Source organism: Streptomyces sp. NBC_00996, assembly GCF_045162675.1.
Lineage (GTDB): Bacteria > Actinomycetota > Actinomycetes > Streptomycetales > Streptomycetaceae > Streptomyces.
This window is the reverse complement of record NZ_CP108723.1, coordinates 3,209,162-3,265,577: the sequence shown is the minus strand read 5'-3', so window position 1 is coordinate 3,265,577 and position 56,416 is coordinate 3,209,162. Positions and strand designations below refer to the sequence as shown.

Sequence of the window (56,416 nt, the reverse complement as noted above, 5' to 3'; positions counted from 1 at the left end):
CCGCCACCGCGCCCGTCGCGATCAGGAAGGAGACGCGGAAACCGTGCATGGTGGGGACGGCGACGCCGCCCACGTGATGGGCCGTGTTGGCGAGCACCATGCCGATGACGGCGCTCGACACCGACGTACCGATGGAGCGCATCAGGGTGTTCAGGCCGTTGGCCGCGCCCGTCTCCGACGCCGGGACGGCGCCGACGATCAGCGCGGGCAGCGAGGAGTACGCGAGGCCGATGCCCGCGCCCAGGACCACCGCGATGACGAGGCTCTGCCAGGCGGCGCTCATCAGACCGAGGCCCGCTCCATAGCCGATCGCGATGATCAGCATGCCGAGGATCAGCGTGACCTTGGGACCGTACTTGGCGGAGAGGCGGGCGTAGACCGGCGCGGTGACCATCATCGTCAGGCCGAGCGGCGCCACCAGCAGACCCGCGGTGACCATCGACTGGCCGAGGCCGTAGCCGGTGGCCTTCGGCAGCTGCAGCAGCTGCGGCAGGACCAGCGAGACGACGTAGAAGGAGACGCCGACCATGATCGAGGCGAGGTTGGTGAAGAGCACCGCGGGGCGGGCGGTGGTGCGCAGGTCGACCAGCGGAGCCTTCAGACGCAGCTCCATCACGCCCCACAGGACGAGCACGACGGCCGACGCGGTGAACAGGCCGAGCGTGGTGGCCGAGGTCCAGCCCCAGTCGCTGCCCTTGGTGATCGGCAGCAGGAAGAGGACGAGGCCCACGGAGAGGCCTATCGCGCCCAGCACGTCGAAGGTGCCCTCGGCGCGCATCGGGGACTCCGGCACGACGAGGAGGGTGAGGAGGATCGAGAGGACGCCGAGGCCGGCGGCGCCGTAGAAGAGGGCGTGCCAGTTCGCGTGCTGCGCGACCAGGGCCGCGGCGGGCAGCGCGAGTCCGCCGCCGACGCCGATCGAGGAGCTCATCAGAGCCATCGCCGAGCCGAGCTTCTCGCGGGGCAGCATGTCGCGCATCAGGCCGATGCCGAGCGGGATCGCGCCCATGGCGAAGCCCTGGAGCGTACGGCCCACGATCATCGGCAGCAGGGTGCTGGTCAGGGCGCTGATCAGCGCGCCGACCACCATCACGGCCAGGCTGGTGAGCAGCATGCGCCGCTTGCCGAAGAGGTCGCCGAGGCGCCCCATGATCGGCGTGGCCACGGCGCCCGAGAGCAGAGTCGAGGTCAGCACCCACGTGGCGTTGCTGGGCTCGGTGTTCAGCAGCGTCGGCAGGTCCTTGATGACCGGGACGAGCAGGGTCTGCATCACCGCGACAACGATGCCCGCGAAGGCGAGCACCGGCACGGTCGCGCCGCTCGGCCTCCGCGTGGGCTGGTCGGTCGTCGTGTGCGTCATGGGGTGGGGCCTCCAGGCCGGAAGAAGAGACGTACTCAGGTAGTGCGGGGGGAGGGTGATCCGTGCGGGATACGGGCGGTCGGGTCGACGATCCGGGTGAGTGATCCGTGCGGGATACGTGCAAGTTGAACCCGGTGCGCCCGGGCAACTATTCCGATGCTTCGGCGCACTAACGAATTCTTGACCTTTCCATGGGGATCTGACCTACCGTCAGAATGGAACGTGTTCTAGTCTGGCGCGCACCTTGGGCCTTGGGGAGGCGGGCATGGGCATCGGGACCACGCCGGAACAGCGGGATCTGGCCGAGGCCGTACGCGGCTGGATCGCGCGAGCCGTACCACCCGAGGAGGTCCGCAAACTGCTCGACGCGCCGGGCGGCGGCAGACCCTCCTACTGGGACGCACTCGCCGCGCAGGGACTGCTCGCCGTGCACCTTCCGGAGCCGTACGGCGGTGGTGGCGGCGACCTCGTCGACCTCGCCGTCGTCGTGGAGGAGGCCGCGCGGGCCGCACTACCGGGGCCGTACCTCGCGAGCGCACTGGCGTCGCTGGTACTGGAACGGGCGGCGGGGGCGGTGGGGCCGGACGATCTCCTGCGGTCGCTGGGGTGCGGGGAGCGGGTCGGCGCCGTGGCGTTCGACGCGGGGACCCTGACCGCGGTCGCGACGGACGAGGGGTACGTGCTCGACGGGACCGCGCCGCCCGTCCTGTCCGGCGCCGACGCGGACGTCCTGATCCTGGCGGCCGCGGGCGCGGGCGCGATCGGGACGGTGTGGCTGGCCGTGGATGCCGCCGAACTCGTCGTACGGCCCCACGAGAGCGCCGATCCGACGCGGGCGACCGCCGAGGTCCGGGCGGAGGGGGTGCGGGTGCCGGCCGGCCGCGTCCTCGCCGCCGACTCGGACCTGGTCCGCGACCTCGGCGCCGCCCTCCTGGCCGCGGACGCGTGCGGCACCGCCGCGTGGGCGCTGGACACCGCCGCCGAATACGCCAAGGTCCGCGAACAGTTCGGCCGCCCCATCGGCCGCTTCCAGGGCGTGAAGCACCTGTGCGCCGACATGCTCGTACGGCTCGAACAGGCGCGGGCGCTCACGTGGGACGCGGCCCGAGCGGCTCAAGAGCCGGTTGGGGCGGGGAGGCGGGCTGCTCAAGGGTCGGTTGGGGCAGGGGGGCGGGCTGCTCAAGGGTCGGTTGGGACAGGAGGGCGGGCTGCTCAAGAGCCCTTTGGCGAAGAGGGGCAGGCGGCTCAAGAGCCTTTTGGGGAAGAGGGGGAGGCGGCTCAAAAGCCAAGCGGTGCACGGGAGTTGGTGTCGGCCCTCGCGGCCGGTGCCGCGCTCGACGCCGCGTACTCCTGCGCCAAGGACTGCATCCAGATCCTCGGCGGGATCGGGTTCACCTGGGAGCACGACGCCCACCTGTATCTGCGCCGGGCGGTGGTGGCACGGCAGTTGCTCGGGACGGGGGACGTACACCTGCGGCGGGCCGCGCGGCTCGCACGGGACGGCGTACGGCGGGAGCTGCGCCTGGAGCTGCCGGCGGAGGCGTCCGCGTACCGGGCGAAGGCCCGCGAGGCGATCGACGGCGCGCGCGGGCTCGATCCGGCGGCCGCACGACGGCTGCTGGCGCCCACGGGGTACGCCGCCCCGCACCTGCCCCCGCCGTACGGACTCGGCGCCGAGCCCGTCCAGCAGCTCGCCGTACAGCAGGAATTGGCGGCGGCGGAGGTACGGATCAGCGATCTGGGGATCGCCACCTGGGTCGTACCGTCCCTCATCGCGTACGGCACCGAGCGGCAGCGGGAGCGCTGTCTGCTGCCCACCCTGCGCGGGGACCTCCTGTGGTGCCAGCTCTTCTCGGAGCCGGGCGCCGGGTCCGACCTCGCGTCGCTGCGGACCCGGGCCGAGCGGACCGCCGACGGGCGGTGGCGGGTCAACGGGCAGAAGGTGTGGACGAGTGCCGCGCAGTGGGCCGACTACGGAATCCTCCTCGCGCGGACGAATCCGGCGGCGTCCAAGCACAAGGGGCTCACCTACTTCGTCGTCGACATGAAGAACACGGACGGCATCGACATCCGCCCCCTGAAGGAGATCACCGGGGACTCCCTCTTCAACGAGGTCTACTTCGACGACGTGCTGCTGCCGGCGGACGCGGTCGTCGGTGAGGTCGACGACGGCTGGCGCGTCGCCCGCAACACGCTCGGCAACGAACGCGTGCACATGGCCGACCAGTTGACGTTCGACACGGGACTGGAGGCCCTGATCGCGCAGGCGGCTTCCGTGGACGAGGCGCGGTTGGGTGCCCTGCTCGCCGAGGCGCACGCGCTCGCCTGTATCGGGCTGCGGACGACCCTGCGGCAGGTGTCCGGGGTGGAACCGGGCGCGGGCGCCTCCGTGCGGAAGCTGGTGCAGACCGCGCACCAGCAGAAGGTCGCCGAGCTCGGGCTCGAACTCCTCGGCCCGGCGGGAGCGTTGTGCGAGGGCGTCGGCGAGCGAGCCGTGCACGGCTTCCTGCTCTCCCGCTGCCTGACCATCGCGGGCGGCACCACCCAGGTCCAGCTCAATGTCGTCGCCGAGCGCATCCTCGGCCTGCCCAGGGACTGAGAGGAAACTCATGAAGACGTACCTCGTCGGGGTCGGTATGACGAAGTTCGAGAAGCCCGAGACCCGGGAGTGGCAGTACTGGGACATGGCCAAGGAGGCGGGCACCAACGCCCTGGCCGACGCCGGGATTTCGTACGCCGATGTGGAGCAGGTGCCCGTCGGATACTGCTTCCAGGCCTCGACCGCCGGACAGCGCGCCGCCTACGAACTGGGCCTGACCGGTGTGCCCGTCTACAACGTCAACAACAACTGCGCGACGGGATCGAGTGCGTTGATGCTGGCACGGCAGTTCGTCGAGGGCGGCCTCGCCGACTGCGTCCTGGCGCTGGGGTTCGAGAAGATGAAGCGGGGAGCGCTGGGGGGCGGAGCGGACGGCGGGGCCCGCGGCGGAGCCGCTGATGATTGGAGCAAGACGTCCCCGGTGGCCCGGCACTACGGAATCATGGCGGCCCGGCACGGCTTCGAGATGTCGCCGCCCACCGCGCAGATCTTCGGCGACGCGGCGCGAGAGCACATGGAGAAGTACGGCACGACGGAGGCGCAGTTGGCCGCCGTCGGCGCCAAGAACCACCGGCACTCGGCGCACAACCCGTACGCCCAGTTCCAGGACGTGTACTCCGTCGACGAGATCCTCGCCGCCCGGACCGTGCACCGTCCCCTCACCAAGCTCCAGTGCTCGCCGACCTCGGACGGCGCGGCGGCGGCCCTCGTGGTGTCCGAACGGTTCGTCGAGCGGAACGAGTTGGCGGACAAGGCCGTCGAGATCGTCGCCCAGGCGATGACCACCGACACCGACGAGTCCTTCGCCTCCGGCTCGTGCATCGACGTCGTCGGACAACCGATGTCGCGAGAGGCCGCCCGCCAGGTCTACGAGCGGTCCGGACTCGGCATCGAGAACGTGGACGTCGTAGAACTCCACGACTGCTTCTCGGTCAACGAGCTGCTGACCTACGAGGCGCTCGGCATGTGCGCGGAAGGCGAGTCCGGCAAGCTCATAGAGTCCGGCGCCACCACCTACGGCGGACGCTGGGTCGTGAACCCGTCGGGCGGCCTCATCTCCAAGGGACATCCACTGGGCGCGACCGGGATCGCACAGGCGGCGGAGCTGACCTGGCAGCTCCGCGGCGAGGCGGGGGCCCGCCAGGTGCCCGGCGCACGCGTGGCCCTCGCGCACAACATCGGGCTCGGCGGGGCAGCGGTGGTGACGCTGCTACGGGCGGGCGCTCTTTAGCCGTGCGGCGATCTCCAACCTGCGGGGGAGAGGAATGTCCGGCTCGGTGCGGCGGTCTTCATCCTGCGGCGGGCACGTCCAGCTCCGTGCGTCGACCTCTTCAGCCCCGGCCGGCAAGGTCCAGCCCGTCCGGCGTTTGAGGACGAGGCCGTTCAGGCCGAAGCGGGGGTCTGGGGGCGGCAGCCCCCAGGTACGGGACGGGTAGGGGCGGAGGGGGCGAAAACCGCTTCTGACCCGGCGGCGATGGGGCCTGCGGACTCCCCCATCGGAGGCAGCCCCGAGGCCCACAATCATGTGGAGGTCCTGGTGCCGCGTCGGCCAGGGTTTGCCCGTTGAGGAGCGGCGTCCGGTGCGTGCTCTGGGGGTCCCCCCGGCCGAAGGCTGGGGGAGTGCCGGCCGGAAGTCCTCGTACTGGACGTACTTGGGCTTTCGGCCGGTGCGGCGAGTGGGGGCACCTCCCACGCCCTTGAGGCAGTGGGGGAGCGTGCCGGGCGTCGCGACGGGGCGAACCTCGGCTGACGCGGCACCAGGTCCCACGACCGACGCCCGAGCGCGGCGAAATCCCGATGCAAGGACCGCAACCCGGTTGAGAGCATGACACCCATGCTCCGAGCCGCCGAAGACGACACCCGCATATCCGAACGCACCGCCCCGCCCACGTGGATGGTGGTCGCACTCGCCTGCGCCGGCCAGTTCCTGGTCGTACTGGACGTGTCCGTGGTCAATGTCGCGCTGCCCTCCATGCGCACCGACCTCGCACTGAGCGCACCGGGACTCCAGTGGGTGGTGAACGCCTACTCGATCGCCTTCGCCGGATTCATGCTGCTCGGCGGCCGAGCCGGTGATCTGTACGGCCGCAAGCGGATGTTCCTGGTGGGGCTCGCGCTGTTCACGCTGGCCTCACTCGGCGGCGGCCTCGCCCAACAGGGCTGGCAACTGCTGGTCGCGCGGGCCGTGCAGGGCCTGGGCGCCGCCGTACTCGCCCCCTCGACGCTGACGATCCTCACGTCGGCCGTCCCGGAGGGCGCCGCACGCGCGCGTGCCATCGCGACGTGGACCGCAGTCGGTGCCGGGGGCGGCGCGGCCGGCGGCCTGGTCGGCGGGCTGCTGGTCGACGGCCTGTCGTGGCGGTGGGTGCTGCTCATCAACGTGCCCGTCGGCGCGGTGGTGCTGGCCGGGGCCGCCCGCCGGCTGGTGGAGAGCCGGGCCGGAGACGGCCGCCGCCTCGACCTGCCGGGCGCGCTGCTGGTGACGGCGGGGCTCGCGACACTGGCGTACGGGATCGTGCAGACGGAGGCCGAGGGGTGGACGGCGGCGGTGACGTTGGTGCCGCTGTGCGCCGGCCTTGCCCTGGTAGGACTCTTCCTCCTTGTCGAGGCACGGACGAAGACCCCCCTGATGCCGCTGAAACTGCTGCGCCTGCGAGCGGTGTCGTCGGCGAACGCGGCCATGTTCGTCTGCGGCTCCGCGATGTTCTGCATGTGGTTCTTCATGACGCTCTACGCGCAGAACGTGCTCGGCTACTCGCCGCTGGGCGCCGGGCTCGCGCTGGTGCCCAGTTCGCTCGCGGTGGTCCTCGGCTCGAAGCTGGCACCGCGCTTCATGCCGGTGGTCGGCGCGCGCAATGTGGCGGCAATCGGCACGGTGGTGGCCGCGGCGGGCTTCGGCTGGCAGTCGACGATGACGGCGGACGGCTCGTATCTGACGGCGATCATGTTCCCGGGAATCCTGATGATGGCGGGCGCGGGCCTGGCCGCGACACCGCTCGCCGCGCTGGCGACCTCGGGCGCGGCACCGAGGGACGCCGGGTTGGTGTCCGGTCTGGTCAACACCTCGCGCACGATGGGCGGTTCGCTCGGGCTGGCGATCATGTCGACCATCGCCGCGGCCCGCACGGGCGACAGCGCCTCGGGGGAGGCCTTGACGGCCGGGTACGCGCTGGCGTTCCGGACGAGCGGGTTCCTGCTGCTGGGCGGGACGGTGCTGATGCTGGTGTGGCTGCCGCGCAAGACTTCCGGCATCGCCCGGGGCTGAGGCGACGAGGAATTCCGGGGCCGAGGCAACGAAATCCGATCCTGGTGGACTCCTTCAGACATCCAGGAGGTGCCCATGGGGGATCGGAAGCAGGCTCGGGACGAGGAGTTCCAGAGCTTTGTCATCGGCCGCTGGCCGCGGTTGATGCGTACGGCATTTCTCCTTACGGGGGAGCAGCACGCCGCGGAGGACCTGGTCCAGTCGACGCTGGAGCAGGTGTACGTGGCCTGGCGCAGGGTCGGGGCGGCCGACGACCCGGAGGCGTATGTACGGCGCGTGATGATCAACGCGCATGCTCGCAAACACCGCAGAAAACTCAAGGAGTTCCTCGCGCCGAAGGACGACTCGGGCCTCACGCACGAGCTGCCGGACAGCGGTGACCGGATCGCCCAGGCCGACGACCGCAGCGCGCTGCTGAAGGCGCTTTCCCAACTGCCCGCGCGACAGCGCGAAGCGGTGGTCCTTCGCTACTGGGAGGACCTGAGCGAGAGCCAGGCGGCGGAGGCGATGGGCTGCTCGGTGGGCGCGGTGAAGAGCAACGCGGCCAAGGGGATCGCGAAGCTGCGGGCCATACCGGGGCTGGCCGACATGGTGACGCACGGAGGGCGGAAGTGATGAGCGCGGACCGGGAGACGAATCACGACATGGCGACACACAGGGACATCGCCCTCCTGCTGGCCGAGGCCGCGGACGAGGTCGAGATCGGTATAGCCCCCTACCAGGCGGTGGTCCGCGGCGGCCGACGCCGCAAGGCCCGCCGCTGGACGATCGCGGCCGCCGCGGCACTGGTGATCGCCGGTTCGACGGGGACGCTGGCGCTGGCCGGGGGTCTGGACGGCGACGGGGGCCGGGTTGCGCCGATGGCCACCCAGCCGCCGACGGCCGAGGACCGGCACGTATACGAGCCGCAGGGGACCACCGTGGCAAGGGGCACCGACCACGGCAAGGTCTGGCAGGTGAGCATCGACGTCTGGGGAGCCCCGAAGAACGAGGCGGAAGCGCAGTACCAGCGCACGCTGATGGGTGAGTACGGGGCTGCGCCGGTGGGAGTGCGAAAGGCCTCGGAGCTGATCGGCAAGGGCTGGGTCTTCGTGCGCCTGGACGTGGGCGACGACCGTCCGACGACGGTGGTGCAGGGACCGGTGGAGAAAGGCGACTCCCTGTCGGGCACGGACATCCTGACCTACTCGATGCCGCTGGAGTCGGGCGACTCCGACAAGGTCGGTGCACCGCACCGCCTGGTGATCGGCAAGGTCGCTCCGACCGCGGAACAGGTCACCTGCACCTGGGACGACGGCACGACGACCAAGGTCATGAGGGCTGCCCCGGGCACGGGCCTCACCTCGGACTTCGAGGATCTGATCCGCCCGGTGGACGGCTCCCAGCCCGACTGGTTCGTGTGCCTGGGGCCGGAGGGCAAGAGCTCCCAGTCGGTGAAGGTGACGAAGTGACCTGAGAGGACCAGGGGCCGGCTCTCGGGTCGGCCACGGGTTCTCTCACGTCACCCGTCGGGGGACGAGTTCCGCCGGACCGCCGGGCCGCGGCTACAGCCACCCCTGCTGGCGGGCCTCCCGCATCGCCTCCATGCGGTTGCGGGTGCCCGTCTTGCCGATGGCGGAGGAGAGGTAGTTGCGGACGGTCGACTCGGAGAGGTGGAGCTTGGCGGCGATGTCGGCGACGGTGGCGCCGTCCACGGAGGCCTTCAGTACGTCGCACTCGCGGGCGGTGAGCGGATTGGGCCCGGCGCTCAGCGCTGCCGCGGCGAGCGCGGGGTCGATGACCGTCTCCCCGGTCAGCACCCGCCGGATCGCCTCGGCCAGATCCTCCACGGGCCCGTCCTTGACGAGGAACCCCGCGGCGCCCGCCTCCATGGCCCGTCGCAGATACCCGGGCCGTCCGAAGGTGGTGAGGATCAGCACCCGGCAGTCGGGCGCCTGTTCGCGCAGTTCGGCGGCGGCGTCCAGCCCGCTCATCCCGGGCAACTCGATGTCCAGCAGGGCCACATCCGGCCGATGCGTCAAGGCCGCGTCCACGATCGCGTCCCCCGCGGACACCTGCGCGACCACCTCGATGTCCGCCTCCATCCCGAGCAGCAGAGCGAGCGCGCCCCGCATCATTCCCTGATCCTCGGCAAGCAGGACACGAATGGACTTGGCGGGCCGGTGGTCCTGCGGCATCTCGTTCACGGGCCAAGGGTAGGGCGCGGGGACCGGCGCCGATGCGGGGGCGGTACGTCGGCGGGCGCAGAGCTCCGCGGCGGCCCCGACCGTCCAGCGGCGGGCCTTGCGGCGCCGGCCGCCGCGGACCTCCCGCCGCCTGCGGACCGGACCGGTGCCCCGGTGCGCTCCGCGGCGGCCCCGACCGTCCAGCGGCGGGCCTTGCGGCGCCGGCCGCCGCGGACCTCCCGCCGCCTGCGGACCGGACCGGTGCCCCGGTGAGCCGATTCCGCGGCCTGGCACCGGAGTTCAGCGCCCCGTGGCAGGATGGGCTCCGTCGGTGGTGTCGGGGAGGGCGCCGGTGATGCCTCGACGAGGTCCCGGGCGCCGAGGTGTTGTTCGGCGACGTGGGACTGCCCGGCCGCCCGGCCCGTCTCGGCGGTGGTCCTGGTGCCGTGTCGGCCAAGGTTCGCCTCGTCGCGACGCGCGGCACGCTCCCTCACTGCCTCAAGGGCGTGGGAGGTGCCCCCACTCGCCGCACCGGCCGAAAGCCCAAGTACGTCCAGTACGAGGACTTCCGGCCGGCACTCCCCCAGCCTTCGGCCGGGGGGACCCCCAGAGCACGCACCGGACGCCGCTCCTCAACGGGCAAACCCTGGCCGACGCGGCACTAGGCCGGCGCCTCCGTCAGGTTCGCCGCATCCGGCGCATCCACCGGAAGTTCGGCCCTCACCCGGAACCCCCCGCGCGAAGCCGGCCCCGCCTCCAGTGAGCCGCCTGCCGTGGCCAGGCGTTCGGTGAGGCCCTTGAGTCCGGTGCCGCCGATGCCTTCCACGGGCTCCGCGGTTGAGGTACCGGTGCCGTTGTCGGAGATGGTCAGGCGGACGCGGTCGGGGGTGCCGTCGAGGGTGATGTCGCAGCGGGTCGCGGCGCTGTGGCGTACGACGTTGGTGACCGCCTCGCGGAGCACCCAGCCCAGCAGGGCCTCGGTCTGGGGGACGAGGGGCGGGCCGGACTGCCGTACGACCGGATCGACGCCCGTGGCGGACAGTGCCGAACGGGCGCGGTCCAGTTCCGTGGCGAGGCTGCCCTCGCGGTAGCCGGTGACCGCCTCGCGGATCTCCGTGAGGGCCTGGCGGCCGACCGACTCGATGTCCGTGACCTGGACGAGGGCCGCGGCCAGGTCGCGGTGGGCCAGCCTGCGGGCCGCCTCCGACTTCACCACGATGACGGAGAGCGTGTGGCCCAGCAGGTCGTGCAGATCGCGGGAGAAGCGCATGCGTTCCTTCTCGACGGCGCGGCGTGCCAACTCCTCGCGGGCGGCGCGCAGTTCGCGTACCGCTTCGGAGAGGGAGAGGATCGCGGCCGTCACCATCGTCGACAGGAAGGTGCCGTACGCGACGTTCACCGCGTCCCAGCCCGACCGCACCGAGGAGACCACCGCCGCGAGCGCGGTCAGGCCGAGGCCGATCTTGCCGAGCCACGGGCCGCGCAGGACGGCGCCGGTGGCGAGCCCCAGCAGCGGGAAGAAGTACAGCCAGCTGCCGCCGTACCCGATGGCCAGCCCGCAGGTGACCAGGGCCATCAGGACGAGCGCCACCAATGTGGAGCGGGACTCGCGCTTGTCCTTCACGAAGGACCGGAAGGTCACGAAGATGTACAGGGAGTTGAAGGCGAGCAGGCCGATGGCGCCGATCCAGGGCTGTGGCGTCTTGCCCTGGAACAGGTTGGAGAAGGCGCCCATGCCCATCAGCAGCCATGGCAGCAGGGCGAAGCCGGTGGGGGGCGGACCCGGATTCTCGGGCATCTTCCCGCCGCTCTTGCGGGCGGCCCGCTGCTCGGCCTTGAAGCGTTCCATGTCGGCCTTCCAGCGCGCCCGCTCCGCCCGCCATGCCTGCACCTGGCAGGTGACCCCTCGCATCCAGGACATCGCCCACTCCCCCCGGTTCAGACGGTCCGTGCGGACCGACGGTACGAGAACACAGCGTACGAACCGAACGCCAGCAGCCAGGCCGTCAGCACCCCCACCGCGCCGAGGCCCGGAGCGTGGCCGTCCGCGACCGAGACGCCGAGCTGCGCGAACCGGTTCGTGGGGGTGTACGCCGACAGGGAGCGCAGCCAGCCCGGGAACAGGGCGAGCGGGAACCAGAGACCGCCGATCACCGAGAGCCCCAGGTTGCACACCATGTTGGCGACACCGGTCGTCTGCGCGGTGAGCCGGTAGCCGTTGCCGAGGCCCAGCAGCGTGAAGGGTATCGAGCCGAGCCACAGCAGCACCGCGATCGCCGCCCACTGCCAGACGTCCAGCCGTACGCCGTTGACCACGCAGCCCGCCGCCAGGACCGCGGTGATCGCGGGCAGTACGGTCACCGAGCCGGTCAGCGCCCGCCCCAGCACCACTTCGCGCGGCGTCATCGGTGTCACCCGCAGCTGCCGCAGCCAGCCGATCACCTTGTCCTCGGCGACCCCGCCGCCGGTGTTCAGGGCGGAGCCCACCGCGCCGTACGCGGCCATGCCGACCATGGAGGCGGTCTTCCAGTCGCCGTCATCGCCGCCGCCGAGGTTGGTGAAGAGGAGGTACATCATCACCGGCATCGCGATGCCGCCGATGACGAATCCGGTGTCGCGCAGCGTCCGGCGCACTTCGAGCCGCAGATAGTCCAGCATCACACCGTCTCCAGGACATCCGACGGCGCACCCGAGGTGAGCGCCATGAACGCGTCGTCCAGGGACGCGGGGACGACCTCCAGGCCGCGTATCGCCCCCCGCTCGGCCAGCGCGATCACCGTCGCGTCCGAGTCGTCGGTGCGCAGATGGGCCCGGTCCCCGCGCACCTCCACGGCGACCACGCCGGGCAGCAGGGTCAGGCCCTCCGTGCCGCGGCCCGCTAGGTCGAAGGAGACCAGATTGCCGCCCACCGACCGCTTCAGCTGCTCTCCGGTGCCGTCGGCGACGATGCGGCCGTGGTCGATGACGACGATCCGATCGGCGTGCGCGTCGGCCTCCTCCAGATAGTGCGTGGAGAAGAGGACCGTGTGGCCGCGCCGGGCATACGCCCGCATCGACTCCCAGAAGGCGTGCCGCGCCTCCACGTCCAGCGCGGCGGTCGGCTCGTCGAGCACGATCAGCGCGGGGTTCCCGGCCAGCGCCACCGCGAACCGCACCCGCTGTGCCTGCCCGCCGGAGAGCCGGTCGACGCGCCGCCCGGCCAGCTCCGCGATGCCGGCGAGCTCCAGCGCGTCGGTCACCGGCAGCGGCGCCGGATAGCGCCCGGCGACGAAGGAGACCAGCTCCTGGACGGTGACGCGCGGCACCGGCCGGGTCTCCTGCAGCATCGCGCCGACCTTCCCGGCGCGCACCGCCTCCTGCGGGGGCCCGCCGAAGAGCGTGACCGAGCCCTCGTCCGGCTCGTCCAGGCCCAGGAGCAACGAGATCGTCGTCGACTTCCCCGCTCCGTTGCGCCCCAGCAGCGCGACCGTCTCGCCGCGTGCCATCTCCAGATCCACCCCCGCCACGGCGCGTACGTCCCCGAAGCTCTTGACCGCCCACGCGAAGGACACGGCGGACGGTGTCCCAGTCGTCTGTGTCATGGGTACGACGCTATGAGCAGGGCGCCGGGCCCGGCAGATGCACATGTCAGCAATCGGCCGGGACAAATGTCACGGCCAACAGATCTGACATGGCGTCAGTAGTCTTCACAAGTGCCGGGCGCTGGGCTATACAAGGGTCGCCGGACTGGAACGCGTTCTAGAACGGGCGGGTTCCGCGGCCCAGTGTCGACCTCGGTGCGGCCGACGGTGCGGACGGCCGCACCGAGGTCTCAGGTCCTAGTGATCAGGAGCCCCATGCCCATTGACGCCGCCAAGGCCGTCGCCGCCGAGCCCCGGACCGGAGAGATCACCTGGAGTCACAAGGACGTCCAGCTCTACCACCTGGGCCTGGGCGCGGGCGTCCCCGCGACCGACCCCGACGAGCTGCGCTACACCCTCGAATCCAGGCTGCACGTCCTGCCCAGCTTCGCCACCGTCGCGGGAGCCGGCTCACCGGGCGTGATCAGCGGCCTGTCCATGCCCGGCGTCGAGGTCGACCTCCCGCGCGTGCTGCACGGCGGCCAGACCGTCCGGCTGCACCGCCCCATCCCGGTCGAGGGCAAGGCGCTCGCCACCGGGCGTATCGCGGCCGTCTACGACAAGGGCAAGGCCGCGATCCTCGTCATGCGCACCGAAGTCGCCGACGCCGACGGCCCGCTGTGGACCAACGACGCCCAGATCTTCGTACGAGGAGAAGGGGGCTGGGGAGGAGACCGGGGGCCGTCCACGCGCCTCGAACCGCCGACGGGCGAGCCCGACAGGACCGTCGAGCGTCCGATCCGCGAGGACCAGGCCCTGCTGTACCGGCTCTCCGGCGACTGGAACCCGCTGCACGCCGACCCCGAGTTCGCCAAGCTCGCCGGTTTCGACCGGCCGATCCTGCACGGGCTGTGCACGTACGGCATGACGCTCAAGGCGGTCGTCGACACACTGCTCGGCGGCGACGTGGCACGGGTCCGCTCGTACACCACACGCTTCGCCGGTGTCGTCTTCCCCGGCGAGACCCTGCGCATCCGCCTGTGGCGGCGGGAGGGCGGGGTCCAGGTGGCGGTGAGCGCCGTGGAGCGGGACGACGCGCCGGTGCTGGCCGACACCATCGTCGAACACTCGTGAGCCCAGCCCATTTCTGAGGGGAGCCGCACCATGCGCGCAGCCGTACAGCACGAGATAGGCCAGGACAAACTCGAAGTACTCGACGACGTCGAGGCGGTGGGCTTCGGGCCCGGCAAGGTGAGGATCCGGGTGCGGGCCACCGGGCTGTGCCACTCGGACCTGTCCGCGATGAACGGCGTACTGCCGCAGCCGGCGCCGTTCGTGCCCGGGCACGAGGGCGCCGGCGAGATCACCGAAGTCGGCGACGGAGTGGGCCACTTGAAGCCCGGCGACCGGGTCGTCGTCTGCTGGCTGCCCGCCTGCGGCGTCTGTCCCGCCTGCAAGCGCGGGCAGACCGAACTGTGCCTGGCCGGCTTCATGAACGCGGGCACGCCCAACTTCAGGCGCCCCGGCGGCGATGTCTTCGGCTTCGCCGGCACCGGCACCTTCACCGAGGAGGTCGTCGTCGACGCGGGCTGCGCGGTCCCGATCCCCGACGACGTGCCCTTCGACATCGCGGCCCTCATCGGCTGCGGCGTCACCACCGGACTCGGCGCCGCCCTCAACACCGCGGACGTGGATGCCGGTTCGTCGGTCGCCGTCATCGGCTGCGGCGGCGTCGGCATCTCCGCGATCCAGGGCGCGCGGCTCAAGGGCGCCGCCGAGATCGTCGCCGTCGACCCGGTCGCCTCGCGCCGCGAGGCCGCGCTCGGGTTCGGTGCGACGAAGGCCGTCTCCCCGGACGAACTCGCCGACGCCAAGCAGTCGGTGACCGGCGGCGAGGGCTTCGACTACGTCTTCGAGGTCGTCGGCAGGTCCGCCACCGCCCGCACCGCCTACGACCACACCCGCCGCGGCGGCACCCTCGTCGTCGTCGGCGCGGGCGCCATGGACGACTTCCTCCAGCTCAACATGTTCGAGCTGTTCTTCGACGAGAAGCGGATCCTGCCGTCGATGTACGGCGGCGGGGACGTCCTGCGGTCCTACGAGCGCACCGTCGCCCTGTGGCGCGCGGGCCGTATCGACCTGGAGGGCCTGATCACCCACCGGGTGCCGCTCGCCGAGGTCAACGAGGCCCTCGACCAGATGCGCAGCGGCACCGCCCTGCGTACGTGCATCGAGATCTGATCCCACAACCGCTAAGGACCTTGATGTCACTGCCACTTGAAGGTCTCACCGCGATCGTCACCGGCGCGGGGCGCGGGCTCGGACGGGCCGAGGCGCTGGAACTCGGCCGACTCGGCGCGGCCGTGGTCGTCAACGACTACGGGCAGCCCGGGCGGGACGGCTCCGGCGAGGCCTCGGCCACGCCCGCCGAGGAGGTCGCCGCGGAGATCCGCGCGGCGGGCGGCCGGGCCGCCGCCCACACCGGGGACGTCGCCGACCACGAACAGGCCCGCGCACTGATCCAGTTGGCGGTCACCGAATTCGGGAAGCTCGACATCCTGGTCAACAACGCGGGCATCCTGCGCGACCGGATGATCTTCTCGATGTCCGAGGACGAATGGGACTCGGTCGTCCGGGTGCACCTCAAAGGCCACTTCAACACGACCCACTTCGCGTCCGTGCACTGGCGGGCGCGCTCCAAGGAGGTTGACGGGCCCGTGTACGGGCGGATCGTGAACACCTCGTCGGAGGCGTTCCTCGCCGGTTCGGCGGGACAGCCCAACTATGCCGCCGCGAAAGGCGGAATCGTCGGGCTGACGACCTCGACGGCGCTGGCGCTCGCGAAGTACGGCGTGACGGCGAACGTCATCTGCCCGCGTGCCCGGACGCGTATGACCGAGGACGTGTTCGCCGGCTTCGCCGAGTCCGGCGAAGGGCTGGATCAGCTCGCACCCGAACATGTCGCCCCGCTCGTCGGCTACTTGGCCTCGCCCGCCGCCGCGCACGTCAATGGCCAGCTGCTCGTCGTGCACGGCGGCATGGTCGCGATCGTCGAACGCCCGCGGGTGGCCGCCAAGTTCGACACCAAGCAGGACGCCTTCACGTACGACGAGCTGGACGCCCTGCTCACTGCGCACTACGCGGACCGCCCGAAGGGCGAGACGTTCGCGGCGGTGGAGGTGCTGGGGCTCAAGCACGGATAGCTCTGCGGAGGCTTCGGGTGTCGGTTTCGGGTGCCGGGGGTCGGCTGCCGGTCTTTCGGGTGTCGGTTTCGGGTGCTGGGTGCTGGGTGCCGGGTGCCGGGTGCCGGGTACCGGGTGTCGGTCCTTCGGCGTCGGCTACGGGGCCCGGGCGTCGGCTGCCGGCCTATCGGGCTTCGGCCATCGGTCTCGGGAGTCGGCCCTTGGTCCTGGGCGTCGGCTAACGGTCTTTTGGACGTCGGCTATTGGTCTCGGGTGTCGGCTCTCGCTCCTCCGGGCTCAGTAGCCGTCCGTCCGTCGACAGGGGCGGGTGCGTCAGCTGTGGCAGATAGTGGCGGAAGAACAGGTCCGCGAACTCCTCGTCACTGAACAACGATCCCAGCTCGTCCCTCACCCGGATCGCCAGGCTCCCCTTCGGGAACGCGGCCCGAGCCACCCGCACCGTCTCCGCCGGGATCTCCCCGGATCCCTTCGGCTGCATCGGCATCCGCACCCACCCCATACGACAACGTCGGCCTTCAAGACCACAACCAGGTCTTGAAGGCCGACGTCACGTGCAGCCCCGAATTAACCAACAGCGTCCGCCATGGCGAGCGGGGCCGTGTGCCGGGTTCGGCGTGCCGTCAGGCCGCGTTGTCCTGGTCGGACGGCTTGCGGTGGCGGCCCTGCGGGATCGCCGCGTCGTCGTGGCCGGAGATCGGGCCGCGGTGCCTGCCATGGCCTTCGGCCTGAGCCGTGGCCTCGTGGGAGTCGGTTCCCGGCGCTTCCATCGTGCTGATGTCGCTCACTGAAGTGTTCACCCCGTATGCAAGATCCTTCTTTTACAGCCGGGGGATTCTAACCGGCGGTCATTGCGGGGGCGTCGGTGGGGGAGAGCTCTGCACCCCTAGCACGCCGACCCTCTCCCAAACACCCGGCTTCGGTCGTGCAGGGGGGACGGGACCCGCATCGCCCCTGGGGGCTGAGCCCCCGGACCCCCCTCCGGCTTGAAGGGCCTCGTGCTCGAACGCCGCACGGGCCGCGGGCACCTGAACGGCCGCGCCGTCAAAGGCCGCACGGGCCGCGGGCACCTGAACGGCCTCGCCCTCAAACGCCGGACGGGCGGAGGGTGTCTGGGCGGGCTCGTTCAGTTGGAGCCCTGGGGTGTTCAGTCGCACGCCCCGGCGGTTCAACTGCACCACCCGGCCCTTCAGCGGTGCCTGTTGGAGCGGGACCGGGCGGGCCGACGTTCGTGTCTCGGGGCCCTGGCCGGCGTCCCGGTCAGGGCCCCCTTCCCCCGTGGGCGCTGCCACCCGTGCCACCCCGCACGGCACCGCTGCCGTCGCGTACGGCAGGTGCAGCACCCCCTCTCTGGTCCACAGGCCGGTGCCCGCCAACCAGCCCTCGGGAGCCGGGAGATGGTGGACCTGGCGTTCGGCCGGGCGCCAGATGCCGAGCCAGGTGCCCGCCGGGCCGTCGATGCGCAGGGCGACCGCGCAGGTCTCGGGGGTGAGCATCTGGCCCGGCTGGATCGCGAAGGGTGTCACCGCGATGGGGGCGCCCCCGGTCGAACGCAGTTGAGACCGGGGGACGGTCAGGCGCAGGCACTCCGGGAAGCGGATGGGCAGGGTGCTGCCGACGACGCCCCAGCCGAGGCGGTCGTGGCCCGGGGACGGGGCGTCGGAGCGGACGAGGAGGAGGCCGCTGTCGGCGTCCGCGAGGAGCAGGCGGTCGTTGCTGTGCTCGGCGATCTGGAGGAACGGTGACATTTCACCGCCGCGTTCGAGGTCGACGACCACCGTCTTGGTGCGGCCGTTCTGGAAGCGGTCGAGCGCGAGCAGACGGCCGGTGCCGTCCAGCCACACCCCGCCCGAACAGTGGCCCGGCACCTGGGCCCGATGCTCCGGACCGAACGCGCCGCCCGCCACCAGCCACACCGCGGTGGAGCCACAGCCCACGGCGAGGGCGTACGCGCGCTGCCCGCCCGGCGCGGGCGGCAGCAGCCGCAGCCGGGTGTCCTTGTCGGGGCACTCCACGGCGCCCAGCGGCAGCTCGCCGGTGCCGGGCCCGGTCGGGTACAGCAGCGAGAAGACGTGCCGTCCGTCCGTCACGCGGTGGATCAGCACCCTTCCGTCGGTCAGCGGCAGCACCTCGGTGCCGGGCTCCTCCGGCTGGTGGGCCGGCAGCGGTACGGCGTACGGCTCAGGGCCGTCCAGCGTCCAGCGCTCCGGGTACCAGCAGTCGCCGGCCAGGGTGAGACGCGCCGCGTACGTGCCGTCAGCGGTGATCACACAGGTGGGACGGGCGGTCCAGTCGTTCGCGTCGTGGTTCGCCTCTTGGCGCGCGTCTTGGGTCTCGTCCTCGTTCTCCGCCACGGGCTCCGTCGCACAGGCTGTCATCGTTCGGTCACCTCCGGCGACGAAGCTAGTTTTCGTACGCACAGACGTGGGACCGACGGGCGGCGGCTTCACACATAAGGGTGGCCATGTCGGGATTCGCCTGAGGGAACGGGGGCGGATGTGCTGGCCGGTGGTGGGGAGGCAGGGGTGGGAGACCGGGTGCCCGGACCCGCCCGCCGCCGGGGTTGCCGGTCGAGTGGCCCGCGACCGGACGGACAGGGACGTAAGGCAGGTAGCCTTTCCCCGTGCCCCGTCTGTCTGAAGTCATCGCCGCGCTCGACACCCTCTGGCCCTCCGAGAGGGCCGAGGACTGGGACGCGGTCGGCACCGTCTGCGGTGACCCCGACCAGGAGGTCACGCGCGTACTGTTCGCGGTCGACCCCGTCCAGGACATCGTCGACGAGGCGCTGAAACTGGGTGCCGATCTGCTGGTCACCCACCATCCGCTCTATCTGCGCGGTACGACGACGGTGGCGGCCACCGGCTTCAAGGGCCGCGTCGTGCACACCCTGATCAAGAACGACATCGCGCTGCACGTCGCGCACACGAACGCCGACCGCGCGGATCCGGGAGTCTCCGACGCCCTCGCGGGCGCGCTGGACCTTCGAGTCGTACGCCCCCTCGTGCCGGACCCCACCGACCCGGACGGCCGCCGGGGCCTCGGCCGAGTCTGCGAGCTGGACCATCCGCTGACCGTCCGCGAACTCGCCGCGCGCGCCGCCGAGCGGCTGCCCGCCACCGCGCAGGGCATCCGCGTCGCGGGCGACCCCGAGGCGCTGGTACGGACCGTCGCGGTCAGCGGCGGCTCCGGCGACAGCCTCTTCGACGACGTACGCGCCGCCGGCGTGGACGCCTTCCTCACCGCGGACCTGCGCCACCACCCGGCGTCCGAGGCCCGCGCCCAGAGTCCTCTCGCGCTGCTCGACGCGGCGCACTGGGCCACCGAGTGGCCCTGGTGCGAGCTGGCCGCCGCCCAGCTCGACGAGATCTCCGACCGTTATGGATGGGGCCTGAGGGTCCACGTCTCGAAGACGGTCACCGACCCCTGGACCGCCCACGCGGCCTCTACCACCGACACATCAGGAGCCCCCAACTGAACGCCGCGCCCGCCGACCAGATCCGACTTCTCGACGTCCAGGCCCTCGACGTGCGCCTCCAGCAGCTGGCGCACAAGCGGAGGTCGCTGCCCGAGCACGCCGAGATCGAGTCGCTGAACAAGGACCTCACGCAGCTGCGTGACCTGCTCGTCGCCGCGCAGACCGAGGAGAGCGACTGCGCCCGCGAGCAGACCAAGGCCGAGCAGGACGTCGACCAGGTGCGCCAGCGCGCCGCCCGCGACCAGAAGCGTCTCGACTCGGGTGCCGTGTCGTCCCCCAAGGACCTGGAGAACCTCCAGCGCGAGATCACCTCCCTCGCCAAGCGCCAGGGCGACCTCGAGGACGTCGTCCTGGAGGTCATGGAGCGCCGCGAGTCCGCCCAGGAGCGTGTCGCCGAGCTGACCGAGCGGGTCTCCTCCGTCCAGTCGAAGATCGACGACGCGACCGCGCGCCGGGACGCCGCCTTCGAGTCCCTCGACGGCGAGACCGCGACGGCGAACAAGGAGCGCGAAGTCATCGCCGGCGCGATCCCCGCCGACCTCCTCAAGCTCTACGACAAGTTGCGCGAGCAGCAGGGCGGCGTCGGCGCGGCCCGGCTCTACCAGCGCCGCTGCGAGGGCTGCCGCCTGGAGCTCAACATCACCGAGGTCAACGAGGTGAAGGCGGCCTCTCCGGACACCGTGCTGCGCTGCGAGAACTGCCGCCGCATCCTGGTGCGCACGTCCGAGTCCGGTCTCTAGGCCTGATCTGTAAATCGGTGTAAATCGGTGTGAATCTGTAAGGGGCTTGACGCGTGCGGGAGTTCATCGTCGAGGCCGACGGCGGTTCCCGGGGCAACCCGGGGCCCGCGGGCTACGGCTCCGTGGTCATCGACGCGGCCACCGGGGAGACGCTGGTGGAGCGCGCCGAGTACATCGGCATCGCCACCAACAACGTCGCGGAGTACCGGGGGCTGGTCGCGGGTCTGACGGCGGCCCGTGAACTGGACCCGGCCGCACGCGTCCGGGTCCGAATGGACTCCAAGCTCGTCGTCGAGCAGATGTCCGGCCGTTGGAAGATCAAGCACCCGGACATGAAGCCGCTGGCCGCCGAGGCCGCGCGGGTCCTCCCGCCCGAGCAGGTCACGTACGAGTGGATCCCGCGCGAGCAGAACAAGCACGCGGACCGGCTCGCCAACGAGGCGATGGACGCGGGCAGGCGGGGCGAGCAGTGGTCGCCGTCGGCCTCGACGGCGGAACTGGACGCGCGCGCGGCGCGGTCCGCGGCGCCCGAGCCGACGGGCCCGCCCGGGGACGCGGCGGCGGGCGCGGCGAAGGCACGGGCGGCACTGGCGGGGACGCGCGGCGGCGTGGCTCCCACGGAGGCGCCGGCTTCCGGAGCGCCCCGTCAGGGGCGCGGGGAACTGCGCGACCAGCCACAGACGGCCTGCAGTACGACGACTTCCGGCAGTCACCCGTCACCCGGCGGCGGAGCCGCACAGGCCGGCGCCGATGTCCGCGCCGCGCGGAACGTGGCGACGGCGGCGAGCGAGACGACCGGGGCGAGTGAGACGACCACGGCGCCGACCGTCGGCTGGGGCGCGCCCCCCGACCTGGGCGCCCCCGCCACCTTCGTACTCCTGCGCCACGGCGAGACCCTCCTGACCCCGCAGAAGCGGTTCTCGGGCAGCGGCGGCACCGACCCGTCGCTGTCGGACGTGGGCCGGGAACAGGCCGAGCGGGTCGCTGCGGCGCTGGCCGCGCGCGGCACGATCCAGGCGATCGTGGCGTCACCGCTCACCCGGACCCGGGAAACCGCGGGGGCCGTCGCCGCCCGCCTCGGGCTCGACGTGGTCATCGAGGACGGGCTGCGCGAGACGGACTTCGGAGCCTGGGAGGGGCTGACGTTCGGCGAGGTGCGGGAGCGCTACCCCGACGACCTGAACGCCTGGCTGGCCTCGCCGAAGGCCGAACCGACCGGCGGCGGCGAGAGCTTCGCGGCGACCGCTCGCCGCATGGCCACCACCCGCGACAAGCTGATCGCCTCCTACGCGGGCCGCACCGTCCTGCTCGTCTCGCACGTCACCCCGATCAAGACCCTCGTACGCCTGGCCCTCGGCGCCCCGCCGGAGTCCCTGTTCCGTATGGAACTGTCCGCGGCCTCGCTCTCCGCGGTGGCGTACTACGCGGACGGCAACGCGAGCGTCCGGCTGTTCAACGACACGTCTCACCTGCGCTGATCACGTGCGCTGCGCGGCACGCCCGGCACGCCCGGCACGCCCGGCACGCCCGGCCGCGCGCTCGCGCAGGATCTCGGCCGTCTCCCGGTCCGCCGGGAGAAACGCCTCCAGGTGGAGTTCGGCGAGCGTGACGTCCAGCGCCGTCGCGAACGACGTCAGCGTGGTGAGCAGTCTCAACTCGCCCTCCGGGCACCGCAGTCGCAGGGGTACGGCGAAGCCGAGGTAGTCCGCACCGGGCTCGCTCGCCGGTACGTACCCCGCCAACTCCTCGGCGAGCGCGCCGAGGTGGGGATCCGGGCTGCGTCTGGCCCGGGCCCGTAGGTTCTCCACGATGTGCTGCCCCCACGCGTCCAGGTTCACCACCCGTGACGCCATCCCGCGCGGATGCAGGGCGAGCCGCAGCACGTTGACGGGTGGTGCGAGCAGTTCCGGGGCGGCCCCCTCGGTGAGCACGTCGAACGCCTCGTTGGCCGCGACGAGTTCACCCCGCGGCCCCGCCACCACGGCCGGATAGGGCAGATGCCCTTCGAGAATGCTGTCCAGCGCCTCCCGTACGGGCTTCAGCGCGACCGCGTCGAGCGGTGACTCGGCGAAAGCGGGCGCGTAACCGGCCGCCAGAAGCAGTGAGTTGCGCTCCCGCAGCGTGAGCTCCAGCGACTCGGCGAGCCTGATCACGATCTCTCTGCCGGGCACCGAACGCCCACGCTCGATGAAGCTGACGTACCGCTGCGTCGTCCCCGCCCGCGAGGCGAGCTCCAGCTGGCTGACCCGGCGCGCGGTGCGCCAGCGCAACAGCTCCCGGGCGAAGGGAGGAGGCTCGGTGGAGATGCTGGTGGTCATGGGATCAGTTGTACGTCACGGGTACGACATCGCGGTCTCTGCGACGTGGCCCGCGCCAGGACGACAGCCATCTCTGCGACGGCAGCCGTCTCCGCGACCTTGCAGTCCCGGCGGGCTGTCATACCTCGCTGCCCCGGCGGGCCGTCATACCTTGCCGGGAAGCGGTTCGCGAAGACGCTCAGGTTGTCGCCCGAGTAGCGGCCTCCGCGGTCATCGTCCGAGTGGCGAATGCTCGATCGTCATCCGAGTGGTGATGGCGCGGCCGTCATCCGAGTGGGGGCCTGAGCGCCGCGGCCTCCCGCGCCAGGGCCTCGATCCGGCCCCAGTCCCGTCCCGCGATCGCGTCCTGCGGGAGCATCCAACTCCCGCCCACGCAGCCGACGTTGGGAAGCGCCAGGTACTCCGGCGCGGAGGCCGGACCGATGCCGCCCGTCGGGCAGAACCGCGCCTGCGGCAGCGGGCCCGCCAGCGATTTGAGATACGCCGTACCGCCCGCTGCCTGCGCCGGGAAGAACTTCATCTCGCGCACGCCCCGCTCCAGCAGCGTTACGACCTCCGACGTGGTGGACACCCCCGGCAGGAACGACACCCCGGACGCCTGCATGGCATCGAGCAGCCCGTCCGTCCAGCCCGGGCTGACCAGGAAGCGGGCGCCCGCCGCCACCGAGTCGGCCACCTGCTGTGGTGACAGGGCCGTGCCCGCGCCGACCACCGCGTCCGGCACCTGGGCCGCGATCGCCCGGATCGCGTCCAGCGCGACCGGCGTCCGCAGCGTCACCTCGATCGCGGGCAGCCCGCCCGCGACCAGCGCCCGCGCCAGGGGTACGGCGTCGGCGGCGTCCGCGACCACGACGACGGGGACCACGGGGGCGAGATCCAGTACGGAGGCAGACGAAGGCGAGGGCAGTGGCGAACTCATACGCCTCATCCTGCCCGGGGTGTGCAGCATGCGCAAAGGATGTTGCACATGCTGCAATGAGTCTCGGGTGGCCCCGCGTCAGGCGGGACGCCACACCTTGATCGAGCAGCGCTCGCGGAGCGGACCGCGCCCTTGGTCACCCTTGGTCGAGTCGCACGCGCGGCGCGCCACGACCTCGGTCGAGTCGCACGCGCGGCGCGCCACGACCTCGGTCGAGTCGTTTTCGCGGAGCCGCCGCAACGCCGGCCGGGCCGCGCTCGCGACCCGTAACGCCGCGCTCGCCGCTCGCGGCGTGGGCCACGACCTCGGTCGAGTCGTTTTCGCGGAGCCGCCGCAACGCCGGCCGGGCCGCTCTCGCGACCCGTAACGCCGCGCTCGCCGCTCGCGGCGTGGGCCACGACCTCGGTCGAGTCGTTTTCGCGGAGCCGCCGCAACGCCGGCCGGGCCGCTCTCGCGACCCGTAACGCCGCGCTCGCCGCTCGCGGCGTGGGCCACGATCCAGGTCGAGTCGCCCTCGCGGAGCCGCCGCAACGCCGGCCGGGCCGCGCTCGCGACCCGCAAAGGGGGAGTACTCAGTGGATCTCCGTCACCACCACGTCCAGCGCCCACGGCCTGCCCGCCTTACCGGGAGCCTCCGTCTCCACCGCGTACCCGAGGTCCCGCAGCGCCTCCACCAGCTCCGCCGGGCCCTTCGGCGCCGCGCCCGCGCTGAGCAGGCTGCGTACGATCTTGCCCTTGGTCGCCTTGTTGAAGTGGCTGACGACGGAACGCTTCTCGACCCCGTTCACCAGCTGGGAGTGCAGCACCCGCACGGTCGCCGTCCGCCCCGCGAGCTCGCCGTTCGGCTTCCACGCCGACGCGTACGCCGAGGACCGCAGGTCCAGCACGAGCCCGTCGCCGGCCGCCTCCGGCAGTGCGGTGGCCATCGGTGTACGCCAGTGCGCGCCCAGGGCCCCGAGCCCGGGCAGCTTGACGCCCATCGAGCAGCGGTACGAGGGGATCCGGTCGGTCACCCGGACCGCGCCCCACAGCCCCGAGAAGACGAGCAGCGAACGCGCCGCCCGCCGCTTCGCCGCCGTGTCCAGGGAGGCCAGGTCCAGGGAGTCGTAGAGGACGCCCGTGTAGATCTCCCCGGCCGGGCGGGCGCCCGCCGTCCGCAGGTCCACGTTCTTCGCGACCTCGCCGCGCAGGCCCTCGCTCAGTCCGAGCACCTCACGGGCCTTCTCCTCGTCGGCCGCGCACAGCTCGACCAGCTCGTCGAGGACCGCCTGCCGCGCCTCGGTGAGGCCCGGCAGGGACAGCGACTCCAGCTTCAGCGCGGTTCCCCGGCCGGAGGGCGCCTTGCCTTCGGAGGGCGGCAGCAGCACGAGCACGGTGTGGTTCTCCTAACGGTGGTGTGGCCCGGCGCCAGCCTAAGCGTTCGGGGTGCCGGGTGAATTCGGAGTGCCCCGCGGCCTCCGGGTGCCAGGCGCACTCCGGGTGCCAGGTGAACCCGGGGTGCTGGGTGAACCCGGGGTGCTGGGTGAACCCGGGGTGCTGGGCGCACTCGGGGTGCTGAACCCGGGGTGCTGGGTGAACTCGGGGTGCTGGGCGCACTCGGGGTGCTGGGCGCACTCGGGGTGCCGGGTGAACTCGGGGTGCTGGGCGCACTCGGGTTCCCGGGTGAACTCGGGGTGCTGGGTGAACTCGGGGTGCTGGGCGCACTCGGGGTGCCGGGTGAACCCGGGGTGCTGGGTGAACTCGGGTTCCCGGGCGCACTCGGGGTGCCGGGTCAAGGAGCGCGTCCTACGCTCGCCCTATGCCTCGCCGCCACATCCGTGTCACCGGTGCACCGGAGGCCCCCCTGCGAGCCGCCCTCCGCGCGCTGCGGACCGGGCTGGGGGTGTCGGAGAGCTTCCCGCCCGACGTCCTCGCCGAGGCCGCGCGGCCACCCCGGCTGCCCTCCTACGACGCGACGGACATCCCCCTCTTCACCATCGACCCCCGGACGTCCACCGACCTCGACCAGGCGATGCACCTCGAGCGCCGCGAGAGGGGCGGCTACCGCGTCCGGTACGCCATCGCCGACGTCGGCGCCTTCGTCGCACCGGGCGGCGCCCTGGACGCCGAGGCCCACCGTCGCGCCATGACCCTCTACTTCCCGGACGAGAAGGTCCCGCTGCACCCGACCCAGCTCTCCGAAGGGGCCGCCAGTCTGCTCCCGGACCAGACCTGCCCGGCCGTGCTGTGGACGATCGACCTCGACTCGGACGGCCGTACGGAGGCGACCGACGTACGCCGTGCCCTCGTACGCAGCCGCGCCAAACTCGACTACACGCACGTGCAGAAGCAGATCGGGGAGGGGACGGCGGACGAGCCGTTGGCCCTCCTCAAGGACATCGGTCAGGCCCGTGAGCGACTGGAGGTCGAGCGCGGCGGCATCTCGCTGAACGTCCCCGAGCAGGAAATCGTCGATGAGAACGGGGCGTACGAACTCGTCTACCGCGCCCCGCTCCCCGCCGAGCACTGGAACGCGCAGCTCTCCCTTCTCACCGGGATGGCGGCGGCCGAGCTGATGCTCTCGCACGGGACGGGGATCCTGCGTACGCTGCCCGCCGCCCCGGACGGCGCGGTGGGCCGGCTGCGCCGTACGGCCAAGGCCCTCCGCATCGACTGGCCGCACCATGTCTCGTACGCGGAGCTCATCCGCTCCCTCGACCCGCACTGGCCGCACCACGCGGCCTTCCTCCAGGAGTGCACGACGCTGCTCCGCGGCGCGGGCTACACGGTGTTCCGGGACGGCGCCCTCCCGGAGGTCACCTCCCACTCCGCCGTGGCCGCGCCCTACGCACACTGCACGGCCCCTCTGCGCCGCCTCGCCGACCGCTACGCCTCGGAGCTCTGCCTCGCGGCCGCCGCGCATCAGCCGCCCCCCGAGTGGGTCCTCGCGGCCCTCGACGCCCTCCCCGGACAGATGGCCGACGGCGCCCGGCGCGCGGGTACCGTCGAGCGCGAGTGCGTGGACATCGTGGAGGCCGCGCTGCTCAAGGACCGCGTGGGCGACATCTTCGAGGGCTGCGTGGTCGACGTACAGGAGCACGAACCCACCGTCGGGACCGTGCAGTTGGAGTCCCCGCCCGTCTTCGCCCGCATCGCGGGCGGCACGTCCCGGCTGCCGCTGGGGGAGCGGTTGCGGGTACGGCTCACCCAGGCGGACCCGGGAGTGGCGAAGGTGCTGTTCGCGCCCGCGTGAGAGCGGAAGCGAGCTCGTCGGGTCGTCCGCGTGCAGGCGCTCGAGACGTACGGGCCGCTCCCGTCCCAGGAAGGTGACATGCCGTACTGGGGCGGTGAGTTCGAGGGTGACGTCGGTCTGGGCGCCGAGGGCCAGGCCCAGTTCGCTCTCGGCCGGTTCGTGGGTGGTGCGCAGTAGGCGGCGGACGGCCGCGATGTGGGCAAGGGTCACACCTCCGGCGTTCCGCACCACCGGGCCAGCGCGTGGACGAGTGCTTCCTGCGAGTCCCCCGTGTGCTCGGCGACCGTGCCGTCCGTGTCGTCCGCCGCCCACGCCGTGATTCCGTCCGGGCGTACGAGCAGCCCCGCCAGCGCCGGTCGGCCGGGGCAGGCGGAGGTGACGACGTCCAGCCGGTCGCCGTACCCCTCGGTGCGGGCCCGGAGTTTCGGGTCGTCGCAGAGGTCCAGGAGCAGTGCTCGGCCACCGTGGAGGAGGTCGGCGAGGCGGCGGCCGTCGGAGAGTTCGAGGTCGGGTGCGCTGCGGCCGGTCAGAGGGTGGCCGCCGGGAAGGTCGTACCGCTGCCAGACGCCGGAGATCTTCTTGACGAGATATGTGGTGCCGGTGACCGTCTCCGCCAGGTCCGTGACGACCTCACGCAGGGCGCGGGAGTGCGACTCCGGGCGCATCAGCGCGATCTGGGCCCGCGTCCAGTCGAGCACCCACGCGCCGATCGGATGCCGCTCCGCCGTGTACGAGTCCAGCAATCCCTGCGGCGCCCGCCCGCGCACCACCGCGGCGAGTTTCCAGCCAAGGTTCATCGCGTCCCCGATACCCAGGTTCAGTCCCTGCCCGCCGAACGGTGAGTGCACATGCGCAGCGTCGCCCGCGAGCAACACCCGGCCCGCGCGATAGCTGGTCGCCTGACGGCAGTTGTCGGTGAAGCGGGTCACGGAGTGCACCTTGGTCACCGTGACGTCCACCCCGGAGACATGTCGCAGGCTCGCTTGCAGCTCCTCGGCGGTCACGGGCGTCTCGCGGTCGGCCGGCGGCCCGTCGAACTCGACGGTCAGGACGCGGCCGGGCATCGGGCCGTGGACGTACGTCCCGACGTCCGTCGTGTTCCAGCCGTCCTTCAGCGCTTCGGAGCCGGTCATCTCGACGATCGCCTGATAGCCGGTGATCTCCGGCGCCGTGCCTGGGAACGCGAACCCGGCGAGCTTGCGGACCGTGCTGCGGCCGCCGTCGCAGCCCACGAGCCAGCCCGCGCGAATGTCCTCCGGCGCGGACCCGTCCGTACGCAAGGTGTGCACGGTCACCCCGTCGGGGCCCGCCTCGAACCCGGTCAGCTCCACGTTCCTGCGCAGCTCCACGCCCAGCCCGTCCGCGCGCTCCGCGAGCAGCCGTTCCAGGGCCGCCTGCGGGACGAGGCCGACTTCACCGGCGGGGCCGATGTCCGCGAAGGCCGGGTCCGACTCGTCGAACAGACCGGCTTTCAGCATGATCCCGGCGAAGTGCCCGGCGAACTTGGGCGGCGGGGGCGTCGATTCACCGCCGCCGCGTGCCTTGAGGAACCCCCGGAAACCGCTCAGCGCCCGCTCCTGCACCTCGGCCAGGGCGGGCAGCATCCCCCGCCGGTCGAGCGCCACGGCACTGGGCATGTTGATGGCCGCCGCCTTGATCGTCTCGTCCACCTCGGGCAGCCGCTCGACGACGAGCACCCGGGCCCCGCCGAGCTGAAGCTCGCAGGCCAGCAATAACCCGACGGGCCCGGCGCCGGCCACCACCACGTCGTAGTCGATGTCGATGACGGTGCTCATGGATGTGTCCAGCTCTGTGTCCACACGTCTGTGTTCATGACTTTAGTGTAGTCACTAAAATTTTATGTCCGCTATAGTTTTCCCGTGATGGAGAAGGCGTCGGTGGACGAAAGTGCTGAACTTCCCCTGCGGGAGCGCAAGAAGCGGGCGACGCGGCAGCGGATCTCGGACATCGCCACGCCGCTGTTCGTCGAGCGCGGCTTCGACCATGTGACCGTCGCGGAGATCGCCCGGGCCGCGGGCGTATCGGCCATGACCGTGTTCAACTACTTCCCGCGCAAGGAGGACCTCTTCCTCGACCGCATCCCCGAGACTGTCGAGATGTTCACCGCGGCCGTACGGCGGCGCGGGCCTGGCGAGACCCCGCTCGCCTCGCTGCGTCGCCTGGCACTCGAACTCCTCGACCAGAGGCATCCGTTGTCCGGGGTCGACGACGACTTTCCGGCCTTCTGGCAGGTCGTGATCGACTCGCCGGCGCTGCGGGCGCGGGCCCGTGAAGGCGTCGAGGAGGTCGAGCACGCACTCGCGGACGCCCTGCGGGAGACGGCCGAGTTCCGTGACCCGCACCTCGTTGCCGCCCTGACCGTCGCCGCGTACCGCTCGGTCTACGTCACCTCGGCGCGCCGCCTGCTCGCGGGGGAGCGTGCGGACGATGTCGCCGGGGACCACGCGGCACGACTGGGTGCCGCGTTCGACGCGCTGGAGCGAGCCGTCTCGCCCGCTCTCGACGACTGAGTTCTCACCCGCCCGGTTGTGGGCGACGGCTGAGTCCACCCACCCAGTGCGAGCCGACTGAGTCCTCATCCGTCCAGTCGCGAGCAGCTCTTCACTCTGTCTCGATCCTTGACGGCTAACGCCGTTAGCCATACCGTCGTGGCTAACGGCGTTAGCTGGACGCCTGCGGTCCAAGGAGACAGCCATGAGCACCCACACCGTCACCCCCTCTCGCCCCGTCTTCCCCACGCTCCGCCGCATCGCCTGGCTCACCGGCGCCCTGTTCTGGTCCGCGTTCGCCGTCCTCGAAGCCGTGAACCACGGCTGGGTCGCGGGCACACTCGCCCTCGCGTTCTTCGTCCTCCCGGACCTGACCTTCCTCGTCGCCCTCGACGACGCGCCGCGCATGGCGAAGGGACAACTCCCGCCCCGCGCGGTGCCGTACTACAACGCGCTGCACCGGGCCCTCGTCCCCCTCGCTCTCATAGGGCTCTACACGGTCGGGCCCGTGGCCTGGGCCCCCGCGTTCGCGGCCCTGTGCGGCTGGCTCGCCCACATCTCGTACGATCGCGCCTTCGGATACGGACTGCGGACGAAGGAGGGCTTCCAGCGTGGCTGAACGACCGACCGCACGATCTGCACGCTCCGCACGGTCCCAGGAGATCGTGACGGCCGCCCGGACCCTGCTGGAAGAGTCGGGCCCCGCCGCGCTCACCATGCGGGCCCTCGCCGAGCACCTCGGTATCAAGGCCCCGTCCCTCTACAAGCACTTCCCCGACAAGCAGGCGGTGGAGGTCGAGCTGATCGCGCAGATGCTCACCGAGTCCGCCGAGGCGATGGAGGCCGCCGCCGCGCGCGAGCCCGGCTCGCTCCCCGCGCTGGCCGAGGCGTACCGCGCGTACGCCCTCGCCCACCCGCACCTCTACTGCCTGGCCACCGAGCGCCCCCTGCCGCGCGCGTCCCTCCCGGCGGGCCTGGAGGACCGGGCCGCCGCGCCGCTGATGCGGGCGTGCGGAGGCGATCTGGACCTGGCCCGCGCGACCTGGGCTTTCGCCCACGGCATGGTGATCCTGGAGATCCACGGGCGTTTTCCGGACGACGCGGATCTCGACGCGGCATGGAAACGGGGAACGCGGGCGTTGCACCCGTAGGCGTACTGCCCAAGGCCATTGACCGCCGGGCGAGGCGCGAGCGCACCAAGCAGTAACCGGGGGAGGGGAGGCGACCGTGAGCGGGACCGTACGCGAAGAGGCCCGTTGGACGCGGGCCACCCTCGGCCGTGACGGCCGGCCCCTCGACCTGCTGACCGCCCGCTTCGACACGTTCCGCTACGCACCGCACGCCCACGACGAGTTCACCATCGGCGTCTGCGTCGGCGGCTCCGAGATCATCGACTACCGCGGTGGCCGCATCCACACCGGCCCCGGCTCGATCGTCGTCCTGGCCCCCGGCGAGATGCACACCGGCGGCCCGGCCGCCTCCGACGGCTTCGCCTACCGGGCCCTGTACGCCGAGCCCTCCCTGCTCACCGAGGGCACCCTGGGCGGCCTCCCGCACTTCCGCGAACCCCTCCTCGACGACCCCGAACTGGCCGCCGCCCTGCGCACCGCACACACCGAACTGAGCGTCTGCCCCGACCCGTTGGAGGCCGAGTCCCGCCTCCCGTGGCTGTTCACCGCCCTGGCCCGGCGCCACTCCACGGCCCGCCCGGCCTGCGACACGGTCCCCGGAGCGGCCCACATGGCCCACGCCGTACGCGACCGCCTGGCCGACGAACTCCAGGCACCCCCCTCCCTCACCTCCCTCGCCACCGACCTGGGCCTGTCCCGCTACCAACTCCTGCGCGCCTTCCGTACGACGATGGGGATACCGCCGTACGCCTGGCTGGCCCAGCACCGGGTGAACCGGGCCCGGGGGCTGCTGGAGTCCGGGCTGCGACCGGCGGAGGTGGCCTCGCTCGTGGGCTTCGCGGACCAGGCACACCTCACCCGCTGGTTCCGCCGGGTGCTCGGGGTGACTCCGGCGGCGTATCGCGCGAGCGTGTCGCCGCGGGCGTAACGCACGAGCGTGTCACCGGCGGCGTAGCGCAACAGCGTTCAAGACACCTGACGCCGACGCGGCCGAAACTGCCCGCATGACTGCACGTGGCTGGTTCCTGTTCTCCCTGATGGGAGTGGTCTGGGGCATCCCCTACCTGATGATCAAGGTGGCGGTGGACGGCGTGTCCCCGTCCATGGTGGTGTTCACGCGCTGCGCGGTGGGAGCCGCGCTGCTGCTCCCCTTCGCGATACGCCAAGGCGGCCTGACCCGGACCGTACGAACCCACTGGCGCCCCATGCTGGCCTTCGCGTGCATCGAGATCATGGTCCCCTGGTGGACCCTCACGGACGCCGAGCGCCACCTGTCCAGCTCCACCGCGGGCCTGCTGATCGCGGGCGTGCCGATCGTCGGCGTCGCCGCGGCCCGCCTCTTCGGCGACACGGAACGGCTCGGCGCCCGCCGCATGGCAGGCCTGGCCCTGGGCCTGTCCGGCGTCGCGGTCCTCACCGTCCCGCACCTGACCGGCGGCGACGCCCGCTCCCTGGCCGAGGTACTGCTGACGGTCGTCGGCTACGCGACGGCACCGGTGATAGCCGCCTGCCACCTCAAGGACGTACCGTCGCTCCACCTCACCGCCCCGTGCCTGGCCCTGGCGGCGCTGGTGTACGCGCCCGCAGCGGCGGCCACCTGGCCCGCCGAGGTGCCGTCCGCCGAGGTCCTGTCGGCCCTGGTTGGCCTGGGCATCATCTGCACCGCGGTCGCCTTCGTGGCCTTCCTGGAACTGATCAAGGAGGCGGGCCCGACGAGGGCGACGGTGATCACGTACGTCAACCCGGCGGTCGCGGTGGCGGCGGGCGCGCTGTTCCTGGACGAAAGCCTGACGCCCGGCACCCTCGCAGCCTTCACCCTCATCCTGGCGGGTTCGGTCCTTGCAACGGCGACGGCCGGACCGAGACGGGCCACACGCCCGGTACCATGGTCGACACGGCAGACGAGCCGGGCGGACGGCCGCGTGGAGGTCCTTGTGGACCTTCCCGAGGAACGTCCGGGCTCCACAGGGCAGGGTGGTGGCTAACGGCCACCCGGGGTGACCCGCGGGACAGTGCCACAGAAAGCAAACCGCCGGGGGCTTCGGCCCTCGGTAAGGGTGAAACGGTGGTGTAAGAGACCACCAGCGCCTGAGGTGACTCAGGCGGCTAGGTAAACCCCACCCGGAGCAAGGTCAAGAGGAGCCGCTGTAAAAGGTGGCTCTGCGCGGACGTTCGAGGGCTGCCCGCCCGAGTCCGCGGGTAGACCGCACGAGGCCGGCGGCAACGCCGGTCCTAGATGGATGGCCGTCTCCCCGGCCGCCGTGAGGCGACCGGGCGACAGAACCCGGCGTACAGCCCGACTCGTCTGCCGCCACCTGCGGCTTTGCTTGAGGAAGGGCCTCTGACCTGCGTCGGAGGCTCTTTTCGATCTTTCGGGGGCTTGCCGCGTCAGGCGGCGAAAAGTCCCTCGGAAGTCCCTTGGACAGAGCTGAAAGTCCCCTGAAAAGTCCCTGGGGCCGAGGGGCGGGCGAGGCCTCTGGGCTGGGCGTTCGGGACTGCCGTCGGAGCATGGCGCTGGAGCCGCAAGCATCGGGGCGGCGTTGGCCGGCGAGATTACGCGGCCTCGGCATTGGCCGTCATGTCGGCCCGCGCAGCCCATTTGGCGCGGGCTGCGGTGAGCCGGGGGTACATCGCGATCGAAGGAAGCTGAGCCGACCGGGTGCCGGGAAGCTCGGCCTTTCCGCCATCATCGGGGGCATGCAAAAGCTTGAGGCGCATGAGATGCCCCTGCACAAGGTGTTCAGCAGTGACTACGACTTTCAGATCCCCGACTACCAGCGCCCCTACGCGTGGCAGGAGGAGCAGGCGGTTCAACTGCTGACAGACCTGCAGGAAGCCCTGGACCGAGGGACGGACGAACCGTACTTCCTCGGATCTGTCGTGCTCGTCAAGAACGGAGGGGCTCCGAGGGCGGACGTGATCGACGGCCAGCAGCGCCTCACGACCCTGACCATCCTCCTGTCGGTCCTGCGTGATCTCACCGAGGATCCGGAACTGCGCGGCGACCTCGACAGGCTGGTGATGGAGCCGGGCGCCAAGATCCGTGGGCTCGCGCCGAGACCGCGGCTCACCCTGCGCAGTCGCGACGCGGACTTCTTCGGGAAGTACGTGCAGACGAAAGACGCGGTAGGCACTCTGCTGACGCTCAAGGAGGACGCCCTGCGCACCGATGCGCAGAAGGCCATTCTCCGCAACGCGACAGTCCTGTACCGCAGCCTCTCGGCTTCGCCTGAGGAGGACCGGCTGAGGCTGGCTCAGATGCTCGCCGAGCGGACGTTCCTGGTCGTCGTCAGTACCCCCGACCTCGACAGCGCGCACCGGATCTTCAGCGTGATGAACTCCCGGGGGTTGGACCTGTCCCCGACCGACATCTTCAAGTCGCGCATAATCGGCGATCTCGGACCGGAGGCGTCCGACGAGTGCGCCACCGTCTGGGAGGACGCCGAGGAGATGCTCGGGCGCGACGACTTCGCCGAGCTCTTCCTCCATCTGCGGATGATCTTCGCCAAGAAGCGCGCTGAACAGGAACTGCTCAAGGAATTCCCGGAGCAGGTGCTCAGCCGCTACCTTCCCGGCAAGGCCGAGGTCTTCGTCCACGATGTCGTCCGACCGTACGCCGACGCGTACGGCAGGATCCGGGAGGCGCGTTACGAGTCGGCGTCGGGTGCGGACGCGGTCAACGCCTGGTTCCGGAGGCTCCAGCAGGTCGACAACTACGACTGGCGACCCGCCGCTCTCTGGGCGTTGCGCCACCATGAGCACGACCCGGTCTGGCTCGACGCGTTCATGCGGGCGCTGGAGCGGCTGTCGGCAAGTCTGTTCATCCGCCGCGAGTACACCACCCCTCGGGTCAGACGCTATGCCGAATTGCTCCGGCAACTCGATGATGGACAGGGTCTCGATTCCCCCGCCCTCGAGCTGACGGATGACGAGAAGGCGGACACCCGCGCCAGGCTCGACGGCGATCTCTATCTCGTCGGCAAGATCCGCAAGTACGTGCTCCTCCGCCTCGATGAGTTGCTGGCTCGTGGGCAGGGGGTGACCTACAACCATGGGCTCATCACCGTCGAGCATGTCCTGCCGCAGAACCCGGGGTCCGGGTCGCGGTGGACCGCATTGTTCGACGAGGAGCAGCGCGCCCGGTGGACGCATCGCCTCGGCAACCTGGTTCTGTTGAACCGTGCGAAGAACTCGGCCGCCCAGAACTACGACTTCGCCGAGAAGAAGGCCAAGTACTTCACCGGCCGCGGGGGAGTGGTCCCCTTCGCGCTGACGAGCCAGGTGCTTCAGCATGCCGAGTGGACCCCCGGGCTGCTGGGGGCGAGGCAGGACGAACTGATCGGCGTGCTCGCTGAGGAGTGGCGTCTGTAGGTACGGGGCGGGAGGCTTCGCGTTCCTCCGCTTGCCGCTCCCAGTGATTTCCAAAGAGTTCCAATGACTTCCATTCTTATGGGCGCCTGGGCTATGGTCATTCACAGCTCACGGCCCACACGTCACGCCGACTGCACCGTGGGGCCCGTGCCCCTCACGCTGCGCGGCCTCCGTACGCCTGTCCGACCGCCGCCTCCGCAGCCGTCGCTTCCACGGGAGTTCACTTCATGCCCGAATCCGTCGATTCCGCTCCGGAGCCGTCCCCCGCACAGCAGTCCGCCGGGCAGCCGGCGGCCCCCGGCACCCTCGCTCTCCTCATCGCCGAACGGCTCGCCGCCTCGGATCTCGACGAGGGCGCCAAGGCCGTCCTGCTCACCGCCTTCCAGGACGACGGCCCGGTTCGCGGACGGATGCCGGGCGCCTATCTGCAGTCCGTCACAGTCAGCGGATTCCGCGGCATCGGCCGGACCGCACGCCTCCCGCTCACCCCCGGCCCGGGGCTCACGCTGGTCACCGGCCGCAACGGCTCCGGCAAGTCGAGCTTCGCGGAAGCCACCGAGATCGCGCTGACCGGCGACAACGCCCGCTGGCGCGGCCGCAGTGACATCTGGCGCAGAAGCTGGCGCAACCTTCACCACGGCCAGGAACCGCAGATCGCCGTGGAGTTGCGCATCGACGGAGACCCGGAGTCCGCCACCGTGCTGCGCACGTGGCACGGAGACGACGTCGCCGACTCCGCCGCCGAACTCGACCGGCCCGGCCACGACCCCGTTCCCCTCCCGGACCTCGGCTGGCAGGAGGACCTGGCGACCTACCGTCCCTTCCTGTCGTACTCAGAACTCGGCCAGGTCATCGGCGGCAAGCCCAGCGAAATGTACGACGCCGTCGCCTCCATCCTCGGCCTGGAACAGCTCGCCGCCGCCGACAAGCGGCTGCGCGACCTGTCCCGCGAGTACGACGCGCCCGCGAAGGAGGCCAAGGCCGAACTCCCTGCCCTCCTCGCCCTGCTGGACAACACCGACGACCCCCGCGCCCAGGCCGCCCGTTCCGCACTCGACGGGCGGCGCCCGGACCTCGCGCGGGCGGCCGAACTGGCCGCCGGGACCGGTGCGGCGGACGAGTCGCTCCTGTTCGACCTGCGCCGCCGGAGCACCCTGGCCGGACCCGACACCGAGGCGGTGGCCACGGCTGTGGCCCGGCTGCGCGAGACGATCGCCGCCGCAGAGGACCTGCGGGGCACCTCCGCGGAGGACGCGCTGCAACGCGCCGAACTCCTCGCCCGCGCTCTCGCCCACCACCGCGACCACCCCGACCTCGGTACCTGCCCCGTATGCGGTGGAGCGGCACGGCTGGACGAGGACTGGGCGCTGGACGCGGCCGAGCAGGAACGCCTCCTGCGTGCCGAGGCCGAACAGGCCCTCACCGCACGCCGGGAACTGCACGCGGCCGGCCAGGCCGTCCGTGATCTCGCCGTGCCGCCTCCGGGCTGGCTGCCGCCCGAGATCGCCGCCGCCTGGGACGACTGGCTGCGGTGCCGTACCGTCTCCGAGCCGGCCGCACTGGCGTCCGTCGCGGAGAACACCGCACGGACCGCGGCCGACGCCGCGCGTCTCACCCGTCAGGAGGCCGCGCGGAGCCTCGCCGAGCAGGACGACGCCTGGCGTGACGCCGCACGGGCGCTCGCGGCCTGGCTGGACAAGGCACACGCCGCCGAGCGGGCGATCCCGAGCCTGGCCCGCGTCAAGGCCGCCCAGAAGTGGCTGAAGGCCGCCCATGACGAGATCCGCGCCGAGCGGATGCGGCCCATCGCCGAGGACGCCCAGCACATCTGGTCCAACCTGCGCCAGCAGAGCAACGTCGCCCTCGGCCCGATCCGTCTCGGCGGCTCCGGTACACAGCGCAAAGTCGCTCTCGACGTGACCGTCGACGACATCGACGCCCCCGCACTCGGTGTGATGAGCCAGGGCGAACTGCACGCCCTCGCCCTCTCCCTCTTCCTTCCGCGCACCTTCCTGCCGGAGAACCCTTTCCGGTTCCTGGTCATCGACGACCCGGTGCAGTCCATGGACCCCGCCAAGGTGGACGGCCTCGCCCGCGTCCTCGCACTCCTCGCCGAACACCGCCAGGTCGTCGTCTTCACGCACGACACCCGCCTGCCGCAGGCCCTGAAGTACCTGCGGCTGCCCGCCACCGTCCTCACCGTCGACCGCCGTGAGCACTCCGCCGTACGCGTCCGCTCCGGCGACGACCCCGTCAAGCAGGCCCTGTACGACGCGAAGGCGCTCGCCAAGACCCGCGACCTGCCCGGCGACGTCGTAGCGCGGGTTCTGCCCGGCCTGTGCCGCACCGCACTGGAGGCCGCCTTCCTCGAACCGGCCCGACGCCGGCTCCTCGGTACGGGACTGCCGCACGCCGAGATCGAGCAGCGCGTCGCCAAGGCCCACAAGCTCACCGAGCTGGCTTCCCTCGCCCTCTACGGTGAGACCGACCGGGTGGGCGAGGCCATGACCGACCTCACCCGGGCCTACGGCCAGCAGGCCACCGACCACATCCGGTGGTGCAACAGGGGCTCCCACGAAGCCGTGCCCGTGGACGACGTGGAGGAGATCATCCGCCGCACCGCGGACCTCGCGAAGGCGGTGCGATCCCTGTGACCACGATCCGCCCGGCCACACCCGTCCCGTCCGCCCGCCCGCCCCGGCTCCCCGCGGCCCTCCCGCCTCCGCCGCCGTCCACCTCGACCCCCGAGGAACTGCTCGCGGGCGCGGACCGGTTGCTCGGCACGGCCACCGCCTCCACCACCGGCGTCTGGCCGCGCGCCGTGGCACTCCTGCTGCGCCATGCCCTCGAAGAGGCCCTGCGCCGCTACTGGCAGGCCCGCAAACCGCAGCTGGCCCGCTGCGCGCCGCACGCCCAGGCCCTGTGCCTGGAGTCCTACGCCGACCCCGACACGGCCCGCCGCTGGTCGGTGACCTGGGCCGGCCTCAGCCGGGCCTGCCACTACCACGGATACGAACTGGCTCCCACGCAGGTGGAGTTGTGTGCGTGGCGGGACGACGTCGAGCGGGTGATCGAAGCTTTGGCGCCCCGGACGCAGTGACGGATCCCGGTCGGGCCGCAGGTCCGCCGCGCGGGGCAGGCGGCGGACGCCGGTAGACGGGGGCGGTACGGAACGGGGCGCCGGGGAGAGGAGGCGTGCGCGGTTCCCCACCTCGACCGCACTCGCACTGCCGTCATACGCGTATTACGATGCCTTCATGGCGAAGGCGCGCATCACCATCAGCTTGGAGCAGGACCAGGCCGAACGCATCAGACAGCACGCGGAGCGGGTGGGCATGGACGTATCGGCCTACCTGGTGCATGCCGCAACGCGCCAGATGGCCGAGAGCGATGCCATAGAGGAACAGTTCGCCGAGGTGGACGCGCTCATCGCCCGGGCGGAGCAGGCAGCGGGTGTGCTGCCCGCCGAACCCGCCCCGGAACCGCACGCGGAACTGACGGAGCAGGAACGCCGCGAGGTGGAGGAGGCCCTGGGTCTCGTCCAGGGCAGGGACCGGCAGGGCCGCCGTCCGGGACACGCCGCGTGAGCGCACGGGTGCCGGTCTACGACACCGGCATGCTCATCGCACTCGCGGACCGCAAGGCCAAGGCGGTGGCTCTCCACGAGGGACTGCGCACGGTCCCGCACCGGGCGCTGGTGCTCGGACCGGTCCTCGCCCAGGTGTGGCGCCCCCAACCCGCACTGGTGCACGCCCTGTCCGGCGTCCTGAAGGACTGCACGGTCCCTCAGGCCCGTACGTCCGAGCCGCCCATGCGGGAGACGAAGGCGGGCCGTCCGGAGTGTCTGGCCTGCGCGACGGGCCCGGACCTCGCGGACTGGCGGCGCATCGGCACCGCTCTGGGGCGGGCGGCCCTGCCGGCGAAGAAGCGGCCGGACGCGGTGGACGCCTGGGTGGCCCTGGCAGCGGCCCGACACGGCAGCGCGGTGATCTTCACCACCGACCCGGGGGACATCCACGCCTACCTGACGGTCCTCGCGCCGACCGACGTGCACGTGGTTGCCGTCTGACGACCGGCTGTCACGCGGGTTCGTCCGTCGTGCACGTCCGGGCCGAGACCTTGCAGGCGCATTCGGCCCAGACCGTTTTGCCGCCGGGCGGGTAGGGCTCGACGCCCCAGCGGTCGGCGAGGGCGGTGACCAGGAGGAGGCCGCGGCCGGACTCGGCGTGCAGGGGCGTTCCGCAGTCCGCGGGCGGTGACGGGATGCGCTCGCCCCGGGCGTCGGTGACGGCGATGCGGAGCAGGTCGGCCGTGGTGCCGAGGGTGAGGGTGAGCCGGAAGTCGCGACTGTTGACACGACCGTGCAGGGCGGCGTTGGCGGCGAGTTCGGCCACGATCTGCTCGGCACGCTCGGTGACGCCGGGTGACACCGGCCACGCGCGGAGCTGCTCGGCGGCGAGGAGACGGGCGAGCCGGGCTCCGCGGCGGGTGGACGACAGGAGCTGGGCGAACGTGTGTACGGTGGCGGCGAGTTGGGTTGTAGTTGCGCTCATGGGGCCACCGTGACGGGTGCGCGTGGGCGCGTTCCAGAGGTGCGGTCCGTACGCTGTGTCAGCGTACGGGCACATTCCGTGGACGGTACGACGGTTCATGCGTCACGCTGGGTGTCGTCGGCTGTGGGACGGCGAACAGCGCGGGTACGGAACCGGAGGTGGCCGCGGATGACCGACGGCTGTGTGGTGGACGACGAGGACGTGCCGTGCGGCGAGGCGGATCGGGAGCCCGATCCTTCGGACAGCCTGCGGACGTTCGGGGCGGTCATGCAGGCACTGCGCGAGCACGCGGGGTACAGCAGAACCGAGTTCGCGGGCCTGGTGAGCTTCTCCAAGCACACGGTGGAGTCGGTGGAGTTGGGGCGCCGGATGCCCGACCTGGCGTTGGTGGAGCGCTCCGAGGAGGCGCTGGGCAACACGGGGGCGCTGCGGAAGGCGTCGAAGTACGTGACGCGGGGGCGCGGGGATGTGGGGCTCGCGGCTTGGTTCCGGCAGTGGGCCCGGCTGGAGCGGGTGGCGGTGAGCCTGTGTACGTACGAGTGCCGGTTGGTGCCGGGGTTGTTGCAGTCGGAGGGGTATGCGCGGGCGGTGTTCGAGGGGACCGTTCCAGTGGCGCCGGACAGCCTGTTGGAGGACTTCATGGCCCGGCGGATGGAGCGTCAGCAGATGCTGTTCGAGCGGCCGACGACGCCGTTCAGCTTCATCGTCGAAGAACACGTCCTCCGGCGCCGGTTCGGGGATCCGGACCAGATGCGGAAGATGTTCGACCATGTGTTGGAGCTGAGCGCACCGCGGAACGTGACGCTACAAGTCGTGAGCGATGTGACGAGGAGCTGAACAACCGGCAGGAATATCGGCGTTCGTCGGCAGCACTGACGATGACGGAGGGCCGTCGTACATTCTCGGTAACACTTGCGGCACGACGGGGGGCGCGCCTGTCAGCCATGTGTTCTGTGCTCCCCCCGCTCCAAATGCCCCATCACCACCTGATGCGCCCGCCAGCCGTCCGGAAACTTCGGCGGCACATCCAGGTACACCGGACTGCTCCGCGGATGCCGGTCCAGCAGATCCCGGATGCCGGCGCGGGCCACCACGATGCACGCGAAGCGGTGCCGGGAGAGCAGGACGCACAGGCGGCCCGTCTCCAGGTGGAAGGCGGAGGCGTCGTGGCGGCCGGACAGTGGGTGCCAGACCAGGGTGACGTCGAACTCGCGGCCCTGGAGGCGGTTGGCGGTGTCCACGGTGATGCCGGTCAGGCCGCGGTCGGCGAGGCGGGTGCGGACCGCGTCCGCCTGCACGGTGCGGGCCGCGCCGATCGCGATGCGTGCCTCGGTGAGGGGCTCCCCGTTGACCAGCGCCCCGCGCTCCAACAGCCGGGCCGCCGTCGCCGCGAGGGCTTCGGCGACCTCGGGGTCCTGGTCGAGGGTGTGGCGGGCGGGGAGTTCCAGGTGGCCCCAGCCGGAGGCGGCGGCGCGGGTCAGGACGTCGTCCAGCGGGGTGGAGCCGTGGGGAAGGCTGGCGTACGACAGGACGCGGTCCTGTGCCGTCGTACCGGGGACGAACCGGTAGAAGGGGTAGAAGGCCTGCTCGACGAGGGGGGCCGCCGTCTCCGGCAGGCGCCAGGAGACCGGGAGCTGGTGGCGTACCAGGTCCGGGGTGTGGGCGAGCGTCACGTCGACCGCGTTGCGCAGGGGGTCCCAGGTCAGGCCGTGCCAGCGGTCGGTCTCCACGGTGGCGAAGGGGTCGAGCTGGCCGGGGTCGCCGACGAAGAGGACCTGCGAGTCGTCCTCGCTGAACAGCGGGGCCGTCGCGAGGAGCGCGTCCGAGCGCATCTGGTACGCCTCGTCGACGATGGCCCAGCGCCATGGTCGGCATTTGTCCGGGGTGACGTACGACCACTTCTTCGCGGTGGACACCACGACGGGCAGCTCGCGCAGGTCTGCCGCCTGGGTGCTTCCGGTGATGTGGGGGTGCCGGGTGACGCGCGGCGGAAGGGTGTGGCTGCCGGCGTGCAGGCGGCCGATCGCCAGGCGGGGATGCTCGCGTGCGAGGCGGTCCACCAGGTCGTCGACCTGCTCGTTGGTCTGCGCGACGATCATGAGCTGGTGGCACGCCGACGTCAGGTGCCCGGCCGCCCGCACGACCAGGGTGGACTTCCCGGCGCCGGGCGGGGAGTCCACGACGACGCCGCGGCCCGGTGCTGTGTCGAGGCTGGAGAGGATGTCGGCGACCGCCCGGTCGGCGCGCTCCCCGGGGGTGCGACCGTCATCGGGGCCATCGTGGGTTCCCATGCGGGGGAGGGTGGAGGTCACTCCCAGGTCTCCTCTGCGTCCTCGTCGGTGGGTTCGTACGGTCGCGGCGGGCCGCCGTGGGTCCAGGGGGTGTCCTCCTCGGCGGGCAGCGAGGCGGGCATGGCGGTGGGGTTGAGCGTGGTGTACGTCAGCTCCTCACCGGTCTCGGCGAGAGTGCCGGGCGGTGCCGGAGGCGTGCGCTTTCTCGCGAAGCCGCCCTTGAGTTCCAGCACCACGGTGCAGGCGTCGTCCTGCTGCCGTACTTCGAGGACCCGGCCCTCCTGGCCGGGGTGGGCCGGGGACCTCACCTCCGTGCCGGCCGCGAGGCCGACGGGGGCGTCGGTGCGGAGGGTGATCGTCGGTCGCCACACCTGGGAACCGGGCCGGGTGCCGGGGACGAACCGGTGCTCGTCCCTGGCGGTCACCGTTCCCGTGAACGCCTCGCCCGCCAGCTCGTACTCCGCCATCACCAGCGGATCGTCGTAGGCCCGCTGTGCCTCGTAGCGGGCGACCGCGTCCTCCAGGCGGGCCAGGCGGCGCGCGGCTGAGACGGCGTGGTCGCGGCGGGCCTGCGGGCGGCCGTCCGCGTCCAGGTACTCGGCGTACTCGGAGAACAGGCGCCGGTCGAAGGCCCAGCGTTCGGGGACGTGGGCGCCCTCCGGCAGGTCCCGGAGCAGTTCCACACCGCGCCACATCAGCTGCCAGGTGGGCAGCATCTGGCCGCGCAGCTCACCGTCGATCTGACGGCCGACCGCCTCGCGTCCGCGCTCGTCGGACGCCTCGTCGTAGCGCGTCATCAGCTCATGGAGCGTCCGGTCGAAGACCGGGTCCGTGGCCGGGCCGGCGGGGGGCCACACGGCGGGGTCCTCCGCCTCCCGCGCCGCACGCGCGCCGTCGCTGCCGTCCGGCGGGGCGATCCAGGCGAGCAGGGACGCGAGGTGGGAGTCCTCCGAAGGGCTCTGGCCCGTCGCCCAGTGCGCGGCGAGCTGCCGGGTCATCGCGAGGAGCATGCTGGAGTCCGGGAACTCGGCCAGATCCGCGAACCGGGTCAGCCACTTGCCGAGGGTGGGCACGGACGGGGCCACCGCGTACGACCCTTCGGTGACGCGCAGCCTGGTCAGACGGCCGAGCAGGCGGATGTACGCGATGCCCTCGCCGTTCGGCACGAGGAGCTGCGGGGCCCGCAGGCAGCGCAGGCGTTCCTCCTTCTCCTTGCCACGGCCGACGGTGTACGGCTCCGTCTCCGTCCGGCATCCGTCGATGTGCGCCAGCAGCAGTGTGGCGAGACGCTCGGCGAACCGGAACCGTTCGGCGCGGTTCCGTGGCTGACGGACGGTCAGCAGGGTCGGATGTGCCGGGTCCGTACCCGCGAGGGCGGCCAGGGGAGCGCAGGCCTCTCCGGCGAGGGTGAGCGGCACCAGCACGAACGGCTTCTGGTCCAGGTGCTGGTGGCGGACGGTGGTCAGCGGCTCGGCGTGGCCGGTGCGGGATGCCGTGATGGCCGCGACGGTGGACAGGACGCTCATGCGGCCCCCCGGCGGAGTCGGCGCAGCCGGGCGGCGGCGCGCAGCAGGTCGGCTGCTTCCGTCTCGGCCTCTCCCGGGGCGGTGACACCGTCCAGGTAGTCGAGCGCGGTGCGGGTGGAGTCGATGCCCGGCAGGTCGTTGCGCACGGCGCTGCCCAGGCGGGCCGGCGAGGCGCATCCGTCGGCTTCGTCGCGGCAGTAGCGCGCCATCTCGCAGAAGGAGAGACACGCGGGCGTGTACGACGCGTCCAACGCCTCTATGGACGAGGAGAGTTCGGTCAAGCTCCGGTCCGGGTCCAGGGTCGCCGTCTCGGGGAGCTGCGCCGCCAGGTCCTCGGCGCGCCGCAGCCGCGTGAGCTGGAACTGCAGGGCGTCGAGCTCCTGCCGGAGGTCGATCAGGCGACCGTAGGGCCGGTTGGAGAAGTCCTTCGGGCAGACGAGCAGGAAGTCGTGGGCGAGCTGCTCGGCGGGCAGGCCCGCGGCGTCGAAGGCGTGGCGCAGGGCGAGGACGTACACGGCGGCCTGCTTGGCCGCCTGAGCCACGGCCGTCGGGTTGGCCTGCCCGTCGATCGCCGCGAACGAGCGGATCAGGACGACGTAGAACCTCCCGTCGACGCGGTGGGTGAGGGCGTCCGGTTCGAGGTACGCCGTCCGTCCGGCGACTTCGAGGGTGAGTACGGGGCGGTCGAGGATCAGTCGTACGTCCTGCCCGGAGGCGACGTGGGCGATGAGGCGGCGGGTCTCGCGCTCCCGTACGGGCAGAGAGCTGTTGCCTCCCACCTCGTTGAGGTCTTCGACATGGGCCTCCGCCACGGGGACGGAGAGCTCCTCGCGCAGCAGCCGGATGAGCTCGGCGTACCCGCCCCACCTCACGAGGCTGTGGAACGCCTGCTCGCGGGCGAGGGCGAAGGGCGACTGGCCGAAGCGCGGCTCGTAGCCGACCTGCTGGGCGAGTAACGCCTTGTCCACCCCGGCGGCGTCGAGGACGGCGCGGCGGGCGCAGGCGGGGTTGGCGGTCAGGGCGGTGATCTTGCGGGCGGTGTAGGGCTGGGGAGGGCGCGGTCCGCGTAGCCGCGCGAGTCTGTCGTCGGGGGGATCGGACTGCTGCGAGGGCATCGTCTCTGCTTCGGGGACGTCTTCGGAGGTGTGCGGGCGAGTGAGACGACCGTGGTCGTCTCCGCCGGGAGAGGTCAGTGCATGCTGCCGCTCGCGTCACGCAGGGCATCACGCAGCGGTGCCGCACCGAACAGCTTTTGCGCGTCGGTGAGTTGGGTACGGGCGCGCTGCGCCGCCGCCTGCCGCCGTTGCTCGTCCTCCTGCTGGTGGACGGTCGCTTCGGCTTGGGCGGCGGCGATCACGCGGGCGGGGTCGGGCTCCGGGGCCGCGGAATCGCAGGCGCCCGGGATCGTGAGGGCGAACCGGCGCAGCAGCCGCCAGGCCGCGTCCGGGGCCGGATGCCCGGCCGTGGCCAGTCGCTGGATCTGCTCGGCGGTGCCGACAGCATGGGTGAGGAAGTCGGTCCGGGGGCTGAGCGGGGTGATGATCCGCCGTTCCACGGGCCAGGTGGACAGGGCCAGAAGGCCGCGAGCGGGCACGAGACGGTCGTGGGTCAGCGCCGCGCAGATGTAGTACGGGCGGGCGTAACCCTGTGCGGTGAATGAGCGTTCCTCGTCCCGGCGGAGCGACGCGAGCTTGGCGGCGACGAGCGGCTCGGTGAAGAACGCCTCATACGCGGACGAGATGAGCTTCGGGGACGCGGGAGCACCCAGCAGTGTGAGCGCTTGGTGGACTTGTTCGCGCACTGGGATGGCGCCGTGCGAGGGGCGCTCCTGGCGGCGTGGTTCGCCTGTCGCCCTCGGCGGCGTCCGAGTCTCGGCTTCGGGCGGAAGTGTCTCGATGTCCGGTCCGGCCTCGGCCTCCAGAGCGTGCTCCCATGCGGTCTCCGCCTCGCGCAGAGCGCGACGGATACGCGTGGTTTCGGCCTTGTCCCGGGCGCGTACGGCGCCGCGCAACTCGGTGCGCAGGTGGGACAGGCGCTGCTCGAGCTCCTCCAGTGATGCCGCCATGAGGGGCACCTTAGCGCAAGAGCCAATCTATGCCAAGAACTTCCAATGTTTTCCAATGTTCCATCTCGTGGAGCGCCGCCACGACGGGCCCACGGGCAGGCAGCAGTTCACGCCGATCGCGATCCTCGTCCGACCGGGCGCGAAGTGCGTCCTCGGCAGGTCGGCGGACATGCACGGGTGGGTTCCGTATCCGGAACTCCTCAAGGCGTTGACCGGACGCGACGAGGCAAAGAGGACCAGCGCCGACCAGGCGGCTCTCATGGCGGCCTTCATCAAGCAGACGCTGTCGAGCTTGCGCAGCACCCCGACGCTCGTACTGACACATGCGCAGGACGTGCGGAAGCGGGGGGCGCCGAAGTGGCAGCAACGATGCAGAGGCGATCGGGCAAACGAACCCTCGGCCGCGAGGTGACGTACGCACCCCTGGACGTCGCCCGGTTCGAGGAGGACCTGGGCCGGGCCATCGGCGCCCCGGCCGCCGCAGGCGTCGCCGGCATCTACCACTACGCCGCCTCGGGCCGGGCGGCCGGCCTGCTCCCCGTCCCCGGCCGCCGTCGAGCGCACCTTCGGCGTGCGCCTCACCCCGGTGGCCGAGTGGGTCGCGGCACAGCCCTGGGACCACTGGGCGCGCTCCACGGGCCGATCCGGTACGGCGCCGGCCGGGGGGGTTGACCTGAACCACGGTTCAACTCCTAGCGTGCTGCCCAGTCGAACAGCCGTCGGACCCGCCGACCTCATGGGGGAACAGCCGTGCCCGAGAAGCACCTGCGCATCGCCGTCGTCATCGCCAGTGTCCGGGAGGGGCGGTTCGGGCCGGTCGTCGCGCGCTGGTTCGTCGAGCAGCTGAACGAGCACACCGACGTGGAGGTGGACACGATCGACCTCGCCGAGGTGGACCTGCCCATGGTCCTCCCGGGGTTCGGCGCCCAGCCGGCCGGGGAGACCGCCGTGGCCGCCGAGGCGGTGCGCGGGCGGCTCGCGGCGGCCGACGCCTTCGTCGTCGTCACCCCCGAGTACAACCACAGCTTCCCGGCCTCGGTGAAGAACCTCATCGACTGGCACAACGTCGAGTGGCACGCCAAGCCCGTCGGCTTCGTCTCCTACGGCGGGCTGGCCGGCGGTTTGCGCGCCGTCGAGCAACTGCGCCCGGTCTTCGCGGAGGTCCACTCCGTCACCATCCGGGACACCGTCAGCTTCCACAACGCCTGGTCGCAGTTCGACGCGGACGGCACGCCGACCGACGCGGAGACCTCTGGCAGCGCGGCCAAGCTGATGATCGGCCGGCTGCGGTGGTGGGCGGTGGCGCTCCGCGAGGCGCGCGCCACCAGCCCGTACACGGTGTGACGGCTCAGGGACGGGTGAACCGGCGCGGGCCCCTGCCCTCGTGGCCCGCGCCGCCGCCCTTCCGGTCCGTGGTGCCGTCGGGATTGGCAAGAAGGCAGCTGCTGAACGACATGCAGCCGCAGCCGATGCACTCCTCCAGCCGGTCCCGCAGCTCCTCCAGGCGTCCGAGCCGGGCGTCGAGGTCCTTCCGCCAGCACCGCGAGATCCGCGCCCAATCCTCCGCCGTGGGCGTCCGACCCTCCGGGAGGAGGCCCAGCACGGCCTGCACCTCCGACAGCGGGATGCCCAGCTGCTGCGACATCCGAATGAAGGTGACCCGGCGCAGTACGTCCCGGGGGTAGCGGCGCTGGTTGCCCAGGGTGCGCTCGCTGGCGATGAGGCCGCGGCGCTCGTAGAAGCGGAGCGTGGAGGTCGGTACGCCGCTGCGAGCGGCGAGTTCGCCGATGGTGAGGTGGGCGGGCTTCGGCACGGAGCCGGTCGGCGGCGAGCCGGCCGTGCGGGTCACCGGGGCGTCCGTCCGGTCGCGTGGAACGTCCGCTCCACGTCCTGGGCCCAGTAGTAGGTGCGGCCCGCGCGCTTGTCCCGGCGCCACTGGTGCTCGCTGGCGAGCCGGTACACGGTCCCGGAGGGGACGCCCCGCAGGTGGGCCACCTCGGCGGGGCTGAGCCATTCCGAGGCGCGCCGGGTGCCTCCCGCGTGGCCCGTGCCCTCCGTGCGCCCCGGCGCGCCCGGCCGGCTCCCGGCGCCGAGGCGGCGGCCGAGGCGCGTCCACTCCGCCGCGGGCCAGCGGTGCGCGGGTGCCGCGGTGCACACGATGTCCGACAGGGCGGCGCCGCCGGTGTGGACCCGCGCGACCAGGCTGCCGACGCAGTCGGGTTCGGCGCACGCGCCGATCTCCAGCCGGCGGACCGACTCCGGCTCGATGAGCCGGCGGGCGGCGTGGACCAGCCGGTTCAGCTCGCCGCTCGCGTCGGCTGCCGTCTCGTGCGCCGCCAGCCAGGTGACGTGCAGGCGCAGGAAGTCGGCGAGCGCCGTGACCGTGCGGGACGGGGTCGCGACCCGGCGCTCGTGCGCCACCAGTCCGCCCCACGAGCCGAGCACCGAGAGGATCGACGCCCGCACCTCGGCGGCCCGGGTGTTGAGGCGGATGCCGGGCACCGGGCCGCCGGCGCCGCGGCCGCCGGCTGTCACCCCGCTGTGCCGACTGCTCTCGAGCATCGACTCGCAGGAGCGGTAGAGGCCGGGGAGCCGCTCCAGGTCGGCGGCGAGGCGCTGTGCGCAGACGTGGCACAGCCGGCTCCTCCCGAGGGCGGGGCGTGGCTCGCGGGCCGCGCACCCGGCTCCGCCGCAGAGCCGTGCCGCCGCTGTCCGTTCCACGTGATGCGTGTCCATAGCCCGACCGTAGGCAGCCCGCTCGGGCCCAGACAATGCGCGCCGTTCTAAGCTTTCGCTAAGCCCGGATGGCAGTACGGCCCCTGTACGGCCCCGGTCCGATATCGTGGAGCGCCCCTTTTACACCGTCCTGCTCAAGGGGGCGGTATGTAATATTCCGATTGATCTGCCATGAGGTGGTGCAGCTCACACCGGCCATCTTGATGGCTGATTGGGCACTCGCCTAGACTCCAGTTGTGCTAGCGAACGGGGGCTTGTGTGGCGCATCTATTCAAACCCGCATATGCGCGCTCTGTGCGGAAATCCAACGAAGTGTTTCCGTGCTCTCCCCTTTTCCTGTGGCATGGCGATGGCCATGCCGTTTCCGGTGCATTCCAAGAGCAGGGATCTGGATGAGAGTGGGCCTACATGCTGATATTGGTGGTGACAAGCGACAGAGGATTCTCCGTCGAGGTGGCCAGAGATCTGAAGAGTGGTGGCCACCGGGTGGAGGAGGCGGACGGGCTCGGCGCGGTGCTCGCCCGCTCCCAGGACGTTGACGCCATCCTGTTCGACCTCAGTTTATCCGGGACCGAGGGTTTCGAGGTGTGCCGGGCGATACGTTCCGCTTCCTCGGTGCCACTCATCGTCACCGACGTGCGTGACGACGAATTCGACCGGGTGCTGTGTTTCAAGCTCGGCGTCGACGACTATGTCGTCCGACCATGCACCACCCGGGAGCTCGTGGTCCGGCTGGAAGCGGTCGTCCGGCGCGTCGGCGACACGTGGCAGCCCTGGAAGAGTGTGGCCGCGTCGAGCGAGCAGGTCAGTGACCTGGGTGCGGTGCGGATCGGCCTGCGCAGTCGCGTCGTCGCGGTGTACGGGCGCGAAGTGGCGCTCACCCGCAAGGAGTTCGACATCCTGGCGCTCCTCGCGTCCGCCCCGGGGCGGGTCTTCACCCGAGAGGACATCATGCGGGAGGTCTGGGGTCACGACGGCGCCGGCGACACCAGGACCCTCGGCGTGCACATGGTCGGGCTCCGGCGCAAGCTGGGCATCGCGTCGCTGGTCGAGACGGTCCGCGGCATCGGCTTCCGGCTGAGCGTGGCGCGGCCGGCCTGCGTGAGCGCGTCGGAGGACGGGCTGGGCCGGCCGTCGAGGGCCGCAGCGTGGTGAGCCGGGTCTGAGCAGGAGGGCGAGGGTGCCGCCGCGTCGCGGCGGCACCCTCGCCCGTCCGCGTTCAGGGGCCGCTCGCCGGAACCTAGTGAAAACCTAGAAAAGAGCTGCTTGTTCTTTGCGCGGTCGCCGAAGAAGCTACTGCGTAATGTCCCGTGAATTGATTCTGTGCACGGGCCGACGGACAAGCGGAGGCGGCAGATGGCTGCGATCACGGTGGACGACAGGCAGCAGATCAAGAAGATCGTCTGTGACATCCTCGAACTGGAGGAGGGCGAAATCACTGAGACGAGCCTCTTTGTGGAGGAGCACGACGCCGACTCCATGCGCCTGATTGAAATCCTCTCCTCACTCGAACTTAATATGAAGGTCACTCTGGAGCAGGCCGACATGGCACGGATGGTGAATCTGGCTGGCGTGTACGAGGTCGTTTCGGAATCCAATCGATGACCGGCTCTGAGAAAGGGCGTCCCCGCCTGGACATCATCGGCTGGTCGGCGACCTCGCCGTTCGGTATCGGGCAGGCCGCCTTCGCCGAGGGGTTGCGCGAGGGCCGCGCCACCGCGGCGGCCCTCGACCACGAGCAGTGGCAGGTTCCGCCCGGACGCGCCTGTCTCGTCCCCGACTTCGAGGTCCGCGCGGTGCTCGGCAAGAAGGGCACCCGCATGATGAACCGGGTGACCGGACTGGCCGTCGGCACGGTCGGCGACCTGCTCGCCGACATGGACCGGACGGCGCTCACCCCCGAGACCACCGGCATGGTGCTCGGCACTACCGGCGGCAGCGTGCAGAGCACCCTGGACCTGACCCGCGGCTCCCTCTCCGGCGAACGCCCCTTCCACGTGGAACCGGGCCTCATCCCGTACAGCGTGATGAACGGGGCCGCCGGGCAGGTCGCCATCTGGCACGAGCTGAAAGGTCCCAACGCCACCCTGGCCGCCGGGCGTTCCGCCGGAGTGCTGGCCCTCAGCTACGCGCGACGGCTGCTGCTCACCGGCCGGGCCGGGGTGGTGCTCTGCGGCGCCGCCGAGGAGTACTCGACCGCCCGCGCGTGGCTGGCCCGGCACACCGCCGACCCCGCCGCCGGCGAACCGCTCCTCGGCGAGGGTTGCGCGATGTTCGCGCTCGCCGCCGCCCCGGCGGCGGGCCCGCCCGCGCCGGCCTCGCTCGTCGGCGTCAAGGCCATGACGTGCAGCGACGGGGACTGGTCCGCGGTCGTCCGGCGCTGCGTCGAGCAGGTGCTGCGCGACGCGGACGTCAAGCCGTCCGACGTCTGGGCGGTGAGCGCGTCGGGCGCCTCCGGCCCCGGCGGCGACGCGGAGCAGGCCGTCGCGGAGGAACTGGCCGCGGCGGGCGGCACCGAGGTGCCGGTCGCCCCTCTCGTCGGCGAGGGCCACGCGGCCTCCGCCGCGTTCCAGCTGGCCGCCGTACTGAGCCGTGCCGAGACCGACGAGCGGTCCACCGGCCGTCTCTCCCTCGTCACCACCACCGATGAAGCCGGCACCGTCGCCGCCGCACTGCTGCGGCACCACTGAGAAACCACCGGTTCCCCTGGGGGTGCCTCGCCGATCACGCCGGGCGCGGTCCCGAACCGATCGACAAGACACCCCCAGGACGGTTTCCGGGTCGTCGCGGGAACGAGAGAGGTCTGCACGATGATCACCCTGGAAGCGGTCGAATCCCATTTCCCCCCACGCACGGTCACGGTCGAGGACCGGGCAGCCGAACTCGGCCTGACCGCGGAGCAGACGCACATGTTCCGCCGCCACTTCGGACTCGACCGCATGCGGTACGACCCGTCCCTCGGCCTCGTCGAGCAACTGGTGCTCGCGGCCGAGCGGGCCCTCGCCAGCACCTCGCCGGCCGCCGTGCGCCACCTGGTCTTCGCCCACGCCCTGCACGGCGCCGACCAGCTGTCGCCCGACACCCTCCGGGCGGTCGCCCGCCGGCTGGGTCTGGAGCATGCCAACGCCTTCGCGGTCACCCAGCAGAACTGCGCCGTGTCGATGTCCGCGGTGGACATCGCGGGCACGCTGCTCCAGGAGGAGCAGGACCCGTCCGCACGCGCGCTCGTCGTCGTCGGCGACAAGCCGCGGACCCAGGAGGCCCAGCTCATCATGAACACCTGCGTCGTCGCGGACGGCACCGCCGCCGCGCTCGTGGCGAACGACGGGCCCGGTGTCCCCGTCCGTTCCTTCGCCACCCGCACCCTCGGACAGTTCTCCGACGGCGTCCTCTCCACCCCCGAGACCTTCCGGGCCGCCGCCGAGGCGCGGCCCCGGGTGCTCGCGGAGGTGATGGAGGAGGCCGCCCGGAGCGCCGGCTGCACGCTCGACGACGTCCAGTGGTTCGTCCCGCCCAGCCCCAACCTGGTGTTCTGGAAGGACGCCGTCCCGGACGAGGAGCTGCGGGCGCGCTTCTTCCTCGACAACATCCCGCGGTACAGCCACTGCCTGGCCGCCGACGTCCTGGCCAACTACGCGACCCTGCGCGAGGAGAAGCGGCTGGAACCGGACCGGCCGGTCATGCTCGTCGCCATCGGCGTGGGGATGACCTTCTCCGCCATGGTCGTCGTCCCCGGGACCGAGCACGGGGCGGTGACCCGATGAACCTGCGCCTGCACACCGCCGTTGAGCACGTCGAGACGCCGGCCCCGGACGCGCCCCCGCCGCAGCACACGGAGCTGGTGGACCGGCTGCTCGCCCGCGCACCGGAGGAGCCGGACGCACCGGCCCCGGACCTGGTGGCGCTGGTCTACGCGGTGCCCGACCCCCAGGGGCACAAGACCACGGCCTCCTACCTCAACCACCGCACCGGTGGCGCCGCGCACGGCTTCGCCCTCACCGACCAGGGCGTCGGCGGGCCGTTCACCGCGCTTCGGGTGGCCGACGCGTACGCCCGGACCGGCCGCTGCTCCGCGCCCATGGTGGCCGTCGTGGAGAGCGGGGGCACGGCCGGGGCGACCGCCGCGTCCGGTGTCCTGCTCCGTCTCGACGGACGCACCGGCTTCGGCCTGGCCGACACGGCCACGGTGCCCGTCGCCCGGCTCGCCGAGGCGTGGGCGGAACTCGTGCCCGAGCGGGGCCGGCTGCTGCTGGTCCTCGGGCCCGGGACGGACCCGGGAGCCGCCCCGGCCGAGCGCACCGACGTTCGCGCGGCACCGACGGACAGCTCGTGCACCGCCGTGTGGCGGCTGCTGGCTCGGGAGGCGGAGTCGTGGCGGGGCCGGTACGCGACGGTCGCGCTCTGCGCGGTCGACCCGGCCACCGGCACCGGCCACCTTGCGGTACTGCGTGACCTGGACGCATGCGAACCGCCTGCGGGCGACACCGAGGAAGAGGGAGCTCGACATGGATGACGTGAGGGCGGCGTACGACCGCGTGGTGGTGACCGGCCTGGGCGTGTTCTCCAGCATCGGCGTGGGCGTGGAGGAGTTCACCGAGGGACTGCGGTCCGGGCGGAACGGCGTCTCGCCGATCACCGCCTTCGACACCACCGGCTTCGACCACGCCAACGGCTGCGAGATACGGGACTTCGACCCCGCGCCGTGGCTGCGCCGGTGGCAGAAGGAGGGGCTGGGCCGGACGGCCCAGTTCTCGGTGGCGGCGGCGCGGATGGCGGTCGCCGACGCGGGGCTGTCCGACGAGGAGCTGCGCGCCCTGCGCGTCCAGGTCGCCGTCGGCACCACGGACGGCGAATCGCAGGACCTGGACCGGCTGGCCGCCGACTGGGTCGCCGCCGGGCCGGAGACGTGGAACCCGCAGACCGCCCGGCGCGTGGGCGCGGGCCGTCTCTCGGCCGCCGTGGCCTCGGAGTTCGGCCTCACCGACAGCGAGGCCGTCACCCTGGCCACCGCCTGCTCGGCCGGCAACTACGCGATCGGCATGGGTCTGGACGCCATCCGCGTCGGCGACGCGGACATCGCCCTGTGCGGCGGCGCGGACGCCATGTGCCAGAAGTCCTTCTCGGCCTTCTACCGGCTGGGCACCATCGCCCCCGACTTCTGCCGGCCCTTCGACAAGGACAGGCAGGGCATCCTCACCGGTGAGGGCGCCGGTGTCCTCGTACTGGAGCGCCTGGAGTCGGCGCTGGCACGCGGCGCGCGGATCCACGCCGAGGTGCTCGGGTACGGGCTGACCTGCGACGCCCACCACCCGGTGCAGCCCAACCAGTCGAGCATCGCCCGCTGCATGCAGCTGGCGCTCGACGACGCGGGCGTGGGCCCGCAGGACGTCGACCTCATCTCCGCGCACGGCACCGGCACCCGGACGAACGACGTGACCGAGTCGCGGGCCATCCGGGATGTGTACGACAGCGCCCCGCCCCGCACCGTCTCGCTCAAGTCGATGCTCGGTCACACGATGGGCGCGGCCAGCGCACTGGCGGCGGTGGCCTGCTCGGTGGCGCTCACCGAGGGCTTCATCCCGCCGACGATCAACCACCGGGAGACGGACCCCGAATGCGAGATCGACTGCGTGCCGAACGAGTCGGTCCCGGCGCGGCTGCGGGTGGTGCAGAACAACGGTCTCGCGTTCGCGGGCAACAACGCGATCGTCGTGCTCGGCCACTACCCGGACGCGGAGGACGGGCCGAAGTAGACGGCCCGGGAGCCGCCGGGGGAACGGGGAGCGGGGACGGCGTACGAGGACCCGTGCCCGTACGCGTGCCCGTATCCGTATCCGTACGCGTACGGAACAAGGACGCCATCGCGGAAAGCGAGGACAGGGTCATGTCAGAGGACTCCCGGACGTCGGAGTTCGACGCCACGCCGCCGCCCCGGGGGGAGCCCGCCGAAGCGCCCCCGGCGCCACCCGGCGCCCCCGAGGAGGGCAGCCGGGTCGGATTCGGGGTGCTCGCGCTGGTGCTCGGCATCACGCTCGCCGTCCTGGACCAAGTGATCGTCGGCACCGCGCTGCCCACCATGGTCGGCGAGCTCGGGGCGCTCAGCCTCCTCCCGTGGGTCGTCACGGCCTACGGCCTCGCCACCGCGGTCACCACCCCGCTCTGGGGCAAGTTCGGCGACCTCTACGGCCGTCGCCGTACCTTCATGGGCGCGATCGCCATCTTCCTCGTCGGCTCGATGGCGGCCGGACTCGCCCAGAACATGACGCAGCTCGTGGGCTTCCGCACCCTCCAGGGGCTCGGCGCCGGCGGCCTGTTCGTCGGCGCCTTCGGCCTCGTCGGCGACCTCGTCCGCGATCCCGCCGGCCGGATCAAGGTGCAGTCCGTGATCGGCGCCGTCATCCCCGTCGCGCTCGTCGGGGGACCGCTGCTCGGCGGCGTGCTCACCGAACACGCCGACTGGCGCTGGGCGTTCTACCTCAACGTGCCCGTCGGCGCCGTCGCGCTCGCCGCCACCGCCCTCGGCGTCCCCGCCGTCGCGCGGGGCGCCAAGGCGCGCATCGACCACGTCGGCGCGGTCCTGCTCACGGTCGCGGTCGTCGCCGTGACCCTGCTCGCCGGATGGGCCGGTACCCGGTACGCCTGGGGCTCCTGGCAGATCGTCACCCTGGCCGTCGTCGCGGCGGCGGCCCTGGCGGCCCTCGTCCGGGTCGAGCGCCGCGTGGTCGAACCGATCCTGCCGCCCCGGCTGTTCCGCTCCCGGGACTTCAACCTCGCGCAGGTCCTCGGTCTGCTGCTGGCCGCCGGCCAGCTCGCGGTCATGGTCCACCTGCCCCTCTACCTGCAGACCGTCCAGGGCGTGTCCCCCACGATCAGCGGCCTACTGCTGCTGCCCTTCATGGGGGGCATGATCACCGCTCAGCTCCTCGCCGCACGGCTCGTCCTGCGCAGCGGACGGATCCGCCTGCCGGCGCTCGCCGGCTCCGCCACGGCCACCGCCGGACTCGCCCTGCTCACCTTCCTGGACACCGGCACGGGGGCCGCCCTCGCGGCCTTTGTCTGCGTGGTGGCCGGCTTCGGTATCGGCCTGGTGCTCCAGATCACGCTCGTCATCACCTTCGGCAGCGCCGAGGAGCGCGACATCGGCGTCGCCAGCGGTCTGCTCAACCTCTTCCGGGCCGTCGGCGGTTCGCTGGGCGTCGCGCTGCTCGGCTCCGTCTACACCGCCGTGTCCGAGCACACCCTGACGGAGCGGCTCGGAGCGAAGGAGGCCCGTGCCCTCGCCGCGTCCAGTCAGCACCTCGATCCCGAGGCCCTGCGGCAACTTCCCGACACCGCCCTCACGGCCTTCCGCGAGGCGGCGGTGGACGGCCTGCACGGCCTGGTGCTTGGCGCTTGCGCCCTGGCCGCGATCGGCTGCGCCGTGGCGTGGCTGCTGCGGCCCAGGGTCCCCGTGCCCGGCGACGGCGCGGACCCGGCGGGCGCCGCCTCCGGCCCGGCCACCTCGGTCGAAAGCATTTAGCGCAAACTTAGCCGGCAGCACATTGAACTTAACCGGCATTCCGAAGAATGATTTCACCAGGCTCCGGTGGTGTGTGTCCGCCGAGGGCTGAGGGAAACGAGATCGCGACCGCCCCCGAGATATCGCAGGCTGCTGAACGCGCGGCAGCCTGTACTGCTTTCGGAAACCGTTTCAGGGAGTAGCCACATGGCTCAGGAAAACCGGAGGACCGCACTCGTCAGCGGCGGATCGCGGGGCATCGGACGCGCCGTGGTGCTGCGGCTCGCCCGCCACGGCCACCAGGTGGCCTTCTGTCACCAGAACCCGTCCGAGGCCGCGCAGAGCCTGGAGAAGGAGGCCGCCGAGCTGGGCGCCCGGGTCGTAGCCAGCCAGGTCGACGTCACCGACGCCGCGCAGGTACGGGCCTGGGTGCAGCGGACCGAGCAGGAACTCGGGCCGATCGACGTCGTCGTCAACTCGGCCGGCATCGTCCGCGACACGCCGCTCGTCATGATGGAGGACGGGGACTGGCGGGACGTCGTCGATGTCAATCTGACCGGCACCTTCCACGTCACCCGGGCGGCCGTCTTCGGCATGATGAAGCGGAAGTCCGGCTGCGTCGTAAACCTTTCCTCCGTCGCAGGTCTGTACGGGAATGCGACGCAGACCAATTACTCCGCCACCAAGGCCGGAATCATCGGATTCACCAAGGCCCTTTCCAAAGAGGTCGGCCGGTACGGGATCCGCGCGAATGCGGTGGCCCCCGGATTCATCGAGACCGACATGGTCTCCGGACTTTCCGGAACGCTCCGGGAGAAGGCGCGGAAAGGCGTCGCCCTGAGCCGCTTCGGCCGCCCCGAGGAGGTCGCCGACGCCGTCGCGTACCTCCTGACGGCGGAATAC

The 56,416-nt window shown here is 71.8% G+C and carries 52 protein-coding genes, 1 other RNA gene and 3 pseudogenes (2 of these 56 cut by a window edge); 36 read left to right on the top strand and 20 right to left on the bottom strand.

Going from position 1 to position 56,416, the window contains the following annotated elements:
- Positions 1-1,360 carry the 5' portion of an MFS transporter gene (locus OG390_RS15340; RefSeq protein ID WP_406168311.1) on the bottom strand. 380 nt of this gene lie to the left of the window's left edge, so only the first 1,360 of its 1,740 coding nucleotides appear in the window; the start codon lies at positions 1,358-1,360; its stop codon lies off the left edge, out of view.
- 265 nt (positions 1,361-1,625) lie between these two features.
- Between OG390_RS15340 and OG390_RS15335 the strand changes: the two genes are divergently transcribed.
- From OG390_RS15335 to OG390_RS15315, 5 genes are all read left to right on the top strand, one after another.
- Positions 1,626-3,959: an acyl-CoA dehydrogenase gene (locus OG390_RS15335; RefSeq protein ID WP_406168310.1), complete on the top strand. Its 2,334-nt coding sequence runs from the start codon at positions 1,626-1,628 to the stop codon at positions 3,957-3,959.
- A 10-nt stretch (positions 3,960-3,969) separates the two neighbouring features.
- Positions 3,970-5,190 carry a lipid-transfer protein gene (locus tag OG390_RS15330; RefSeq protein WP_406168308.1) on the top strand — a complete coding sequence of 407 codons (1,221 nt, stop codon included), beginning with the start codon at positions 3,970-3,972 and terminating at the stop codon, positions 5,188-5,190.
- Positions 5,191-5,784: 594 nt separating this feature from the next.
- Positions 5,785-7,224 (top strand): MFS transporter, encoded by a 1,440-nt coding sequence (locus OG390_RS15325; RefSeq protein ID WP_406168306.1) that lies wholly within the window; start codon positions 5,785-5,787, stop codon positions 7,222-7,224.
- Between the two features lie 75 nt (positions 7,225-7,299).
- A complete protein-coding gene (locus OG390_RS15320) occupies positions 7,300-7,839 on the top strand; it encodes a SigE family RNA polymerase sigma factor (RefSeq protein ID WP_369246235.1) in 540 nt (179 codons plus the stop codon).
- Between the two features lie 29 nt (positions 7,840-7,868).
- The gene (locus OG390_RS15315) at positions 7,869-8,675 is read left to right on the top strand and encodes a hypothetical protein (protein ID WP_406168304.1); all 807 of its coding nucleotides are present in this window, start codon (positions 7,869-7,871) and stop codon (positions 8,673-8,675) included.
- Positions 8,676-8,768: 93 nt separating this feature from the next.
- Here OG390_RS15315 and OG390_RS15310 read toward each other — a convergent pair whose 3' ends face one another.
- The 4 genes from OG390_RS15310 to OG390_RS15295 all read right to left on the bottom strand — a co-directional run bounded on the left by OG390_RS15310 (position 8,769) and on the right by OG390_RS15295 (position 12,970).
- Entirely contained in the window at positions 8,769-9,401 is a 633-nt protein-coding gene (locus OG390_RS15310) for a response regulator (protein ID WP_406177680.1), read from the bottom strand.
- 649 nt (positions 9,402-10,050) lie between these two features.
- Positions 10,051-11,310: a histidine kinase gene (locus OG390_RS15305; protein ID WP_406168302.1), complete on the bottom strand. Its 1,260-nt coding sequence runs from the start codon at positions 11,308-11,310 to the stop codon at positions 10,051-10,053.
- A gap of 17 nt (positions 11,311-11,327) precedes the next feature.
- Complete coding sequence (locus tag OG390_RS15300; RefSeq protein WP_406168300.1) at positions 11,328-12,047, bottom strand: ABC transporter permease; 720 nt, start codon at positions 12,045-12,047, stop codon at positions 11,328-11,330.
- Positions 12,047-12,970: an ATP-binding cassette domain-containing protein gene (locus tag OG390_RS15295; protein WP_406168298.1), complete on the bottom strand. Its 924-nt coding sequence runs from the start codon at positions 12,968-12,970 to the stop codon at positions 12,047-12,049. The genes OG390_RS15300 and OG390_RS15295 overlap by 1 nt, the downstream gene beginning before the upstream one ends.
- Positions 12,971-13,225: 255 nt before the next feature.
- Here OG390_RS15295 and OG390_RS15290 point away from each other — a divergent pair, with 255 nt between their 5' ends.
- The 3 genes from OG390_RS15290 to OG390_RS15280 are packed head-to-tail and all read left to right on the top strand — an operon-like array spanning position 13,226 to position 16,152.
- Positions 13,226-14,083, top strand: coding sequence for a MaoC/PaaZ C-terminal domain-containing protein (locus OG390_RS15290; protein WP_406168296.1), 858 nt, complete (start codon positions 13,226-13,228; stop codon positions 14,081-14,083).
- 30 nt (positions 14,084-14,113) lie between these two features.
- Positions 14,114-15,190: a Zn-dependent alcohol dehydrogenase gene (locus OG390_RS15285; RefSeq protein ID WP_406168294.1), complete on the top strand. Its 1,077-nt coding sequence runs from the start codon at positions 14,114-14,116 to the stop codon at positions 15,188-15,190.
- Between the two features lie 23 nt (positions 15,191-15,213).
- The gene (locus tag OG390_RS15280; RefSeq protein WP_406168293.1) at positions 15,214-16,152 is read left to right on the top strand and encodes a 3-oxoacyl-ACP reductase; all 939 of its coding nucleotides are present in this window, start codon (positions 15,214-15,216) and stop codon (positions 16,150-16,152) included.
- A gap of 217 nt (positions 16,153-16,369) precedes the next feature.
- Here OG390_RS15280 and OG390_RS15275 read toward each other — a convergent pair whose 3' ends face one another.
- The 3 genes and pseudogenes from OG390_RS15275 to OG390_RS15265 form a co-directional block, all read right to left on the bottom strand.
- Positions 16,370-16,636, bottom strand: a complete 267-nt coding sequence (locus OG390_RS15275) for a hypothetical protein (RefSeq protein WP_406178366.1) — start codon at positions 16,634-16,636, stop codon at positions 16,370-16,372.
- A 136-nt stretch (positions 16,637-16,772) separates the two neighbouring features.
- Entirely contained in the window at positions 16,773-16,949 is a 177-nt protein-coding gene (locus OG390_RS15270; RefSeq protein WP_406168291.1) for a hypothetical protein, read from the bottom strand.
- A 372-nt stretch (positions 16,950-17,321) separates the two neighbouring features.
- Positions 17,322-18,527, bottom strand: a pseudogene (locus tag OG390_RS15265) (hypothetical protein); the annotation flags it as partial.
- Between the two features lie 245 nt (positions 18,528-18,772).
- Here OG390_RS15265 and OG390_RS15260 point away from each other — a divergent pair.
- Genes OG390_RS15260 through OG390_RS15250 form a run of 3 tightly spaced genes read left to right on the top strand, consistent with a single transcriptional unit; the run spans position 18,773 to position 21,842 of the window.
- Positions 18,773-19,624 carry a Nif3-like dinuclear metal center hexameric protein gene (locus OG390_RS15260; protein WP_406168289.1) on the top strand — a complete coding sequence of 284 codons (852 nt, stop codon included), beginning with the start codon at positions 18,773-18,775 and terminating at the stop codon, positions 19,622-19,624.
- Positions 19,621-20,364 (top strand): zinc ribbon domain-containing protein, encoded by a 744-nt coding sequence (locus tag OG390_RS15255; RefSeq protein WP_406177678.1) that lies wholly within the window; start codon positions 19,621-19,623, stop codon positions 20,362-20,364. Before OG390_RS15260 ends, OG390_RS15255 begins: the two co-directional genes overlap by 4 nt.
- 53 nt (positions 20,365-20,417) lie before the next feature.
- Positions 20,418-21,842, top strand: coding sequence for a bifunctional RNase H/acid phosphatase (locus OG390_RS15250; RefSeq protein ID WP_406168287.1), 1,425 nt, complete (start codon positions 20,418-20,420; stop codon positions 21,840-21,842).
- Here OG390_RS15250 and OG390_RS15245 read toward each other — a convergent pair whose 3' ends face one another.
- The 4 genes from OG390_RS15245 to OG390_RS15230 form a co-directional block, all read right to left on the bottom strand.
- On the bottom strand, positions 21,843-22,682 hold the full coding sequence (locus OG390_RS15245) for a helix-turn-helix domain-containing protein (RefSeq protein ID WP_406168285.1): 840 nt from the start codon (positions 22,680-22,682) through the stop codon (positions 21,843-21,845).
- A gap of 265 nt (positions 22,683-22,947) precedes the next feature.
- Positions 22,948-23,601: a bifunctional 4-hydroxy-2-oxoglutarate aldolase/2-dehydro-3-deoxy-phosphogluconate aldolase gene (gene eda, locus OG390_RS15240; RefSeq protein ID WP_406168284.1), complete on the bottom strand. Its 654-nt coding sequence runs from the start codon at positions 23,599-23,601 to the stop codon at positions 22,948-22,950.
- 572 nt (positions 23,602-24,173) lie between these two features.
- A complete protein-coding gene (yaaA, locus tag OG390_RS15235; RefSeq protein ID WP_406168282.1) occupies positions 24,174-24,974 on the bottom strand; it encodes a peroxide stress protein YaaA in 801 nt (266 codons plus the stop codon).
- A 39-nt stretch (positions 24,975-25,013) separates the two neighbouring features.
- The gene (locus OG390_RS15230) at positions 25,014-25,376 is read right to left on the bottom strand and encodes a hypothetical protein (RefSeq protein WP_406168281.1); all 363 of its coding nucleotides are present in this window, start codon (positions 25,374-25,376) and stop codon (positions 25,014-25,016) included.
- Between the two features lie 23 nt (positions 25,377-25,399).
- Between OG390_RS15230 and OG390_RS15225 the strand changes: the two genes are divergently transcribed.
- Positions 25,400-26,833: an RNB domain-containing ribonuclease gene (locus OG390_RS15225; RefSeq protein ID WP_406168279.1), complete on the top strand. Its 1,434-nt coding sequence runs from the start codon at positions 25,400-25,402 to the stop codon at positions 26,831-26,833.
- A gap of 30 nt (positions 26,834-26,863) precedes the next feature.
- The gene (locus OG390_RS15220; RefSeq protein WP_406168277.1) at positions 26,864-27,010 is read left to right on the top strand and encodes a hypothetical protein; all 147 of its coding nucleotides are present in this window, start codon (positions 26,864-26,866) and stop codon (positions 27,008-27,010) included.
- A 29-nt stretch (positions 27,011-27,039) separates the two neighbouring features.
- Here OG390_RS15220 and OG390_RS15215 read toward each other — a convergent pair whose 3' ends face one another.
- Positions 27,040-28,629, bottom strand: a complete 1,590-nt coding sequence (locus tag OG390_RS15215) for an FAD-dependent monooxygenase (RefSeq protein WP_406168275.1) — start codon at positions 28,627-28,629, stop codon at positions 27,040-27,042.
- An 87-nt stretch (positions 28,630-28,716) separates the two neighbouring features.
- Between OG390_RS15215 and OG390_RS15210 the strand changes: the two genes are divergently transcribed.
- The 11 genes and pseudogenes from OG390_RS15210 to OG390_RS15160 all read left to right on the top strand — a co-directional run bounded on the left by OG390_RS15210 (position 28,717) and on the right by OG390_RS15160 (position 38,913).
- On the top strand, positions 28,717-29,364 hold the full coding sequence (locus tag OG390_RS15210) for a TetR/AcrR family transcriptional regulator (RefSeq protein WP_406177677.1): 648 nt from the start codon (positions 28,717-28,719) through the stop codon (positions 29,362-29,364).
- 184 nt (positions 29,365-29,548) lie between these two features.
- Entirely contained in the window at positions 29,549-29,962 is a 414-nt protein-coding gene (locus tag OG390_RS15205) for a DUF4260 family protein (protein ID WP_406168273.1), read from the top strand.
- On the top strand, positions 29,955-30,494 hold the full coding sequence (locus OG390_RS15200) for a TetR/AcrR family transcriptional regulator (protein WP_406168271.1): 540 nt from the start codon (positions 29,955-29,957) through the stop codon (positions 30,492-30,494). The genes OG390_RS15205 and OG390_RS15200 overlap by 8 nt, the downstream gene beginning before the upstream one ends.
- A 76-nt stretch (positions 30,495-30,570) precedes the next feature.
- A complete protein-coding gene (locus tag OG390_RS15195; RefSeq protein WP_406168269.1) occupies positions 30,571-31,401 on the top strand; it encodes an AraC family ligand binding domain-containing protein in 831 nt (276 codons plus the stop codon).
- Positions 31,402-31,477: 76 nt separating this feature from the next.
- A pseudogene (locus OG390_RS15190) lies at positions 31,478-32,257 on the top strand (DMT family transporter); the annotation flags it as partial.
- 118 nt (positions 32,258-32,375) lie between these two features.
- An RNA gene (rnpB, locus tag OG390_RS15185) (RNase P RNA component class A) lies at positions 32,376-32,781 on the top strand.
- A gap of 200 nt (positions 32,782-32,981) precedes the next feature.
- Complete coding sequence (locus tag OG390_RS15180; protein ID WP_406168267.1) at positions 32,982-34,844, top strand: DUF262 domain-containing protein; 1,863 nt, start codon at positions 32,982-32,984, stop codon at positions 34,842-34,844.
- Positions 34,845-35,071: 227 nt separating this feature from the next.
- Positions 35,072-37,498 (top strand): AAA family ATPase, encoded by a 2,427-nt coding sequence (locus tag OG390_RS15175; RefSeq protein WP_406168265.1) that lies wholly within the window; start codon positions 35,072-35,074, stop codon positions 37,496-37,498.
- Complete coding sequence (locus OG390_RS15170; protein ID WP_406168264.1) at positions 37,495-37,944, top strand: hypothetical protein; 450 nt, start codon at positions 37,495-37,497, stop codon at positions 37,942-37,944. The genes OG390_RS15175 and OG390_RS15170 overlap by 4 nt, the downstream gene beginning before the upstream one ends.
- 157 nt (positions 37,945-38,101) lie before the next feature.
- A complete protein-coding gene (locus OG390_RS15165; RefSeq protein WP_383245133.1) occupies positions 38,102-38,431 on the top strand; it encodes a hypothetical protein in 330 nt (109 codons plus the stop codon).
- Entirely contained in the window at positions 38,428-38,913 is a 486-nt protein-coding gene (locus tag OG390_RS15160) for a hypothetical protein (RefSeq protein WP_262057842.1), read from the top strand. The genes OG390_RS15165 and OG390_RS15160 overlap by 4 nt, the downstream gene beginning before the upstream one ends.
- Positions 38,914-38,923: 10 nt before the next feature.
- Here OG390_RS15160 and OG390_RS15155 read toward each other — a convergent pair whose 3' ends face one another.
- The gene (locus tag OG390_RS15155) at positions 38,924-39,397 is read right to left on the bottom strand and encodes an ATP-binding protein (RefSeq protein WP_406168261.1); all 474 of its coding nucleotides are present in this window, start codon (positions 39,395-39,397) and stop codon (positions 38,924-38,926) included.
- Between the two features lie 168 nt (positions 39,398-39,565).
- Here OG390_RS15155 and OG390_RS15150 point away from each other — a divergent pair.
- Positions 39,566-40,213, top strand: a pseudogene (locus tag OG390_RS15150) (Scr1 family TA system antitoxin-like transcriptional regulator); the annotation flags it as partial.
- A 122-nt stretch (positions 40,214-40,335) separates the two neighbouring features.
- Here the strand turns inward: OG390_RS15150 and OG390_RS15145 are convergent.
- The 4 genes from OG390_RS15145 to OG390_RS15130 all read right to left on the bottom strand — a co-directional run bounded on the left by OG390_RS15145 (position 40,336) and on the right by OG390_RS15130 (position 45,279).
- Positions 40,336-41,688, bottom strand: a complete 1,353-nt coding sequence (locus tag OG390_RS15145) for an AAA family ATPase (RefSeq protein ID WP_406168259.1) — start codon at positions 41,686-41,688, stop codon at positions 40,336-40,338.
- A 17-nt stretch (positions 41,689-41,705) separates the two neighbouring features.
- Positions 41,706-43,214 (bottom strand): hypothetical protein, encoded by a 1,509-nt coding sequence (locus OG390_RS15140; RefSeq protein WP_406168258.1) that lies wholly within the window; start codon positions 43,212-43,214, stop codon positions 41,706-41,708.
- Positions 43,211-44,329, bottom strand: a complete 1,119-nt coding sequence (locus OG390_RS15135) for a hypothetical protein (protein ID WP_406168256.1) — start codon at positions 44,327-44,329, stop codon at positions 43,211-43,213. Before OG390_RS15135 ends, OG390_RS15140 begins: the two co-directional genes overlap by 4 nt.
- Positions 44,330-44,403: 74 nt before the next feature.
- Positions 44,404-45,279: a hypothetical protein gene (locus OG390_RS15130; protein ID WP_406168254.1), complete on the bottom strand. Its 876-nt coding sequence runs from the start codon at positions 45,277-45,279 to the stop codon at positions 44,404-44,406.
- Between the two features lie 55 nt (positions 45,280-45,334).
- Between OG390_RS15130 and OG390_RS15125 the strand changes: the two genes are divergently transcribed.
- From OG390_RS15125 to OG390_RS15115, 3 genes are all read left to right on the top strand, one after another.
- Positions 45,335-45,691 carry an RNaseH domain-containing protein gene (locus OG390_RS15125; RefSeq protein ID WP_406168253.1) on the top strand — a complete coding sequence of 119 codons (357 nt, stop codon included), beginning with the start codon at positions 45,335-45,337 and terminating at the stop codon, positions 45,689-45,691.
- Positions 45,688-45,951 (top strand): hypothetical protein, encoded by a 264-nt coding sequence (locus OG390_RS15120; protein ID WP_406168251.1) that lies wholly within the window; start codon positions 45,688-45,690, stop codon positions 45,949-45,951. Before OG390_RS15125 ends, OG390_RS15120 begins: the two co-directional genes overlap by 4 nt.
- 78 nt (positions 45,952-46,029) lie before the next feature.
- A complete protein-coding gene (locus OG390_RS15115; protein ID WP_406168249.1) occupies positions 46,030-46,623 on the top strand; it encodes an NADPH-dependent FMN reductase in 594 nt (197 codons plus the stop codon).
- A 4-nt stretch (positions 46,624-46,627) separates the two neighbouring features.
- Here OG390_RS15115 and soxR read toward each other — a convergent pair whose 3' ends face one another.
- Together soxR and OG390_RS15105 are read right to left on the bottom strand one after the other, a co-directional pair.
- Positions 46,628-47,128: a redox-sensitive transcriptional activator SoxR gene (soxR, locus tag OG390_RS15110; protein WP_406168247.1), complete on the bottom strand. Its 501-nt coding sequence runs from the start codon at positions 47,126-47,128 to the stop codon at positions 46,628-46,630.
- Entirely contained in the window at positions 47,125-48,015 is an 891-nt protein-coding gene (locus OG390_RS15105) for a hypothetical protein (RefSeq protein ID WP_406168245.1), read from the bottom strand. Before OG390_RS15105 ends, soxR begins: the two co-directional genes overlap by 4 nt.
- A 423-nt stretch (positions 48,016-48,438) precedes the next feature.
- On the opposite strand from OG390_RS15105, the gene OG390_RS15100 reads away from it, so the two are divergent.
- The 8 genes from OG390_RS15100 to fabG all read left to right on the top strand — a co-directional run.
- A complete protein-coding gene (locus tag OG390_RS15100; RefSeq protein WP_406168243.1) occupies positions 48,439-49,170 on the top strand; it encodes a response regulator transcription factor in 732 nt (243 codons plus the stop codon).
- 201 nt (positions 49,171-49,371) lie between these two features.
- Entirely contained in the window at positions 49,372-49,620 is a 249-nt protein-coding gene (locus tag OG390_RS15095; protein ID WP_406168241.1) for an acyl carrier protein, read from the top strand.
- Entirely contained in the window at positions 49,617-50,705 is a 1,089-nt protein-coding gene (locus OG390_RS15090) for a beta-ketoacyl synthase N-terminal-like domain-containing protein (protein WP_406168240.1), read from the top strand. Before OG390_RS15095 ends, OG390_RS15090 begins: the two co-directional genes overlap by 4 nt.
- A 120-nt stretch (positions 50,706-50,825) precedes the next feature.
- Entirely contained in the window at positions 50,826-51,779 is a 954-nt protein-coding gene (locus OG390_RS15085; protein WP_406168238.1) for a 3-oxoacyl-[acyl-carrier-protein] synthase III C-terminal domain-containing protein, read from the top strand.
- Positions 51,776-52,528: a hypothetical protein gene (locus OG390_RS15080; protein WP_406168237.1), complete on the top strand. Its 753-nt coding sequence runs from the start codon at positions 51,776-51,778 to the stop codon at positions 52,526-52,528. The genes OG390_RS15085 and OG390_RS15080 overlap by 4 nt, the downstream gene beginning before the upstream one ends.
- Positions 52,521-53,768: a beta-ketoacyl-[acyl-carrier-protein] synthase family protein gene (locus OG390_RS15075; RefSeq protein ID WP_406168235.1), complete on the top strand. Its 1,248-nt coding sequence runs from the start codon at positions 52,521-52,523 to the stop codon at positions 53,766-53,768. Before OG390_RS15080 ends, OG390_RS15075 begins: the two co-directional genes overlap by 8 nt.
- Positions 53,769-53,899: 131 nt before the next feature.
- Positions 53,900-55,534 carry an MDR family MFS transporter gene (locus OG390_RS15070; RefSeq protein ID WP_406168233.1) on the top strand — a complete coding sequence of 545 codons (1,635 nt, stop codon included), beginning with the start codon at positions 53,900-53,902 and terminating at the stop codon, positions 55,532-55,534.
- A 186-nt stretch (positions 55,535-55,720) separates the two neighbouring features.
- Positions 55,721-56,416 carry the 5' portion of a 3-oxoacyl-ACP reductase FabG gene (gene fabG, locus OG390_RS15065; RefSeq protein ID WP_406168231.1) on the top strand. The gene runs 45 nt beyond the window's last position, so only the first 696 of its 741 coding nucleotides appear in the window; it begins with the start codon at positions 55,721-55,723; the stop codon falls past the right edge of the window.

What these genes read in the sequence shown, in the direction of transcription:
- OG390_RS15335 (WP_406168310.1), top strand. Translation starts at nt 1,626, where the DNA reads ATGGGCATCGGGACCACGCCGGAACAGCGGGATCTGGCCGAGGCCGTA.
- OG390_RS15330 (WP_406168308.1), top strand. Translation starts at nt 3,970, where the DNA reads ATGAAGACGTACCTCGTCGGGGTCGGTATGACGAAGTTCGAGAAGCCC.
- OG390_RS15325 (WP_406168306.1), top strand. Translation starts at nt 5,785, where the DNA reads ATGACACCCATGCTCCGAGCCGCCGAAGACGACACCCGCATATCCGAA.
- OG390_RS15320 (WP_369246235.1), top strand. Translation starts at nt 7,300, where the DNA reads ATGGGGGATCGGAAGCAGGCTCGGGACGAGGAGTTCCAGAGCTTTGTC.
- OG390_RS15315 (WP_406168304.1), top strand. Translation starts at nt 7,869, where the DNA reads ATGGCGACACACAGGGACATCGCCCTCCTGCTGGCCGAGGCCGCGGAC.
- OG390_RS15310 (WP_406177680.1), bottom strand. Translation starts at nt 9,401, where the DNA reads ATGCCGCAGGACCACCGGCCCGCCAAGTCCATTCGTGTCCTGCTTGCC.
- OG390_RS15305 (WP_406168302.1), bottom strand. Translation starts at nt 11,310, where the DNA reads ATGTCCTGGATGCGAGGGGTCACCTGCCAGGTGCAGGCATGGCGGGCG.
- OG390_RS15300 (WP_406168300.1), bottom strand. Translation starts at nt 12,047, where the DNA reads ATGCTGGACTATCTGCGGCTCGAAGTGCGCCGGACGCTGCGCGACACC.
- OG390_RS15295 (WP_406168298.1), bottom strand. Translation starts at nt 12,970, where the DNA reads ATGACACAGACGACTGGGACACCGTCCGCCGTGTCCTTCGCGTGGGCG.
- OG390_RS15290 (WP_406168296.1), top strand. Translation starts at nt 13,226, where the DNA reads ATGCCCATTGACGCCGCCAAGGCCGTCGCCGCCGAGCCCCGGACCGGA.
- OG390_RS15285 (WP_406168294.1), top strand. Translation starts at nt 14,114, where the DNA reads ATGCGCGCAGCCGTACAGCACGAGATAGGCCAGGACAAACTCGAAGTA.
- OG390_RS15280 (WP_406168293.1), top strand. Translation starts at nt 15,214, where the DNA reads ATGTCACTGCCACTTGAAGGTCTCACCGCGATCGTCACCGGCGCGGGG.
- OG390_RS15275 (WP_406178366.1), bottom strand. Translation starts at nt 16,636, where the DNA reads ATGCCGATGCAGCCGAAGGGATCCGGGGAGATCCCGGCGGAGACGGTG.
- OG390_RS15245 (WP_406168285.1), bottom strand. Translation starts at nt 22,682, where the DNA reads ATGACCACCAGCATCTCCACCGAGCCTCCTCCCTTCGCCCGGGAGCTG.
- eda (WP_406168284.1), bottom strand. Translation starts at nt 23,601, where the DNA reads ATGAGTTCGCCACTGCCCTCGCCTTCGTCTGCCTCCGTACTGGATCTC.
- OG390_RS15225 (WP_406168279.1), top strand. Translation starts at nt 25,400, where the DNA reads ATGCCTCGCCGCCACATCCGTGTCACCGGTGCACCGGAGGCCCCCCTG.
- OG390_RS15215 (WP_406168275.1), bottom strand. Translation starts at nt 28,629, where the DNA reads ATGAGCACCGTCATCGACATCGACTACGACGTGGTGGTGGCCGGCGCC.
- OG390_RS15210 (WP_406177677.1), top strand. Translation starts at nt 28,717, where the DNA reads ATGGAGAAGGCGTCGGTGGACGAAAGTGCTGAACTTCCCCTGCGGGAG.
- OG390_RS15205 (WP_406168273.1), top strand. Translation starts at nt 29,549, where the DNA reads ATGAGCACCCACACCGTCACCCCCTCTCGCCCCGTCTTCCCCACGCTC.
- OG390_RS15180 (WP_406168267.1), top strand. Translation starts at nt 32,982, where the DNA reads ATGGCGCTGGAGCCGCAAGCATCGGGGCGGCGTTGGCCGGCGAGATTA.
- OG390_RS15175 (WP_406168265.1), top strand. Translation starts at nt 35,072, where the DNA reads ATGCCCGAATCCGTCGATTCCGCTCCGGAGCCGTCCCCCGCACAGCAG.
- OG390_RS15165 (WP_383245133.1), top strand. Translation starts at nt 38,102, where the DNA reads ATGGCGAAGGCGCGCATCACCATCAGCTTGGAGCAGGACCAGGCCGAA.
- OG390_RS15155 (WP_406168261.1), bottom strand. Translation starts at nt 39,397, where the DNA reads ATGAGCGCAACTACAACCCAACTCGCCGCCACCGTACACACGTTCGCC.
- OG390_RS15145 (WP_406168259.1), bottom strand. Translation starts at nt 41,688, where the DNA reads ATGGGAACCCACGATGGCCCCGATGACGGTCGCACCCCCGGGGAGCGC.
- OG390_RS15140 (WP_406168258.1), bottom strand. Translation starts at nt 43,214, where the DNA reads ATGAGCGTCCTGTCCACCGTCGCGGCCATCACGGCATCCCGCACCGGC.
- OG390_RS15135 (WP_406168256.1), bottom strand. Translation starts at nt 44,329, where the DNA reads ATGCCCTCGCAGCAGTCCGATCCCCCCGACGACAGACTCGCGCGGCTA.
- OG390_RS15130 (WP_406168254.1), bottom strand. Translation starts at nt 45,279, where the DNA reads ATGGCGGCATCACTGGAGGAGCTCGAGCAGCGCCTGTCCCACCTGCGC.
- OG390_RS15125 (WP_406168253.1), top strand. Translation starts at nt 45,335, where the DNA reads ATGTTCCATCTCGTGGAGCGCCGCCACGACGGGCCCACGGGCAGGCAG.
- OG390_RS15105 (WP_406168245.1), bottom strand. Translation starts at nt 48,015, where the DNA reads ATGGACACGCATCACGTGGAACGGACAGCGGCGGCACGGCTCTGCGGC.
- OG390_RS15095 (WP_406168241.1), top strand. Translation starts at nt 49,372, where the DNA reads ATGGCTGCGATCACGGTGGACGACAGGCAGCAGATCAAGAAGATCGTC.
- OG390_RS15090 (WP_406168240.1), top strand. Translation starts at nt 49,617, where the DNA reads ATGACCGGCTCTGAGAAAGGGCGTCCCCGCCTGGACATCATCGGCTGG.
- OG390_RS15085 (WP_406168238.1), top strand. Translation starts at nt 50,826, where the DNA reads ATGATCACCCTGGAAGCGGTCGAATCCCATTTCCCCCCACGCACGGTC.
- OG390_RS15080 (WP_406168237.1), top strand. Translation starts at nt 51,776, where the DNA reads ATGAACCTGCGCCTGCACACCGCCGTTGAGCACGTCGAGACGCCGGCC.
- OG390_RS15075 (WP_406168235.1), top strand. Translation starts at nt 52,521, where the DNA reads ATGGATGACGTGAGGGCGGCGTACGACCGCGTGGTGGTGACCGGCCTG.
- OG390_RS15070 (WP_406168233.1), top strand. Translation starts at nt 53,900, where the DNA reads ATGTCAGAGGACTCCCGGACGTCGGAGTTCGACGCCACGCCGCCGCCC.